Consider the following 51,455-nt stretch of genomic DNA (forward strand, 5'->3'; position numbering starts at 1 on the left):
TCACGGTTCGCAAAGGCACTATCTTCGAAGAAAGCCACATTGAAATGTTTAAGTGGCTGCAAGCCATTCACCTGATGGTATCCAGCAAGAAGGGTATCAGCAGTCACCAACTGCACCGTGTTCTGGAAATCACGTATAAAACCGCTTGGTTTCTCACCCACCGTATCCGCGAGTGTATGCGTGACGGTGCGCTGGCTGGCTTTGGTGGTGACGGTGGTATTGTGGAAGTTGACGAGACGTTCATCGGCAAGGAGCCGGGCGTCACGAAGGCCAAGAACGCGCGCGGCGGTTCCCACAAGATGAAGGTACTTACTCTGGTGGATCGCGACACCAAGCGCGCCAAGAGCATCGTTGTGGATGACCTCAAGAAGTCCACGCTGATCCCCATCTTGCAAGAGAACATCGCCCGCGAAGCCTATGTCATGACCGACGAAGCCCGTCAGTATCAGGATATTGGCGCTGGCAAGGTATTTGAAGCCCACGGCTGGACCAATCACAGCGCTGGCGAATATGTAAACCTTGAGGATCGCGAAATGCACACCAACACTGTCGAGGGCTTCTACAGCATTTTCAAGCGCGGCATGAAGGGAGTGTATCAGCACTGCGGGAAACAGCATCTGCACCGCTATGCTGCTGAATTCGACTTCCGCTATAACAACCGGATTGCAAATGGTGTGGACGATGCTGAACGTGGTCAAATTGCGCTACGCGGCGCTGCTGGCAAGCGGTTGACCTACGCAAGACCTGACACGCAGTAACAAAAACGGCGAAAGCCGGTAAGCTTTCGCTGTTTAGACATCATCCGTATCTGTATTCGCTTTGACTAGTTCGACCCATCTTCGTCAACTTCTTTGGCTGGCAGGAGCGGCCTAATCCTCTCCAACTTCTCAATGAAGTTTGCAAGATCGTCGGCATTATCAAAGCTGTATCGGCCCGATATTGTCTCCATATCAAACACTATAGGTTTGTCTATTGTGTGAACCTGTGACGAATGCATGGGCTTTCCCTCGCTGGAACGATCAGACGCGGTCGGTGGCACCGCTTCATCCTCTATATCCTCACGCGAATCATGCACCTCTATTTCAACGTTGGCAAGGCTCATCGCACTACGAAAAACCTTTATGACTTGATCAACAGCGTTTTGATTGAAGCCACGTCGTATTAAGTACGAACGAAGATTAGCATCACTTGGCGGTGTGTCTGGCCACTTTTCATTGATTTCCTGAAAGAGGTTCGGAGATAGCGCAGCCTCCGAAATTGCTTCTGCTTCCTCCTGATCGTCCTCGGGATGCAATACCCTCATCGCGAGATCGCTCACCCGTAACTCACGCTCGCTATTTCTATCTAGAAGACCGTAAGCTGTTATAGCGCTTACCTTTTTTTCAGATGCGCCGTTTACAGATGAGTACCCGAGGAGTTCAGCCACTACTTCACGTGGAGCAAAGTTCTGACCCTCGTTATCAAATATTTTGCGAACCAGGCTGACCGCTTCTTGCAGTTCTATTTGGGGGTAGTTGGGGCTTCGTATCCGTGCCATTGCGTTCTCCTTTGACTACGTTGTACACAAAACAACGCGGAGACTCAAGTTAAAACATAAATAACGCAAATACGAGTTGTATTGGATTGACCTGACGGGGAATCCCTGTAATGTAGTGTCATGGCGAGAGCGCCCAATATGTAGTGAGGATACGATGCAGAGACTGACAATGCTCTTGCGGGATTACCACCCGGATCGAATGGTCTGACCGCAGGGGAGAAACAAGAAAACCGGCCACAAGGACCGGCTTTCGTGGTGGCTTTCATCAGGGCGCGGCCCTTCAGATAACACACGGTTGACACCTGTAATCTGACACTTGTCGCGCCTTACTTCAAGGGAAACCCTCTCGTAAGGAGTAGGGGCATGACGAAAGGTGTCTTCGTGAACGCATACGTGCGTGAACGTTTTGGCCGGATCGAGCATGTCTGCGCCCACTGGCGTAGCCGCTGATCCGCGCTGAACCTTAACCCCGCTTCTGAGCTATGCGTTAGCGGTTCAAGAAGCCTGTATGAAATCTGACTTTGGCGGCCTTCGGGTCGCCTCTTTTTTTGTGCGTCATGGCGGTATATCTTGATCACATGGAAAAAGAAAAATCCCAACTCGAACGCTTCAAAGAAGCCGCCCACCAACTAGAGACGGACGACGATGAAGAACGGTTTGAAGAACGGCTAAAGAAGCTGGTCAAGCAGAAGCCGGAGAATGGTGACGAGAAGTCACATGGCTCTTGATCCTGGATGGGCGGCGATAGTCGGTGCTGCTTCTGGCGCAGTAATATCCGTCGCGAGCGGCGTGGCCACATCTGTTCTTACTGCTTGGATCAAAGGCAAGAAAGCACGATCTCTTGCAGAGAAACGGCGGTCGCGGCTTCGCGGTATGTTGAGCGGCGACAAATTTAAATGGCGGAGCCTTAAGCAGCTTTCTGCGTCAATTGGTGCAGACGAAGCGGCAACGCTGGAGCTTCTCATCGAGATCGATGCGCGAGCATCATTTCAAAACCCTCACATGTGGGCATTGGTCACTCGTGCGCCGTGGCCAGAAGACGTGGAGCCCCAAGATTAGCGGGTTTGTCAAATATACAATCGCCTATTATTAGGGGGAATATTCATGAAACTGATTTTAGCGGCTCTAGCCGTGTGCATTGCAGGTGCAGCCAACGCGGTAACGATTACATTTGACATTGATCCCGCGAACGACCCGTACACTTCAGGCTTTATAAAGCAGGGGACGAGCCAAGGTTATACTTTCAACTATGCCACGGTGTATAGTTTTGGAAACTTCATCAACCTGCATGACGACAGCGGTGTTCTATCCACCGTAATCCAGCCACTCAGTGGGACGAAGTTCACGCCGCAGTACGTTGATATTTGGGGCACTTCCCGCTCCTACACAACTGGATCAACACCGCCGCCGCCGGAAAGCGACACACAGGCGTATGGACAGTGGCTTGTAGCTGGGCAGGTGATTCCGGCCACCGTCACGTTCTCGGGGATAACGAATGGCGCAACCGTTGCCTCTCAGACGTTTGGGCCTGGGGCTTGGCGGACAGTCGGCTTTTCAAGCGCCTTCACAGCAATTGACCAACTCTTGGTGACGTTCAACTCACCTTCCAACATAAGGCTACCCGGTAGCTATGGGCCGAACACTGTTTACTGCAATTTCTGGTGTGGGGAATATTGGGTCGATAACCTGCAAGTCGCCGCCGTGCCATTGCCTGCAAGTGGGATACTTTTGATAGGCGGCATTCTCGGTCTTCTAGGATTCAGAAGGTTCCGGCCTCAGGTTATATAAATTACCTGACCGCCAACAATTAGCGGGCTTCCATTGGGAAGCATGATTGCGGCGTTGCTGGCTGGTGGGGGTGGTGTGACACCGGAGTTGCCGCCTAGATAAGACGGATGCGGCACTATCTCTGCACCGCCCCAGCCGCCTTCCCGTTTCATCATGCGAGATCCGGCACCCGCTGTGTGCGCGGCGGTTCCGGCTTTGATGCGGAAATCGTTGTAGGTGTCCGTAGGTGGCGAAGCGAGAATATCGTAATTTGACCCATAGTTCGCAATAGGAATGGCGAAGTTGTTGGAGGTCGTCCAGCTAGGGTCAAAGGATGTGAGAACGTTTGCTAGGTTGTCTTCGATTGTGACTGTGTTTGCGCTGCTGTTGAAAACCGCAATTCTTGGTTCGCTGTGATTTGTCTGGTTTGGCGTCCCGATCACAGCGTTATTTCGGATAATGCAGTTATCAACCCAATCCAGGCTGATTGCGTTTTGGTGGCCATTGTAAATCAGGTTGTCCTCAATCAAGACACCATCATGAAGGTGTTGCGCGTCAAGTGGGGTATTGTCGTTGCCCATATGAAGGGATTGCGTCCAATCACCAACGCCGCGATCAAATATGTTCCTGCGAATGATTTGATTGTTACTGCCTGCCGTGCTTCGGGTGCATTGTAGCATATCGGCATGGTCGCCACGCACAGCGTTGTTTGCGCCGAAATAGCTGTCTTCAATTGTCATGTTATCGCATCGGGCATAGTTGATGCGATCAGAGCGGCCATCATGCACGTAACAACCGCGCACTGTGGTGTCGTCGCAGTCAATGAAATACATGCCGAAGAAATAGTTATAGACGTTACAGTCCTCGAACAGGACATTTGTCGATGCCTGCCCGGTCATAAGATAGCCGGTCTCAGTGCCGCCGCTTTGAGTAAGATCCGTGTAAACGGTCAATCTGCGAAATGTGACGTTCGTTGAGTTTTGCACCCGCACAAACTGGAACTGGTCAAAGCCGCCCTGCCCGTCATAAACGCAGGTCATATCCTCAACAACAATGTTGTTTGACCCGTTGGTGACGCGCAGACGCCCCATTGTGTTGGGGTTTGCCGGGTTCTGCGACTTGATGGTTACGGCTGTTGGGTAGGACTTTGCACTTACCTCATAGTCGCCAAACGTGACACCTTCGGCAAGTTCGATAGTCTCGCCCCCGGTTGCGTTGTTCAGCTCTGTGGTGAGTTCTGAGGTGTTGTTAACGACGACCATTACGACACCTCAATCAGAAGGCCACAACCCCTTGAGGCCGATGCCTGCGTTGCTGTGATGGGGCCAACCGTCCCTGTGGTTGCTTTCTCACCCGAGCCTACACTTACGCCGCCGCCTGTGCCAAACCGGGAATCGTTCGTGCCGACCTGGTGCGCAACGTTTGACTGATTGCTGTCTGTCCAAGAGGTGATTTGAACCGTGTCGCTATCCACGCGGTTTGCCCATGCCCAGATAAGGCGCGTATCTGCATTGGTCGTTGTGCCACCAGAGATAGAAACGGCAGTCTGGCTGCTTGTGTTGGACGAAGCCGAGCCAAGCTGTGCAAAGGTAGTCTGCCCATTCAAAACAATGATTGCCGCAGAATAAGACCCTGTGGTGTCGGGAATTGTTACATCCGCTTCCGCACCGCTTGTCGCTGTCTTGGTGAAAACAGTCATTCGGCAATCGGCAGAGTTTGAGCCCGACCCAACGTCTGCTAGTTCTGTCCAGCCTGTGCCGAGGTCGCCGGCAACAACCTTGGTTTGGTTGCCCGCGTACTCAACAAAGACAATCGCCAGATCCCCGGATGCATGGCCAGCAGGCCAAGCAACTGTGAACGCATTGTGGGAGGATGCCGCATTTGAGCCAACAATCGTTGGAATGCTACCACCTCCCCCGCCGGTCGTGTCGTGGATCAGCGTTGAGCCAAGGTAAATCTGCTTAATGTCCGTCGAGCCAAGATAGACTTGGTTTATGTCTGTCGAACCGAGTTTTACCGCCATGATCAAGCATCCGTAATCAGATAGACGGTTGTGGCGTTGGGGGTGATGGCTCCGTACTCAGCGTTTGTCAGGCTCATGACGTTGGTCACGGCATCCGCGCCGGTTACGCCTGTCACGTCTGAGGCAATGTCAGCGTTCACGGTTGTGCCTGTGGCGGATAGGCCGGTGCCGAGGCTGAAAAACGCCGTTGCTGTCGCGCTGTCGTCCCACATCAGGAATGAATCTGCGCCAGGATCAGACAGAGCTGTCCCGCTGAGCGTGGTGCCGTTCAGGTCGATGCTGTCAACGTGCAGATTTGCAAAGCGGTTTGCCGATGAACCAAGGTCGCGGGTTCCGTCGGCGTCTGGAACAATATCCGCGTCTACTGCATCAGACCAAGCATCGCCACCACTAGCGCCCGAGTCCGCCTCTGGCCTCCACAAGCCCGACGCATGGTCATACTTCAGGACAAAGTTGTCTTGCGCCGCCCCAACGGTTGCATCAGCGTCAATGGTGTAGTTGCCAAGAACGATGTTGCCCGTACCGTTTGGCGCAAGGGTGATGTTCCCGTTTGAGGCCGAAACAATGCTGTTCCCGTTTACGTCGAGATTACCGCCAAGTTGGGGGGTGGTGTCCTCCACCACGTTGTCAATCGCGTTGGGGTTCGCTGTGGCTGCTGTCGCAACCCCTGCCAGCTTTGACTTTTCCGCCGCTGTCATGAGCTGCGTGTCGCCCGAGTTGTCGTCACCGGGAATGTAGGCGCTATCGATTAAGTCCTCGAATTCCCCGCGCAAATCAGACGCCGAAATGTCGCCCGCTGTGTTGTCTGCAAACGCTGTGTTCTTATCGACTTTCAGCGCTGCCCTGTTTTGAACTGCCATGTGTCTGCCTCCTAGACTGCAAAGGCGCTAGAGAACGCCGAAGAGAACGCACCCACGGCCCCTCCTGGAACCGTGCTTGTGTTGGTTGTGTAAGTCCGCGTGTTGCCCACGCTGTCAGTGACCAGAACCTGCGCAAAAACAGCGTCACCCGCTTGCAGGTCATAGGTTCCCGGCTGCACAGCGCCGTTCACGTAGTAGGTCGGAACCGCGCTTGAGATTGTGCCTGCCGTGGACGTGTAAGACCCCGCCACATATCCGTCTGCGGGGGTGTCTGTGTCCGTCAGGGCCCCCATTGTGGGTGAGGTCGTTGCCGTGATGATTGCCGCCGAGCCGCGAATCCTCGACAGGCCAAGGCAAAAGCCAAGTTTCATGTGTCGATCCTCTCGATTTACAGGGGGTTGCCCGCTGGCTCTTCCAACGGAATGACCTCAAAGAAGTTAGTGCCAACTGCTATGATGCAGCTGACACCGCTGGCAGTGGTGACAAGGACGGTGTAAGTGCCCGCTTCGCCCGACACCCAGACTTCAAGAACTGCCTGAGACCCACGCGATTTTTGCAAGCCACCAAACCGCAGGGCCTCGCCGTAGTTTTCGGAGAGCTTTGCAATGAGGTCAGGGCGCGGGCCGCAGTTTCCGGCAAAAGCAGGGTCCGCAAAGAGCCACGTCACAACCAGCAGTGACGCTAAAAGCGGTTTCACCGGCCTGAACCGACAGACAGCCCTTGTTTGGCCCGGACACGCCCGATAACGGCGAGCAGACCCCCAATCGCTGTGATAATGGTCTGAACATGCCCGTCCGCCTCAGCAGCGTCAGCGGCAGTGAAGTCGATGCCAAGCAGCATTGCCACCTGTGGCGCAGCCATGATCAGGATTCCCCAGATGGTCATGGACTTCATGAAGAACTTGTTGTCGGTCATTTCGCGGCCTCCATGGCGACGGTGCAGAACTGAGCAACATCAGCCGAGTATTCGGGATAGACGACTGGAATCAGGGCGCACCCACTGGCAAGCAGGGCCAAGTCACCCTGATCCATTTGGATTGGATCGATGCCTTGAGCGTTCAGCAGCTGGATCTGAATCAGCGCAGCATCTGCCAGCGCTGTTTTGCGTTCGTCTGCCCAATCACATGCAGACACGAAAAGAGCCGCCAGAATGGCGGGGATCATCAGTTTCATAGGATTTCCTTTCATCCAAAGAGTGATTTGAAGAACCTGCGAAGCCCTGAAAAAGCGCGCTTCTTTGCTGGCTTTTGCTCGTGTTCCCGTATCCAGATCGGAACGTTGAAACCCGGGCAGGCTTTAGGGGCGTATTGGTTGTGCCCAGAAACTTTTGTGATCGAGTGTTTTTGCTTTAGGTCTGCGAGAAAGGACCAAAGCGCCTTGTCCTGAGAAATCGTGAAGTTGTCGCTGAACTCATCGTCAGCCGACGAACCATGCCCACCCAGAAGGCAAACACCGATGGTTCCGCGATTGTGACCCTTCACATGCGCGCCAGTCTTTTCCACCGGGCGACCGACCAAGATCTTGCCATCACGATCAATGACGTAGTGATACCCAATGTCAGACCAGCCACGCGCCTTGTGCCATCGGCGAATTTCGTCAACCTTGGCTTTGATTGGTTTGCCATGCATCCAATTTGGCTGAGTAGCCGAACAATGGACGATAATCTCGGATACGTGCCTCATGGCCTATCTCCACGCCAAAGACCCCGCAGGCGGGGCAAAAGGGTTCAGTTGTTGGGGTGTGTCAGTTGTCTATTTTGAGGAAAACCCGATCAATACGCTGACCGTCGCATAAATGCCGGGTACGGATTTCGAATGACTCGTAATCAACGCCGGCGGTGTATAGGCGTCCACTCAAGACCTGAAACCCTTCCGTTCGATCCTCTGCATTTTCGAAGCCATCCAGCGGCTCCCATTTCAGCTTGTCTTGAAGCCCCAAGCGAATACCGAGAAATACAACGTCCTGCCGCTCGCAGTTCCCTTTCTCAAAGGATGCGGTAACGTACCTGTAGTCACCTTCTTGATAGGTCTCGATCAGCCTCACATCCCAGTAGGGTTTTGGCGCAAGCGCCTTGGGTCCATAGCTGACCCCGATGACCAAAACAAATGCGGCAAACCACGCCCAACGCTCTTTGATCTTCAAGGCTGCAACCCCCCACCCAAAGCAAAAGCAACGACCGCCATCAGGATTGCCCCGATGATCAACCTAACGAGCCAAGTCAGAGTTCCCTCAATGCTCGTCAGGCGCTTTTCAACGTTGGTCCTGTGTACATCGCTGACTGCGTCTCTCGTTTCAGCTTTGTTTAAGCGGTCCTCAATGTGGGACAGTCTAGCGTCGGTCTTGGTGCGCCATTCATCTTCGGTCATTTCTCACCCTGTCCCGTTCGCTGTTCTGGATTATTGCCACTGTCACGCCTCGCCCGTAGAGTCCCAATGGACATTGACCGCAGCGCCGCTTGTCCCATCGTGGGCAAAGACGCCACCGGTTGTCGTTGATGTGCTTGTGGCCTGAGCATAACGGATCCCCGACGCTTGAAGCGGCGTGGGTCGAATAATCGGGTTTTTTGTATAAACAGGCGCGGGGCTAACCGGGAAAGTGATTGTTCCGCTTCCCGCCCCATCGGTCGTAAGCTGCCCCCAGCAAAAGAGGGTCTTGCCGACCAGCTTCCATGACAGGACATTAGCGGGGTCGTGGTATTCTCGGTCATAAGCGCCGAATCCTGACGTGTAGAATGTCAGGCTCGTGCCGTGGATGGTGGCAGACTTGCCATCCTGGATGATGATAGTGGACTGCCCGTCGATTGTCTCAAGACCGTTGGGGTCAATCGTCACGTCACCACCAGCCGCAATGACAGTAATCCGAAAGCTGCTACCAAGGCTTGCCGCAGCCGACAGAGATAGCGTCAGATCCGATGTGCAGACAAACGTTCGCCCAACATCCGAAGGGGTAGCCGTGAAATTGGCTGAGCGCTCAAACACATCACTGCCTGCATTGGATGCGTTTTCAATCGCCTGCTGAACGTTGGTCGCCGGGTTGTTGGACGTGGGTGTGAAAGACGTATTGGCCGCGCTGTTCGAAGAGTTCGAAGTGGCGGGACATGGGTCCAAAGGCGACCAGCTCAGCTCAACGTCGCTTGCGTCTAGGATGGAAACCTTCACCCCATGATCCCCAGCGTGCCAGAGCGGGGGAAAGTTACCGCCAGCATCCGACAACAGCGGGCTAGGATGCGCCGTACCCAAGGTGCTGTCAGTGTAGACCGTTTCAAGCGTGGTCGTGCCTTCGACATAGGCAAACAACTTTGCGCCATCCAAAGGGTCGCCGTTCGCGTCCAGAACCCGACGCGGGATGATTAATTGCTCTGCCATGATTTCCTCTGACGTTCAGAAGTCGTTGAATTTTCTGTGAACAGCGGCCATGTTGGGGTATTCACAACCAAGAGGTTTTTATGAAACGCCTAATTCTGGCCTGTTTTGTATTGAGCGCTTGCGAGACAACAACCGGCTCATCACCGATTGATAAAGCCCTGCAAGACTTGGCGGTTGCCTGCGTTGGTGGCGACCAAAGCGCCTGTGATACCTATTCAGACCTGTATGAGCAGCGAGAAGCCCGGCAGACCGCAGCGCCGGTTGCGCCTGTGGTTGTTGCACCGGTAGCTCAGCCGTTGCAGCCATTCCCACAGATGACAGGGCCGCAAAGGACTGTCTGTCAGACTCAGTATGGGCAGCAGGTTGTGTGCAACACCTATTAGGGGGCGATAAGCGCCTCTGGTGGCGCGTTCTCGTTGCTTGCCGGGATGATTGACGCGGCGTCCGCTGCCGCAAGCCTCAGAATAGTCTGCGCGTCCTGCGCGACTGGCGACCCGCCCTTAGCAATAGCCTGCATCGCCTTGTAATCCCCACGCGCGGCCCGATTTGCCGCCGCAAGAAACCGCTGCGACGTCATAGCCCGAGCCGATAGGTTGGCCGTTCCAACTGCCGCCGCAGTTGCGGGGAGGTTCGCACCAGCCCCAAACACTATGGCAAGCCACGTTTCAACAGTGCCGGTGTTCGAGAAATTGCGTTCCGCATTGGCCTTCTTGACGCCTTCCGACACCTTAGCCAGCTTATCCAACTGATTGCGCGCCCCTGGTTCCAAGAGAATGGACTTAGCCTCGTCGCTCATCTTGTTCCACTCGGTCAGGAACTTGCCGGGTGAAAACACATCGCCCGCCGCATTCTGTTGTCCCGAGGGTGCTTTACCTAGACGGTCAATAATGCTTGCCGATACCGTGTTCCATTCCTCTTTCGGCATGGACTTTTTGATAGTCCGCATCCGACGAACATCAGACGATGCGCGGTCAGCTTTAGCCATGTTAGCGAATGCCTCGAATGCACGTTCTGGGCTGTCTGCCTTAATCGTCTTATCTAGCGCGCCTTGGATGCGTTCTGCACCTTTGGCGTAGTAGGTGTTCGCCCGATCCCAAGCAGCCTTTGCCTTTGGACCTGCCTGCGTTGCGGCGGCTTCCATATCTGCCGTGAGTTGGCTGTACATCTGCCGAAGCTGTGCTTTGTCCAAACCCTCAAGCGGGCCGGAATTGCTACCGATGGCGCGGCCAATGCTTGAACGCAGATCCTTAATAGCCTTCCAAGACAAGCCGCCCTCAATGTCACCCGCCAGTTTGGCGAACTTGTTCAGCCCAAGCTGTTGCATCAAGGCCGGTTTGTCCGCAAACTCAGACGTTAGCTCTTGCACGAGATTTACGGTATTCGGGGCCTCGACCTTCATATCCGCGGGGATAAACTCGTCCACTCGGTCATAAAGGCGAGAGGATGTGTCCTCAAAGCGCTTGACGAATTTGCCAATGCCACCTTGAAGGGCTTCACCAGCCCCCGCTGCGTCTCTTGCTTCACCTACGCCACGGCGAACCGAATTGAATGCTGTTTCCACGTCATCAACGAACCGGGAAGCGTCACGTTCCAGCACCTTGCCAACACCCGGCACCTTTTCCAGCGCCGCCGCAACCTGCCCATGCGTTTTACCAGTTGCGCCGAGGCTCGGTGTAATGCCCAGATCATCCGCAGCCCGCGCAATTTCCTGTCGTGGTGTTGGTGTCTTATTGAGGTCTTGTACTGCACCTGCAACACGACCCGCAGCCCGAGACCCAGCCGAAACACCCGCCAACTCAGGGGCCGCTACTTCGCCCATCATCATCAGATCACGGGCCAGCTTCTTTTCATTCGTTGGAGAACCGCCAAGCGTCTCACCCACGAGACCCGCCCCAAAGGCATAAGTTGCACCAGCCGCAGACAAGGCAGTCTGCCCCGCCGCAAGCGCGCGCTCACCTATGCTATTCTCTGGATTAACAACTTCCCCGGCGTAATACTTGGTTGCAGCCACTGGGCCTTCTGTGGCGGCGCGGATTGTGTCCCCAAAGCGGTCAACCTGCGAAGTTACCCCTTTCCGGCTCGGGTCATATTCCTCTGCCTGCGGGATTGTTACGTCTGACGTGCTGTCAACCGGGGAATTTGCTTTTCCCCCTCCCATCAGGGATTGCGCCATTTGCACCAACTGGCGGGCTGCATCAGTATCCCCGGAGCTTTCCGCGTTTTCCGCTGCGCTCATCAGTTCTTGAAAAGTGGCCATGGTGTCCCCATAGTTAGGGTATGAAAATTAGGTGGACGCCGCATAAAACGGCGATTTGCATTGCTTTAGGTGTTTTGACGGCTTGGTGCGGGGTGGCGATTTACACGCTCGGTGCCGATTGGTGGGTGCCAAGCATTTGGCCCATAGCCTTTGTTGGCTATATGGTTTTCCTTATTGCCCGCTGGGAACGGCGTACTTTTCGAACAACAGGCGCTGTTGATCATTCTGGAACTGAAACACATCAGAACTTGAACCGCCCGCCTCGGTAGGACGTTCGGCCTGCGGCCCTGCCGCACCAGACATAATCTCGAATTGCCGCTCCGCCTCTTTACGAGCGCGGCGTTTCTGCTCAACAACTTCCGGCCCTTCACCTGGAAGCGGGAAGTAGGTTCGCACCTCTTCGGCCATTTCTTCTGGCCCAATAACCGCGCCCGATTCCTTGCGAAGCTTTGCACGGACCCAATCACGTTGAGCCTGCAATATCTTTTCCTGTCTGTCGCCAAGGACCAAACCTTCAAAGTTGGTTCCACCGACAAGCAAGCTTGTGAGTGAACGCACAGCCGGTTCGTCCACAGACAATTCGTCAAGAATCTCTTCTGCTGCCTTCATCCGACTCAGGTAGCCCGCAGACGACTTTTCGCCCTCGGTGGTCTTTGGTGGTTTCTTCTCCCCAAAACCCTCAACAAGGGAAACGCTGCCGTCCTTGCCAACTGTCAACTGTTGCGTTTTCTGACCCGCGCGCTTGTACTCGATCCGGCTCAGAGGCTTACGACCTGCCGCCGTTTCCTCTGCCACATAGCGCCCATACTCATCGGCGGGCTCAGGTTCAGCGCTAAACTCAGTGACAGATTTCAACGTGCTAAGCGCATCGCCGTAACGCGCGGCCACGGCCGGGAATTGCTCAAGGCTCTGCAAGGGCTGTTCACCCACGCTTTGCAGAAGCTGATTGACGCCGTTCAAGTCACCTGTCTGGTACAGTGCGATTGCCCGCGTGATGCCCTGCTCTAGCTTTGCGGCCTCGACTGCGGCCTGTTCTTTCGACAAGCCACGCGCGTATTCAGCGACACGCATTTGCATGGTCTGATCGCGCTGAGCCTGCACCTGATGCTGCCCACGGATCGTAAGCGCCTGTTGTGGGTCAATTTGGGCCAGTGCATTAAGCGCGTTACTGTCACCCGCCATAATGTCCGCACCCTGCGTCTGGAACAGACCCCGCAAAGCGTTCTGGTCCGCCATTTGGTCCGCACGCATCCGAAGCGCCTGACCCTGCGCTAAGGCGTTGCCAAAGTTAGGCTGTTGAGCCCCCAGAATAAGCGCTGAATTCATTCGTGACATGTCGGTCCTCAACTAAATGCGAGTTTTTGGCCTGGTCCACGCGCAACCATGAAGGCAGACGGGTCCATAGGCGTATATTCCGCGCGCAGGGCGTTGATTTGGGGCTGTTGTGGGGTGTTGTCCCCCGCAAGGGCGTTTTGGGGCTGAGACGGGCTGTATTCGCCTAGAAGCGCAAGCGCGTTCCTGCGGTGCCCTTCCATTTGCCGCTCAACTTTGTCTCGAACCGTGCCAGGAGCGCCGCCGTTGTTTGCGTCAGATGCGTTGTAGCGGCCAACACCACCCGCGTTGATTGCCGAGTAAATGTCCAGCAACCCCATACCGGGGCGCACACCCGTATCGCGCAGGTAGTCAACGACTGCACCCTCTGGGCCGAGTTGCGACCCAAGAGGATTAGACCAGTCCACGCCATATTGACGGGCCTGCGGTTCTCCGAACTGGATTAAGCCGCGATGTTGACCCCACTGTGTCGTCGGTCCTGCCTGTGTCGGGCTAAAGGTGCCGCCGGTCTCGTAAGAGATAGCCGTAGCCAAGTCTAAGGGATCGATCCCAAGGGCGCGCGCCGATGAAATGATGCCTTCCCGAAGCGCGTTCATTAGAACAGCACCGAGGACATGTTATTTACCGTGGATTGAATCCCCGGAACCAAACTGGCGTTCGCAGTGGGCGAGTTCATGTAGCCCCACGCCGTCAAGCCGTTGTTGATAGCCCCATTCAGAGCATTCGCTTGACCGATGTATCCCGCCGCCTGTGCGTTACCCATGTTTGCCAGAGCATTGCCCGCGCCGGATGCGTAGTTGCTGCCAGCCGTTGCAATGTTGCCCGCCGCTGCCTGACCTTGTGCCGCTTGTCCCGTCAGGCGGTTGAGGTAGTTGCCATATTCTTGCTGAGCGAGTCCGGTGCCAAATTCCTGCTGAGCTTTCAGTGTGGCCCCTGAGAACACGTTGCCCCGCGCGGCTGCGCTGCCATCAATGGCGTCCATGCCCTGCTGAAACGCGAACTGATAGCCCGGTGAGGCTTCAAAGCCACCATACCGATGACCGCCGGTTGCGTTGGCCTGCGCATAGCGCTCAGCCTCTTCCCGCGTGTCAAAAACCTGATCGCCAACCCGGTATTGCATCCGGCTGCCGGGGAAGAACTCGCTAAGAGACCCGTTTTTAAGCGGCCCTTCGCGCTTGAGGTTCATTAAGGCGTTTGCCGACAGTTGGCGCCCAAACAGCCTTTTCTTTTCCTCGACGATCTGCGGCGTGGTTGCGCCAATCATCGGGGCCTCACCGCCAAGCAGCTCATAGCGCAGGACGTTGTTGTAGTCTAAGCCGCCTTCATAGTAGGGCTCAAACCGACCTACGGTGTCGTTGTAAATGTCCCGCTCAAGTTCGGTCTGGGCCTGTGCCGCCTGAACCTGTGCGTCTGCCGCCTTGCTTGCTGCACTGCTGCTTTCAGCGCCGCCAATGATACTGGCAACGCCTCCAATTGCTGCACCTATGCACATGTTCGGACCTCCGAGTATACTATTTCAACCGGGTCGCTCATGCGCCGGAAAAGTTTGTTTGCTGGTGCTGTTGTCGGGCAAGAAAAGCGGATTTCGTCAGCGTCTTGCGCCCATTTTCTGAACTGCCGAAACAGGTCAGCATCACCCCACCAGAGAATTTCGCTCGCTATCAGCCAATCAGGGTTAAGTGGGTTCGGCTGCTTCACCGCAGCCAAGAACCCGTTGCTTATCAAAACCAGACAATCCGGTGATTGGATCAGGGCTTCGAAGAACCGACGCATCCCCGTTTCACTGTAGGGCCATGCCGGTTGATTGTGTTCATGAAACGCCTTTGCCATTTCCAACAGGGCAGGCAAGTCCGCCTGTGTGGCTTTACGGCTCAAGGGCTTCGATCCGCGCCTCAAGCGCATTGATGTATTTGACCAGCATTCCGATGTAGATCAGAAGCTCCATATGCGGCAGGTCGCCATTTTGAGTTATAGGAGTGGTGCTGTTTAACTCAGGCGCGCTCATGCAAGCCTCACTCTCACGTCAGACCAAATCGGGACTTCATCCCAATGGGTCAGGTCAATCTGTGCTGTTATCTGTCGAAACTGGCCCAGAGACCGCATAACCACTCTTTGGTCATAGTCGCCCTGGCTTCCCATCGAATAGGTGCGCGGGGATTGCCATGTGTTACCCCGATCACCGGAGAACCGGGCCATGAGGGCTGTTTCGTTACCGTCTCGGATAGGCACGTCGCCAAAATCCGCATAAAACTCCACCTCTGGCACCCGGAACCGCTTGCTGTCAGCGCGTAGTGTCCGAGAAATTGCCCTGCGGTAAAGCGGAGCGCCGCCTTCCCAAAGCAAACCAGACGCCTTGCTTGAGAGCCTAGCGAGTTCGGGGGTCTGGCGGGCAATAGTCCATCTGCCCTGCGTATCCTGCGCCGACCCTATCGCATCCCAAGGGCCATGGTTCGCGCCCTCAGAACGTTCGTGCCATTCCCTTGTCGCAAAGTCATAGACCCAAGCGGGCCGATCCGAGAACCGAAGGACGCAGAACTTGTGCCCTTCATGCTCGTAATAAAAGCAGTGTGTTGGGTCAGCCTCTGCAATATCCCGCGCCACCGCAGGCGTGGATACAGGCTGCAACCCTGCCCCTGTTGTTACATAGGCAATGTCGTCATTCCCGACAAAGAACAGGCCACCCCGGAACTTGGTCAGGAGATTGAACTTCTTGAGCCCGGTTGTGACAACCCCACCAGAAACGGGGGCAAATGCCTCGGCCTGATCAGCGGATCCGGTTTGATACCAAGTCTCAATGCTGCGTTCTTTGAAAATCCAGTAGTTGCGGTTCAAAGCAACACCCCGGATATTATTGTCCTCGCCCGCTTCCGTTGTGGCGAAGTTCAGGCCCCCAAGTGTGTCAGGGTCTGCCACATCCGACCATTGAAAGCGCCTCCCGTTCAACTCAGTGAGCAACATGCGCTGCCCCAGCGTTTCGACTGAACCGTAATTCTCAAACGCCCCGTCTACCGGCTCTGTCATCGTTGTGCCGTTCCAGGTGTAGTAATTCCCACCTGCAACAACGGTTACATATCCAAGGTTCCCGGCAATCGTCGTGTTCACGTCATCAGCAACCGCCCCAACCGGGACGATGTAACCGCCCTGCGAAACCGTCGCTAAGTTGCCTTCGACAACCACATAGGTTTGCCCGTCAATCCATTGGATTGCGCGGTTAAAACCAGAAGGCCAAGCGCCCCCAAAGGACTGCACAGGCACAGGCCGCAGCAGATAGCGTGTGCTATCCCCGTTCACGACGGGTTCGCGGTATAGGTTCAGCAGGCGTGATGTTCCGGCCCCCGGAGACGTAGCTGTCTGGGCGGATTGTCCTACAAACTCAACTGTGGGCATGTCTTACCGGCCCTGATAGCTCAAGGTTCCGTCGCGGGCCTTCTTGGACGGCACTTCATACAAGGCGCGGTCAAGAGAAACCTCACTGATTGTCAGGTATGCAATTCGAATTGCGCGGAAGAAATCATCAGGGTCAAAAGACGCCGGGACTTCGTAATTTGGTGAAAGCCGCCCCGCCAGAATGTGAACTACACCTTCCTTGAACTCATCCCCAAGCGGAAAGGTGCCACCAAGCCCGAGATCGGAATGACTGATGTCAACGCTACGTAACTTCCATTCATGGAGAAGCGAGTTCAGGGTCTCCAATCCCTCGGAAGCCTGATCTGCCGTCATATCCGTATCGAATGCCACAATCCCGAGTTTCCGGTATGCTCGCTTGATTATGTCTCTCATTGTCGCCATGGATCACCCCTCCGAAAAGGAAGGCGGGGGCCATCACAGCCCCCGCTCTTGGTTAGTTGGTCAGGCGCATACCCAAGCGCTGATCCAGGCACTTCACGCCAAACAGCATGTCAAAGCGCATGTTGTGCTGAAGCGTGTTGCCATCGACCCATTCGGTGCAGGAAATCGTTACCTTGTTGCCGCTTTTGGTAGAAGTCTTGACGCCGGCACCGCTTGCGATTTTCAGAGGACGAGTGACCAGAGCGAACGCCTTGGGGTGCAAAAGCAGAGACTGCTTGTTGGTCGCACCACTGGCACCCGTTTTGACGGTGATTGCAGCGTTGTCCGCCGGAGCCGCTGTCACGGTCTGGTAAGCACCTGAAGTGATCATCGGGGGTGAAACAGTCAGTGCCGCTGGGCCGGTAGACGCACCGGAGTCCGCATCCGCCATCACAACAAATGTCTGCAAGCGCCCCGTGTCCTCTTTCGAGATTGGGTTCACTGCATTGACACCAGCGATGGTGAACACGTCACCAGCTTTCAGAATTCCAGTGGTGGAGTTAGTCCAACCGTCTGTATTCAGGGTCTGGGTCCAAGTGTCCTTGGCTGTTGCGTAGGTTACGACTTGCGAACCGCCGTTAACCAGCGGCGTTCCAGTTGCAACACCCGAAGTGTGGGTTGGCGCGTGAACGCTTTCGTAGTTGTTGAAACCGGCATAGCGGCCAATTTCAGCTTCTTCGAAGGCGGTCTTAGCCTTGCCTTGGACATATACACCCTTGAGCCCATCCGCCAGTTCAACAGATGCGTCAGTGCCGTGAACGGCAAAACGATCCGACTGAGGAATGGCCGCGTCTGTCATGATCGCACCGGCCTTTGCCAGTTCCTTGAACGTCGAAGGGACAGTCCCGGCAGTGCCCGAGAAATAGTAAAGCTGATTGTACAGCCCCGCCAACTCGGTTTCGATCCGGTCTCGCATCTTGATGACAACCGGCTTGATAACGTCCTCTTGAACGCGATCAAACGACAGGGTGGCATCCAGCGCGCCAATATCAACCTTGATCGATACAGTCTTGTCCATCACCAGGGTTGTCTTGCCCTGCACGATGTCTTCACTGTAGGACGACACGTCGAGATTATCATCCTGACCCTGATACGCGGTCGGGCGACGGATACTGATTATGTCACCGACCATCGCGTATTCTTTTGAATAGTCTGTGTGGACTTTGTTGCCGAGAACAAGCTCGTTCTCAAGCAACATGAGGCCCTCTTGTGCGAACACAGAAGGCGTGAGGAAGGTATTAGCCATCTTTCAAGCTTTCCTTAGAATGAGCCGCCAGCTTCACGCCATGCGCGATACTCGCCCGCCGTCATTTCTGACGGGTCTTTGTGACCTGTCGCCTTTGGCGAAACAGGAGTCACCGGGTCTGGGGCCTGGGTTTGGGTTCTGGGCTTCGGCGTCTGCACGGCAACGAATTGCTCAAGCATCCGCATTGCACCCACTCGCTCGGCAGGAGGCATTTGTGCGATTTGCAAAGCCTGCTGCTTGTTCATCCCCAAGTGATAGGCCACATCCGCGCCCACTTCGGACAGCTTCAGAAGGTTGGCCATATCTTGCGTGATCGGAACGTCGGGGGCCGTGACAACAGCGTCAAAATCAGCGTACCGGCCTTTTGCTTCTTCGACTTGGGCAGCCCAATTCTCTTGGGCTTCGGCCATTTGTCTCTGATGCAAAGCCTGCTGGCGTTGTGTGTGTTGTTCGGCCTCACTCTCCAAAGCGGCAACCTGACGCTGGTCCATCAACTCTGCGGCCTTGTGGGCAGACAGAGCAGCGACGTATTCGTCGTGGTCGTCGTAGTCCTCGATCTTTGGGGGTGGTGTCTTGTCGGCACCCTTGAGGCGGTCGATTTGAGCGCGCAAACGGGCATTCTCTGCCTCGAATTGCGCCGACTCCTCTTTGACGCGGTTCAATTCCGCCTTACGGCGGTCTCGTCTCGCCTTGGATGCGCTTACCTTATCCTCGGCCTCTGGCTTTTCGCCATTGTCCTCGGCGGGCTGGGTTTCCACCTGCCCTTCTGTGCTTTCCGCCGCTTCCGGCGTTGCGACCTGCTCGGCCTCAGTTTGCACGACTTCCGGGGCTGCCTGTTCGGCTGCCTTCACCTCGTCGGTCATTTTCAATTTTCCTTGAAAAGTGGGGTTTAACCCCGTTGCATTAGCCCTTGCAGGGCACGGGCAACCTCGGCCTGTACGATTTGGCCGATTGCCGCGTTCAGTTGGCCGTTTTTAACAGCCAATTCCAGTTGTTCATTCATGACTTCGAACTGCGCTTTTTGGGCGTCTGCTTCGGCCTCTGTGGCCTCTGCGTCTGCCTTGCGGAACTCGATTTGCTGGGCTGCCTCTTGAATCTGGGCTGCGCGCTGTTGTTCCCTCTGGGCTATAGCTGCCTGTTTTTGTTCTTCAGGCGTCATGTCCTCCGGATCGCGGAACTGAGGCGGCAGACCCTTTTTCAAGCGCTCTGCAAACTGGTCAGCATCCGGCCAATCTTGGGCCTTTGCGATCAAGTCCGCTGTCATTGCGCCTGCCTGCGGCAACACTCGAATGAATTCCAGCATTCCTTCTGCGGTTTCCTGACGGCGCGTCGAGTAGTTCGGACCAACAGAGACACGAACATCATACTTGCCGATTGTCAGGTCATTGATCGGGATCTTAATCATCTGACCATTATGTGAAGCCAACTGCTGCCCATTTACAGGCACCATCTTTTCCTGCTCGTCTTTACCGAGAACTCGAACTTGTCGCGCCGTGTCGTAAACTTTCGGGATCATATCAACGATAACGCGTCCACAATGCGCAATCGCTTTTGCCATGTTGTCGGAATAGATCGATGTGGATACGTCGCTTTCCATTTGACGTTGGCGGATTGCAACGCCCGATTTCTCGTTCGACTGGTTACCTAGCGCGCTATCATAAATGCCGGTTGTCGCCTTCATGTCCTCGGCGGCATTCATCGCCTGGTCGAACATGGCCTGAGAGGAAACAGGCGGCGCGGCGCGCTGCGGTGCGCCCGGCGCTTTGTCGTCAGGGTTATAAACCAGATATGGGCGGTTTTTCTGGTTGGCCTCGTTCCAAATGGTCTCAAGGCCCTCAATTTGCTTGGTCGAGACCATGTAAGGCGCTTTGGGCTGCAATGCGACGAACTCGGTTTGTGCAGAGCGCCAATAGTTATACATCTGCTGCGCGTCCTTGGCATAACGGATGACGCTAGAGCGATAAACGCGATCACCCACCTGCCATTCCTCACCAGTCACCGCGATAACCGGAATGTGCATTGTAGGCTGTTCGTTCGGCCCCTCAAGCACGTCATTACCGCTGATCTTGGCCCACATGACCTTGTGCGTCTTGACGGTGCGTTCGCGCGCAATATTCATGCCGTGAACGGGATTGTCAGTGATTTCCCCGTTCCTGAGAAGGGCCAGCTTCTTCGTGACCGGCTCTTTCCAATAGTATTCGGCAACGATGACCTTGCTGTTCTCCTGCCAGTTTTCCAAACCGTCAGTTGTTCCGTCATGCTCAACATCGGCGTGTTTTTTACCGGGAAACGCTGCTTCGAAATCCTCTTTTTTCATCGTTTCGGTGATGAATATGTAACCCGCATCCTCGCGCGTCGGCATTTCAGCCGCCGGGTCACAGTAGACAGAAAAGGCGTTCCGAATGCGCTTGACCTTGATTTCCTGCTCAAAGGAAACATCGTCAACCCAATCGTTCAGAACTCGAAACCAGCCAATTGAACTTGCCGCAGCGCTTTCCGCCGTTTGCTCATAAACCGAACTTGCATCGCTGGCGTACTCAATCTGTCTTATCAGCCCTTCGATAATCTCGGCAGTTTCTGGCGAAGCATTACCATCCGCTGGGATCACGTTGATTGCCGGGTTCATGCGGCGAATGTCGCCCGTCACCTGTCGCACAAACTGCGGCAATCGGTTCATTGTCAGGCAAGGTTTCAGGTCTGTTTCTCGCGACTCTCGAATGTCCTGAGGCCACTGGTTACCGACCAGTTTCTCAAGGTCATCCATATCCTCTTGGCGGTTTTCAAGATCAGCGTCTACCGCCTCACTCATCCGCGACCGGGCAAGCTTTAGAATGTCGTCATTATTCATGATGCCAAAAATCCTGCTCCGCCGGTGGAGTAATAGCGAGATACGTCCGGGACAGTATCAACCATGTCCGGGAATAGCTCAGTGCAGGCCCAGACCAGCGCGTCGGCGCGATCAGGGCTGCCGTCACCTTGAAACCCTTCGTTGGTGAACTGTGTCATTTGGTTTTCGAGCTCTGGAAACTGCCCAACATGGCGAACTCGTCCTTGCTCATACAAAGCAGCTACTGGTTCCGCTCTGACGTGTTTGCCCTTTGAGGCTCGCACCTCTTTGATGTTTACGTTTGGGGCAACCGCTCTGACTGTGTGTGCAATCATGTCGCCGCCGTTGTTCACCTCGACCACGAGGCAATCGGCCTGATATTCGTGATATTTCGTTACCGCCGCTCTAGCCCATTCAGCAGGGCTGCCGCTTAGTGAAGCATCCTCTAAGACGTAGGCCACTTGGTTAGCCCTGTCGGAATCCATCCCGGCTACAATCAAACCGTGCTCGTCTGAGTCGTCGGTATTCGTAACGGCCACATCCAGCGCAACCACCGTGCGGCCTAACTCGGGCGCAGAGGCAACCCTGTATGCGTCTATTGCGGCCTGCGTCCAAAGAGCCCCCGGAAGGTCGGAAAGCAACTCAGCGTTTAGTTCCTGACGCCCTAAGCGCGTTCCCGCATACCTCTTTTGGATACGGGTCATGAAACTTGATGCAAGGTTTGCCTTGTTGTCCATAGTCACGCCGCGCGTGATATGCACCTTTCCTTCTTTTCCTGCCATTATGGATTTGACCAACTCAATGGCACGGGGCGTGGTGGTGACGATCTGTCGAGGGTGCCGCCCCAGACGAAGGCCGAACTGCGCTTGGTCCCACGTCTCGCGCGCATATCGCCACTTGGCTAACTCGTCATGCCAAAGAAAGTCATGTTGCGGGCCGCGAAGCTGATCAGGCTCAACCGCGTTGTATGTGAATGCCTTTGCCCCGTTATTGAACTCAACACAGCGGTTCGACTTCGTGTAAACCGGGCGCTTGGCCTTCGGAAATATCCGCAGTAGCTCAGCAACCATCACGTCGCGGGCGTCTGCCGCTGTTTCAGCAATCAGCCCAATACGCTCTGAGCGGTTGTTTTCTACCTCTTCCCTTACCGCCTCAGCTCCCGTGCGCGTTTTCCCCCAACCTCGACCAGCAAGTGCAAGCCAGATTTCCCAATCGCCATCCGGCATGACCTGATCCGGTCGCGCCAAGAAGCCTCGCCAATCGTAAAGAAGGGCCTCTTTCTCTTGATCAGACACCAGCGCGAGTGCCTGCGCCCTCTCATCAGGCGTCAGACTCGCTAGTCGTTCCGCTACGCTCTGCAATGCTATCCAGGAAAGCGGTCAGCTTTGCCGCCCCCTGCCCTACTTCTTCGGTTTGGATTGGGCTGCCATCTGGGCCGCTAATCTCCGCCGCCGTCATGTCTGGCATAACCTTTTTAAGCAGTCCAAGACCAACCTGCGCCTGAGTGCTAGTCATCTCCCTTTCACCCTCAGCGCATTCTATTAAATGGTTGAGAATATGACTGTTTCTGATTTTATTACGGTGTTCCTCGGTCATTTTAAAACCGGGGGGCCTGCCCTTGCCTCGTTTAGAGTTATCGCCGCTCATGGGGCAACCTCTCTTTCTGTTCTGGGTTATGCGTCTACAACAGCAACTTTGAAGCCAGCAGAGGCCGGGCCGTAACTCTTGACGCCACCTGCTGGTATTGTGTCGACAAGGCCACTTGTTGCGTCTGGTGAAAGACCGATGGCAACATCAACATCGCTCAGGGCTGTGATCGTGATAATCTCGCCAACCCCGGCGGCTTCTGTGGTCACCTGATTTGACGCGCTCGACGTGATGGCTTCCGACGCACGGGGAAGGCAACCATGAACAGGAGCACCACCGCCCATAGCGCTGCCAAATGTGATACGGACTTTTGCCATTGCTCTAACCTCTGGTTTGCGGGGTTATTCGCCCCAGTCAACTTTTATTGCTTCATCAAGATCGACCCATCTGGCAGGGACGCCAATCTCCAACTGGTGGATCTTGTAATCATCGAATTGGCAGATTTTGCCTGCAACATCATCGTAAACGACTGCCGCTATGGATGCCTCTGCTTCGGATTCGTAGACGCCGAGAAGGGTATCGCCTTCGTAGTTGGTCTGGCCCATTAAGACGAACAGGTTTTTCACGGCTAACCTCTGATTTATGGAGTTACCTTGCGACTTCCGCCTTGCCAGCGCAGTTCTCACAAAGTCGAATGGCGATTTTCACCGCCTCTTTTGCCGTTGCGCCCGCTGCCATTGCCCCAAGTGCTACGTCAGCCCCGGAGCCGATTGCATAGAAAGGGGCGTCGTATTCGATCCAATCCTCTTCGCCCCATTTTTCCCGCACGGTTCCGTCTGCCATCAGGTGAATGAGGCTATCTGCAACTGGTTCTATGGTCTCCGAACACGATACAGCGGCTATGGCCTGCTGAGCCCTGCCAAGAGAACCAGAACCACCAACGAAGCCACCGCCCTTGTGGTCGGGTACTGCCGCCCACTTCCGAGTGTGCCCGCAGATTACTCCATTGGAGAATACCCCGGTGTCAGCGGCGAGAACACCGTCCTTCACAGCGATGACTGTCAATTCACGCAACTCCTGATATTGCGAGACGGGTACCCTGCTGCCACTGGCGTACCCGTCTCTGGTCAAAGCCAAGTGCTGATAAGCCGAGGGGGACCCGGTGAGTATTGGCTTTGAATTGGATATGGTTGCCAGCCTGTTTCCGCTGGGCTGGCGCAGCGTACAAGAAACCCGCCCAGAGGCGCATCGTTGAGAGGCGGGGCGGGTATGCCGGTGATCAACTCCGGCTTTGTTTGAATGCTCATAACTCCGCAGGCGGCGCGCCAAGCCTTCTAGGGTCAAACTCGAAGCATCTACCCAATCTTGCGAGCCTTGCTTGTCATTGAAGACAGGGCCACCCACAGAGCAATGAACACTGCCCACTAACACACACCAACAATGAATTGAACGCGGGCCGGGCTTGATACCGGCTCCCCCTTGGATTGGCCGGGCGGGTTTCGTCCCTGAGAGGCTATCCCGATTTTTCGCGTGTCCTTCCACGCCGCCGCGCTCAGGAGGTGACACCAACTTGCAAGGTTTGGCCGAGCTTCCCGACCTAATGTCACCACCAAAGGGCGGAATCAAAAAACGCCACAAGTTCGTAACCGTGGCGCTACCAGAATCCTACGGACATATCAGCGCTTTGTCAACTCGTGCAGCGCTCGCAGTGCCGCAATGAACGACCGCCCTGCCCCGGTTATCTCCCCGCATTTCACCAGTGTCTCTTGCTGGTACGACACTGAACGGATTATCCGAGCCCTGTGCGGGTGCAATTGGTTCAGGCGTCCATCCCACAGCCGCATAGCCTTTCGGGCGCTGTCGGCCTTCTCCTCGTCTGTCCGGTCGTCTGTGGGGCTGTCGTCCAAGCGTGTCTCGAAGCGCTCGGGCATAAATTCCATCTTCGACACTGCCGGAAAGCGTTGCCTGCCAAGATTGCGGGCGCTGTACAGGTTTACCGCCTTGTCATATTCCATGAAGGTATCGAACAGGGCGCGGCGCTCGTCCTTGTCGCTGACGCCTATGTGCAGAACCATACCAGCCTGAGTTTCCAAGCTGGGCGCAAGTACGTCCTTTGTCGGCTTCTGACCTAGGTGGTTGGCCCGAGCCTGCATTGGTGCCTTCAAAGGATCTTCCTCAACTTTTGGCGTGACTGGCGCGGATTCAGCTTCCCAAGATTTGTAGAGATCTTTGACTGCCTTCTTATTGGCTCGCTTTGCCGCTTTGGAGTAGCTTTTCATTTCACTCACCCCCTGCCCGCTCTGCCTCACGACGTTTTTCTATGCTTCGACGCTTCTTTTCGGCTGCGCTGAAAATCTCCAAATCCAAACGACCTGACCGATAGGAATCCCTGAGAAAGTCCGGATCTATCCCTGCCAAGTCACAAACCGCACGGAAGTCTCGATTGCCAGACGAAAGCCAAGCGTCAGCTCTCCCCTTTTCCGTAGCTTCGGCCCTGAGCTGACCGTCATAGGCGCGTTCTTTTCCCGTCCAGCCCGCGTCAAGAACAGCCCTGCTGACGACTGCCTGCCAAAGCTTTTGTTCTCCGATCATGCCCTTTTCTCCTGCGTCAGTCTGTTTGGTTGGTGTTGGGATTTTGCTTAGAAAGTTTTCTGGTCATAGGCAGTCCAACCTTGTCCAAAACAACTCAGAAGCGATTTTCTCGTGGGCTATCCACTCGGTAAAGTCCTCGTAACTTTTCTTCCCTTTCGACGAATTGCAGGACCTGCATGCCGGAACGAGATTGGAAGGATGATCTGATCCGCCAATTGCTCGTGGAACGACATGATCAAGACACAAGGAACGTTTGTGCCCACAGTAGTGGCAACGCCAACCATGCTTCTCGAAAATGCCTATCTCTTTTCGGGATAATCGTGCTCGATCCACCACCTTACCTGTATAGGACTGGTTGAATCTCTTGACTGGCTTTGAAGATATCATGTCGCTCTACCCTCTCTAAGTAATTACCGTAGTTAGATTGTTACGCTCTTGCCTTTGGTGAGTTCGTTGTCGGATGGGCATAGGGCGACTTCAGGTCCACGCTCAGAAGCGTTTTCCCGATACCCCCCTAAACCCACACAGATCTTGCGTCTTGCCTTCGGAGCCGTCCGCCGCCTTTCGGGCCCCCGAGATCTGCCAGAACAGCCACGGGGTCTCTCACTATCTTGCGGGTATCTGGCCCGCATCAGCTTCGCCTTAGAGATTTCGGGCAAGGCGCTGGCTATCGCTGCTTTCCGTTGTAGCCAGTTGATTTCCTATCTCGCGCAACCGAAGTCGTCACCGTCCACGAGAAGGCGTCAGATCAAGCCTCTGACGAAGACTCCTCCATCACCTCAATGTCCTCGGGGGTTTCTGCTTCTGTGACCCTGAACTGCTTCCAATCGGAAAACAGCCGCTTGGCCCATGCTGCCTGTTTCTCAGAAGGGGATTTGCGGATCCGTATTAGCTTTTCGAACGACCGCCCAAACTGCCTGTCGTCGCCGTAAAGCGTGGGCAGGACGTACCCCCAATGACGGGCCACGTTCTCAAGTTCGGGGTCGTGAATGTCTGGAAACCGCTTTTCCCACTCTATGAAGTCGTAGGGATATCCAGCGCCAATGCGCCCTATGAAAGCTTCGCGCTCACTGACGGGAAGAACCTTCCACAGCCTGACAATCAGGCCCTTTACCAATCCGCACTCAGTTTCCTTGCTGTTGGTTTGTGCAAGCCTTTCGGCCATATCAAGAATCTGAGCTTTCGCCGTCATAGCAGGCCCTTCTTCTTGAGCCAGCCAATGAAGCCTTTGCGCGAACGCGGGGCCATTTTCTCAGTCGCCACCATAGCAGCGGCCTTGAGTTCGAGATCCGAAGCGCCGGCAGCCCAGAAACGCGCTATGCTGAGCGCCTCTGAGGCGTCCTGTGGGTCCAATGGTGGCAACCAGTCGCCGTGCTGCCCGTTGGCCTTCTCTGTCACGTCGTATGCGATTTCAGCAGGCAGTGAGCGCAGGCAGGTATATGCAATGGCTGCAAGGTCTTCTTCACTGAGAAGGCGGGCCAGCACGTTCTGAGACTGTATCCACTTGTCGCTATCGCTTAACGCCATGCATGCGCGAATTGTCATAAGCGCCCTGTCGCGTCGATCCATCTTGGCACGTTCTGCGGGCCAAGAGGCTATGACCTCGGCAAAGTCCTTCATTTGCCCTGCCCCCTGATCATCCGCGCGGCTACGTCGCCCACGCGCTGCCAGTTGTCCCTGTCGTTAATGGTGCCCCTGTGCTCTACCGCCACCACTGGTGGGATGATCCTGACAACGACACAGCCGCCATGAACAACGCCTGCGAAGGTCTCGGGCCACCTGACGCGGAATCCGCTATCATCGCAGCCCATGGCGTCTGCTATCCCGTCAATCGCCGCCTTTTGGGTGGCAGGCATGTTCTGAATGTCACGCTTGCCTTTGGTGGGCGGGTAGAACTCGAATTGCAGGATTGCGTTCGGAATACAGGGAACCTTTTGCTCAAGAGCCAAGGCCCATGCAGCTTTACGCGCGCTGGCAATGGCCTTGCTTCGCTTAGACCAGTGAACGCGACGGTTTTGCCATAGGGCGGGTTCGGGCCATGGGAGACGGATTGTGGTCATTGACTCCCCCTCTTTTTAAGAGAAGGCTGAGACCTCATTACGTTTTCAGACTTTTGCCAATTGGAGATTGAGCCTTGAGTGACGCGCCGTTTGTTTACTTCGACATCATCACCGACACCGGCAGTGTTCCGAACATTGTTCAGGTTACGCTGTCTGCTCTGGTTCGGGTTCGAGAAGGCGAAATTATGACCGAACTGAGCCAGATCCCGGTTGCCCATCTGCGGTGCAACACCACCGCCGCCAGAGAACTTATCGCCGCCCTTGAGGTGGCAATTGAACATGCGGAGAAACCGCCTCAGGCTACAGAAGGTAAGGCGAACTAACCGGGTCATTTCTAGACCCCCAAGCTTTGGAAAAATTTTTCCGCTTTTTTCTTTAGGCGCAGATACTTGGAAAAAGCCCGCCTAGAGCGGACTTCATACCAGCGGGCGGCAATGTAGGTGATAACTCTCAATCCCGGCCCCCAATCTGACCGAGGCCCAGCTCAACGCCAGCAATCAAAGCAACTGCGGTGACGTATTTCAGGGAGGCGTCGTTATTACCGCGTAGCCAGTTCCGGACCTGTCGCGGAGATACATCGAGAACGCGCGCGGCTTTTTCCGCTACAGCCGCCTCAGAATGGGCCGGGAAGGCCCGCCAGAGCAGAGCAGCAAACCAACGGCGTGAATTTTTTTCATGATCAATTTCATTTCTGGCAAAACTTTTCACAGCAAAGGCTCCATGTTTCCGATGTGAGCCAGAAACATGAACAGAAGGAGCGTGAGCGGAGGTCATCGGCTGGCCTCCGTTTGCTGTTTGCGTGGGAAAAAATCTTCTGGGCGCAGCGGAATGTTCTGCTTTTCTGCGTACGCAAGAATCTCGGTTTTACTGGGGTCGGGGATCGAACCTCTGAGTTTCCAGCTCTGAACCGTAGACACAGGCTTATCTATTGCCCGAGCCATCGGACGGACGCCGCCAAAGGTCTCAATGATCGTATCAACATAGCTCATGATCGCAATATGCGTACTAAATGTGCGCATTGCAAGCGAATAATGCGCACACTTGCGCACAGCCTTTTGTGCTTAATCTTCGCACATGGATAGTTCAGACGAATTGAGGGCCGCTTTGCGGTCACTAAGGAAAGAAGCGGGCCTCTCTATCAGGGCGATGGGTGAAGCCTTGGAGGTTAGTGGATCCGGATACAATCACTACGAAACCCGATTTAAGGAAAAATACCTGCCGGTTGACGTAGCCGAGAGCATCGCGAGCGTTCTAGAAAAACGCGGAATTGATCGTAGCCGAGTTATGAGGCTTTCATATCCACAAGAGATTGCTGGCAGCCACCACCAGAACACTGGCACTCAACCTGTTCCCGTGGATATCGGCGCAGAGCCACCGAATGGAAGCGCGCTTGTTCCAGTATTCGACGTTTCCGCCAGTGCAGGCTACGGTTCCGTTAACGAATACGAACCACAGACACACAGCCTCGCATTCCCACCGGATTACCTGAAGAAGCTGACAAGCGGATCGCCGCAGAACCTGGCAATTATCAGCGTCAAGGGCGACAGCATGGAACCCACACTGCTGGATGATGACATTGTGCTGCTGGACACCAGCAAGAAGCACTTGGGCTATGATGGCCTGTTTGTACTGCTGATGGATGATGTTCTGCACGTGAAGCGGATCGGGCGCTCATCCAAGAAAGGCCACGTCAGCGTGATTTCTGACAATCAGACATTCCCGCCATTTGACCGCGAAATCGAGAGTATAGAACCGGTTGGGAAAGTGCTGTGGTACGGGAGGAAGGTGTGAGCGATCAGGACGCAAAAATTGAAGAGATTGAGCGACGTGTTAAATTGCTTCATACCACTCAATTTGATGCAAACCTTGCGCTCGCCGATATGGCATCAAAGCTTCAGAAGATGATTGATATTCAATCCGTCTCTGAATCGGCGGAGTATTTACATACAGCCAACGAGTTCAATGAACAGTATCGTGAATTTATTAGACAATTAAGGAAACAACTTGATGAGTGGTGAAAAAGTTGTTCCGCACCCATCAGTCCGCGAGATGCGTCAACGCCTTGATCAATTGGAAAAAAATGCTCTCAGCTTGAAAAATGGAGATGGTGGTGGCACATTTGACGACATGGAACCACGTGTAAAACGTCTCGAAGAAGACATGTCCGAGATAAAGACGGACATGAAAGACGTGCGCGAAAGATTGGCGCGCGTAGAAGGCGAGATCAGGCGGCTGCCTGGATATCCAGGCATAGCAACGATTGTAGCATTGGTGGGCGGTGCGTTGCTTATCGTATCCCGCTTGTTTCCAAACGGACCAACGCCCTAATACCAGACCCATCGATACCCCCTAAACCCGACCCCGCTCCGGCGGGGTTTTTCTTTGCGTACATGCCCACAGGATTCACACGTGATTCTGTGTCGTGCGCATTTTTCTTACACGCGTGCGCTTTTTGCGCTTGATTGTTGTGCGCATTGTGCGTACATTCCTTCCTGTGACAAGCAGGAGACGGACAATGCTGACAATCGACGACATCCTTTATCGCAACGGCGTTAGTGACCGTCCGCACTTTGTTGTTTTCCAGCGTTCGTCCTACGTTGAGACTGGTGAAGCCTTTTGGGTGGCGCTGACCACTGCAAGTGACGCCAGTGAGGCACTGTTCAAAGCCAACCTAAAGCCGATGTACCCGAACCCTGCGCATGACCGCTTTGTTCTGGGAACAACGTTCTCCGAAGCAAAAAACCTGATCCGCTCAGGCAATCACTTCACTGATGCCGAGGTTGCGCTCTACCGCGCGCCCTACGCAACGGCTGCGGAGTGATTGTCATGAACATGAAACTCCACACCGCACACCTTCACGCTCAAGAACTTTCGAGCCGTTCTTACGCCGCACATTGGGCTGAGAAGGGTCACACCTGTGAGCACCTTGTCAAAGAGGCCCGCGCCTATTCTGTCCTTCTACTGGCTGGTGAGCCCGCAGGGACCACGGGGGAGGTATGCCGACAGGCCCTGATCGACATTATTGCCACGGCTATCGTCAACAGCAACGACATTGACGCCACGCCAGAAAGTCAGGCTGAGGCGATCCTTGAGGACATTCTTAACAACTGCCTGCCGATGCCAGCGGAGGCCGCGCTATGATCCGCTGCATCCAGATCAGCCCATACCATTCCGTTCAGGGCGTCGTCATTGCTCTGAACCCATTCGAGAAAACAGTGACCATTAAGTGCTGCGGCAAGCTTTGGACCGGGCGTCCGGTTCCGAGTGTTCGCCATGGGGAGATTGTTCAATGAGTGAGACAGGTGGCCCAGCATTTCCGATTTACACACCCGACATGGACGTTGGTGAAGATGCCGGGCCAGGCATGACCTTGCGAGATTACTTCGCGGGGCGGGCTTTGCAAAACGAGATTTTGTGCACAGGCAGTGCGCCAGATTGGCAATTGCGGGTGTGGTTCGGAGAGCACGCGACCGGGATCAGCAAAGAAGCCATCGCATCCCGTCAAGCCTACGAATACGCCGACGCAATGATGAAAGCACGGGGCGAGTCATGACCCGCATTTCCCCAACCCTTTACCCTGACCGGCCAAAAACACACCGTACCACTCAAGGAACCCGGTCAGAATTCGGCGCATGTACCAGTGTTTATGGTAGCGAGTTCGCGTCAGAGGCCACTCCCCGGCCGCAGGAGGTGAAAGCCCTCCCACCGAACACCTTGGGGCGCGGAGAAAAACCCCAAGGAATAGGCGGGGCTGGCACTGCCGTGATTTCACCGACGCCCCGCCGCCACACCATTCCGCAGGCATTCGAGCGCATGAACGCGCCTCAGATACGCCGTGACAAGCTCTCGTCCATGGACAGAGCCTTGCCGCCCGGATGGCTGATGCTGGTCGCTGCTGTCACGTGTGTATTCACGTTGCTGGTCGCTGACACCCTGTATCGGTCCTTCTTCGAATGGATGACGGGGATGCCGCTATGACCGCTGAATTCGGCTTCTTCACAGCAATCTTCCTTTGCCTTTCCGTATCCCAGCCTGTCCCGGGCGGGATCGATCCCGACGGGTGTCTTACCTGTCCCATTCCACCTGTCGGGATCACCCAAACACACATGCAGCCCTGAAAGGAGGCGAGACATGACTTTGAACATCACGAAATCAGACGAGGTTATCGAGGTGAAGAACCTGTGTTTCACTGTGTATTCACAGCCGGGTCTTGGTAAAACCAGCCTCGCTTTCACAGCAAAGCGCCCCCTGTTGCTGGACTTCGACAAGGGCGCACACAGGGCTGTTGATCGTAAAGACGTTGTTCAAGTCGAAGACTGGCGGGACGTAGCTGGAATTGCTGCTGGTGACATTGCCGACTACGACACGATCATCATTGATACGGTTGGTAAGGCCCTGGATAGCCTTTCCAGCGATATTATCCGGTCCAACTCGAAGCTTTCCTACGGCGGTGCTCTGAACCAGCAAGGTTGGGGGCAATTGGGCGTCCGCTTTTCCGCCTTCCTCAAGATGCTGCGCGGCTTCGGCAAGGATGTGATCCTGCTGTCCCACATGGATGAAAAGCCGGACGGTGACACGATCAAAGAACGACTGAAAATTCAGGGTGGATCGAAGGATCTTGTTCTGACTGACAGTGACGTGATTGCGCGTATCTCGATCTACAACAAAGAGCGCCACCTGATCTTTTCACCAACCGACACATCGTTTGGGAAAGACCCGGCAAATATCGGCGGTATGCCGGTTCCAGAGGCATCGACCGAGGCGTTCGCCACCTGCATGGCCGATGTCATTGAGCAGATCAAAGACCGCCTCAACGCGCTGTCAGAGACGCAGGTTGCGCATAAAGCTGAGGTGGAATGGTTCAAGACCAAGCTGCCAACGATGCTGGCGGCAGAAGAGATAAACGCCGTGCTTGGTCGGTCCAAAAAAGCGGGGCGGGACGTTCAGAAAATGGTTGTGGCGCGCGCCAAAGAACTTGGCTTCGACTTCGATCCGGATAGCAGGAAGTACGTCGAACACTCCGACCCGGAAACCGATGAACCCGACCCTCACTACATGGGCGGCGATGAAATCCCCTATCAGAATGAAGGAGTGGCGGCATGAACGCTCATTCTCAGATTGGCGACAACAACCCGCCCAACCCCATTGATGAAGCACTTGCTCCGTATGGTGACACCATTTCTGAGGCCGAAAACTGGCTGGATGGAACAGAGGTGGAGACCGAAGAGCAGATGAAGGCGGTAGATGCGCTTACGAAGGAGGTTAAAGCGGCGCTGAAAGCGGTGAATGCTGGTGAAAAATCAGCAGCCGCGCCCCTTCATGACGCATGGAAAGCGGAAAAGGCCAAGTGGAAGCCAACTATCGATGATCTGACCCGGATTCGTGACGGACTGGTTTCGCTGGTTGGCGACTTCAAGAAAAAGCTTGCAGCAAAGAAAGCCGAGGAAGAGCGCAAGGCCTGGGAAGAGGCCGACAAAGCGCGACGTGAGGCCGAAGCCAAAGCAGCCGAGGCCGCAAGTGGCGACATTGAAGCACAGCGCGAAGCTGCGGCGGCAAAGGAAGAGGCGTTGGCCCTGCGCAAAGAGGCAAGTGCCGCTTCAAACGATACCGTCAAGGGTATGCGAAAGGTCCAGAAATACGAGATTCAGGACCACCGCGCCGCGCTTCACGACATTGCCCAAAACGACCGCGAGGCAATGACAGCGTTCATTGAAGAATACGTGCGCCGGAACTTCAAGACACGCACCATTGCTGGCGTTCGGGTCTGGGAAGAAAAGGAGGCGTTCTAGTGTTCTTCCTTGATGAGAAACGCCTTTCCGACATGAAGGACGACGCCATGGCGTGCAACGAGGCAATGCAAATGTCTTGGGGTGCAGGGAAGGCATTCGCCAACAGCACAAACACCAAGTTGTGCAGAAAAATAGCGGCAAGACGCAAACAGGTTCTCAGCCTCTACGACCGAGGAATGCCCAAAATCCAGATCGCCGCCCGTCTCAAAGTAGACCGAGGGACAGTCATTCGGGACCTCAAGTATCTGGGGGTGAACTGATGCCCAAGATCTACCTCGTTGGAAGAAGCCAGAGGGAATACGCCCTAACGGCGCTGCAACAGGCACCAGACAACGCCGTTGTATCGATCACCAAACCTACGCGCACAGTTCCCCAGAACGCAAAGCTGTGGGCGATGCTGCACGACGTGGCAGAGGCCAAGCCCGAAGGTCGTCAGTGGACGACTGACACATGGAAAGCGGCATTCATGCAATCTCTCGGGCACCAGTGCCAGTTTGCTGAAGGGCTGGACGGTTCAGGCCCATTCCCTGTCGGCTTCCGCTCGTCTCACCTGAACGTCGCCCAAATGCGCGATCTGATCGAGGTGATTTACGAGTACGGCACCCGTCATGGCGTCCAGTGGAGAGAGGCAAAGCGCTCAGGGTTCATGGAGGATGCAGCATGAACCTCATGAACAAAAGCCCTCTCGGCCTAAAGGTCGAAATGTTCGTTTCCGAGGATTTGCGCAAGTTCGCCAGGGGCAAAGAATGCCAGATGAAATCCGAGTGGTGCAACTGGAATTGGGAAACAACGGCCCTCTGTCATTCCCGCCGTGAAACCGGAACCGGGACAGCGCAAAAGCCTCATGATTTCTGGGGATACCACGGGTGCTCTGGATGTCACGCAAACGAACACAAGGTTTCGCTGGCTGATCTATACGGGGCCATTTGGCGAACACAATGCGCGGTCTACGCCCACTTTGGAACGCTGACACCGTGAATGTCGAGGAGGACTGACCAATGACTAACGATCAACTCATGACCGTATCCGAAGTCGCCGCCCATCTGTTCATCACCGAGAACGCAGTGTGGCTGTTTTCTCAGACGGGGGCCATTCCCAAGCCGGTTGATCACAACGGGTCACTGCGCTGGCGGAGATCCGACATTGAGGCCCAGCAAAAGGTGTCCGCATGACCGAAGACAGACAAGCGATTTGGGCCGAAACTCTGCCAGACGGCGATGAGGGCGCTCGGTATTTTCGTGTAGGTGGCGATCTCCGCGCTGACGACGGATCCAAAGTTCCGATCACATCTATCACGGTTCAACGCGATGTTCCGGGGCTGCACTGCAATCTTGATCGGGTCTGCATCTGGTGTGGCGACAAACTCGCAGCTGAGTTTCCGTACCAGTCTGCCGGTGCTGTGGGGTACATCTGATGACCCAACAGACTAAGATCGAGTGGGCCGACTTCACCGTTAATTTTTGGGAAGGCTGTCAAAAGGTCGGACCCGGCTGCGACAACTGCTATGCCGAAGCCAGAGACGCGCGCTTTACAGGAGGCCAACATTGGGGGCCAGGCGCACCACGCAGGAAGGTGAAAGGCGGTCCATCTAAGCTTCGTAAGATCCAGCGGGAAGCCCTTGCCTTTGCAGATGAACACGGTCGCCTGCCGAGCGCATTCCTGTCCTCGCTGTCCGATGTGTTTGACAATGCCGTTGATCCCGCATGGCGGCGTGAGCTGTTCTCAGAAGTCGAGGCAGCGTTCCGCGTCAAGATCATCCTCCTGACCAAGCGTATCGGCAACGTGTTCCAGATGGTGCCGCCCGCATGGATCAATGGTGGCTGGCCCTCGCATGTCGGTTTGATGATCACTGTCGTCAATCAGGACGAGGCAAATCGGGACATTCCGAAGCTGCTGGAACTGAAAGCCAAGCTGGGTATTCCGTGGGTCGGCATAAGCTATGAGCCTGCTCTTGGCCCAATCTACCTTTCGCTTCTTTCACTTGGACCGGGAAAGTTCCCCAGCAGGCGCGTTGTTGGGGACACATACGACGCACTAACGGGAGAACTCGTTGTCGGAACCGCTACTGGCTACGACCGCACTCAAGGTGGGGAGACCATCGACTGGGTGATTTGCGGGGGCGAAAGCGGCCCCAACGCCCGCCCCATGCATCCTCAGTGGGCGCGCAGCCTTCGGGACCAGTGCAAGGCCGCTGGCACCGCGTATTTTTTTAAGCAACACGGTCGTTGGTTGCACGAAAGCCAAGACCCAAATGCTGTTTGGGATTGGGAAGCCGCCGACGCGCGCGGAATCCTTCATTGCTGGGAATCCGACAGCCCGGTCACTTTCTCCATACCATTGAAAAAGGCAGATGCAGGCCGGTTGCTGGATGGCGTCGAACACAACGGCTTCCCCACAGCAATGACGGGGGGAGAGGGATGAGCGAGACCGAGTACACCGCAAACGCATGTCGCCATTTCAAGGGGCTCGTCCCAAGCAGCAGGCAGTCATGCGCCAAGGGATGGGACATTCGTAAGTGGGCGACGAAGTGCAATGGAAACAGCACCATCGGAATTGGCTTGCGACTGCCATGCACCAAGCAAAAGGCCGACAGCAATCCCCTGTTTGATTGCCCGTCACTAGACCGAAAGACAGACGAGGAAGTCGCGGCGCAACGCAAAGAGATGGACGAACACATGACTAAGTTAGTTGCGGGCTTAGGCAAGATGGAAGAGATGCGCCAGAAGATGATTGCAAACAACCTTTCTTCCGCAGTCGCAACCTGCCCGTGGTGCGGTGAGAAAGACGCTCTGCGCGTGTCCTGCGCTATCGGGGCCAATAACCACATGAGCGCCAAGTGCACAGCTTGTGAGATGGGGTTTATCGAATGACCGACCTATCCACCCTCCCCGAGCGCGCCTTGTCGATCCGACAGTCTGTCGGCCTGTTCCGCTGGCGCAAGAACCTGGAACGGGGGGCGGTATGACCAAAGTACCCAGACCAGCGATCAGGTGGCACGGCGGAAAGTGGATGCTTGCACCGTGGATCATCGAGCATATGCCAGAACACCAGGTGTATGTTGAGCCTTATGGCGGCGGTGGCTCTGTGTTGCTGCGCAAAAGCAGATCCTACGCCGAGGTTTACAATGACTTGGACGATGATGTTGTGAACCTTTTCAAAGTTCTGCGGGATCCCGCGCAAAGTGCCGAACTCGAACGACGACTGCGCCTAACCCCATTTGCTCGCGGTGAATTTACAGCGGCATACGAGGAGATTGACGGGGGCGTAGAGAAAGCCCGGAGACTGATCATCCGGTCCTTCATGGGGTTTGGTTCCGACGCTGCAACGGCCAGATCAAGTGGGTTTCGCGCCGTTTCAAATCGCTCAGGAACTACGCCGGCGAAAGACTGGCGAAACTATCCTGATGCAATCAAGGCATTTGCCGAGCGGATGCAAGGAGTCGTCATCGAAAGCCGGCCGGCAGTACAGGTCATGCAGAAGCACGACAAGATCACGGCGCTGCACTACGTTGATCCGCCCTACATGCACGAGACACGCGCGCGGCAAGGCAGAAAGAACTACCGATTTGAGATGACGGACCAGGAACATGGCGAGCTGTTGGCCGCACTCAAATCGCTAGAAGGCAAAGTCATTCTGTCTGGCTACGCATCGCCAATGTATGACGACGCCCTTTCCGAATGGGAACGGGTCGAACGAAAGGCACTTGCCGATGGCGCACGTGAGCGAACCGAGGTGCTTTGGATGAACTTTAAAGCCGCACCGTCCCTCTTCGACGCCCTGTAACCCCATAGAAGCGAGGAACCGATGACTGACATTAGCAAAGAAGCGGTTGAGCGTCTTATCAAAGAGGATTTGACAGAAATCGCAATTTCAGCCGGGCTCAAGGTTACTGACCACGACGTAAAGGTAATGAAGCAAACAGCCGACATCCTTCGCGCCCTCTCAGCCCGTGTGGAAGAGTTGGAGGCGACAATTGACGGGGAAACATACATTGCAGGGAAAGCCGACGGACGCCTGCAAGGGCTGGATGAGGCGATTGCTGTCTGTGAAGAACGCGATGATCTCTACACAGACGACCTTCAAGACAGAAACTATCGGATTTGCCGTGATGAGCTGGAGCGCACAAAACGCGCCATCGAAGCCCTAAAGGAGCAAAGCAATGAAACCGCTTAAGTCCTTCCTGTGGACGTTGCTTATCCAGTCCGTTTTCACAGCCCTTTTTATCGTTCTGGCAAAATTTCTCTCAGGTAGGGACTGGTTCACGTCTGCCGGGATCATGCTTCTTATCTTGGGGGCGCTTCGCCCTGTCGAAGAGGCGATCCGCTCAGGTTGGAGCACGTACAAGGAGCAAAGCAATGACTGACACACGCCGGATTGCCGTGAAGTCTTTGGTTTGGTCTCCTGTCGAGCAGTTTGCAGAAGGGAGAGAATATCAATCCCTTACCCTTGTTGGGAAATATTACATTGGGTTTGGTCAGCACGAGGGGGCGAGATACGTTGAATACAATGGAAACCCGCTAATCAATGATAGTGGTGTTATTTGGTTTGATAAACTTGTTAGAGCCAAAGCTGCAGCCCAAGCCGATTACGAACGCCGCATCCTATCCGCCCTCACCCCCGCACCAGAGGCCGGAAACACCGACCCTATGACTATCGCCAAGTACGACGATGAACTGCGGAAGGTGCGGGCCGGATGGCAAGATATGGATAGCGCGCCGAAGGATGGGACGGAGGTTCTAGCGACTAAGGTAGGCTGGTTGTATCCGCATAACGCGTACTGGAACAAAGACCGCCAGTCGTTTGAGAACCCATTCTCTGACGATTACATGGATCAACCAACCCACTGGATGCCCCTACCCCCAGCCCCCGGCGCACAGCCCGCCACGGAACAGCCGAGCGTGAAGGAAGCGGCGATTATCCGGTCGCAAGCAATCAAAGAGTTTTGCGAGGCTGCTGGTATCAAAGCATCAATGCAGGTGGCACACCTTCCAGACGACGTGAGGCAAATCCGAGCGCAGGCAGCACTTGATCACAAACTCGCCCTGCGCTCCATAGCGGGGGAAAAGTGATGGACATCGACAACTACACTGCTGTCACGCTGAACGACGACGACATTAGGTCCGCAATCGTTATGTATGTCGCGGCCCAGATGGCTGGTGATGGCCCCGTAATTGATCCCAAAAGTATCACATGGCAGCGCGCAGATGGCAGAGCCTACAACGGTAAACTGCAAGCGGTTGCTTTGGCTAAGTGAGGACCCCACCCCATGACCAATGAGACCACAGCGCCAGAGCGGATTTGGGTTGACGATGAAAGGCCCATTGGTGGTGATTGCCATGTCTACCACAAACCGTCACCGGGCGTTTTAAAATACGGTGTCAAATACGTCCGCGCCGACGCCCTAGAAGCCGCACAGGCACGTATTGCGGAGTTGGAGGGGCAGACTCACGACCAATTTAAGGCATCATTTGATCGTGGCGTTCGGCTTGGTCTAGCCAAGGCTGCTGATCTGGCGTTCGAGTATCCGGCAGATAAACACGGTAGCTTAGACAGCGACCCATTCAAGGCAGCTAGGCAAGCCGTTCTTGAGGTTGGTTTAGCTATAGAAGCCCGCGCAGCACTGGAGGGCAAAGGATGACCAACCACGCCCACTACCAGCGCCCGATGAACCTGCACCGTCCGCGTCACAACCCGCCTTCTATGCGGACCAAGATCGCCACGGCGCAGACCTACAGCAGCAACCACAGGAAGGTGGAAGTGACCCTGCCTAAGCCTGAGTGGGAAGAGGAAACAGGAGAGCAGACATGCCATACAAACCAGACGTACTGATCTATCACGACAACTGCGATGACGGCTTTGCTGCCGCATGGGCTGTCCACAGGAAGTGGGGTGACAGCCTTCAATACGTTCCGTCCAACTACGGGCGACCGATGCCGACATGGCAGGGTGAAGCCAAAGATGTTTTGATTGCGGATTTCTCGCTGCCAGAGGATCAGTGTCAGGCCATTGTTGAACGCGGTTCCCGCATACTCATGCTGGACCACCACAAGACCGCCAAGGAAGCGCTTGCGCGGATGCCTCATACGGAAAGACCAACAATTGAAAACGTTGGAATGCGGTTCGATCTAACCGCCGGATCATGGCACTCACAAGTTCTTGTCGAGTTCGATATGGAGCGCTCTGGTGCCCGAATGGCTTGGGATTTTGCATTTCCCGGCGAAGAAACGCCCGAGTTGATCCTTGCCGTAGAGGATCGGGATCTGTGGCGCTTCAATCGCCCTGATACAAAGCTTGTCAGCATGTACCTTCGCTCATTGGATCGAAGCTTTGAGCAATGGGACGCAGCAGCAGCCCTTTACAGCGATAATCCCGAGCAGTTCCTTTCCGAGGCCACTGCTATCAAGCGGTTCTATGACCTTCGCGTTAAGAGTATCTGCGAAAACGCCGGCACCCAAACATTCCAGGGCCACAAGGGCGTGGCGGTCACCTATGCCTGCCCCTACGACTTTGTATCGGAAACATGTCATTCGCTTCTGGCGATGTACCCAGATGCGCCTTTCGCGGTTGCAGTGATCCAGAACCAAGAAGGTATCACCTATTCACTTCGCAGCGCTGATGACCGTTTGGATGTCTCAGAGATTGCCAAAGCCAACGGGGGTGGCGGTCATCGAAATGCCGCCGGGTTCCGAGTGCCCGCGTGACCCCACCCCCACGAGTTGAGAGAGAACGGATAGAGAGGAACGGACGGATGGTAGACGAGGCAACAATCATCAAACGGCGCGTGGAAGCCTGTGCGATGCAAGCACAAATGAATGCCGCGAACCATGGGGGAGACGCAGCAACGGCAGCAGCCGACCTCATGTGTGCCTTCGTCCTGCTGTCGGTGAAGTCAGGTGCTGACCCAGATCGAGCACGTGAAGTGATGTGGGAAAACGCAAAGGTGGTTGTGGCTGATTTCTGGCCAAACGCCACCATCAACTAAGGCCCCGCCCCATGTCCCCGCTCTACGTCAAAGAACACAGGAAAAGGAGGGTAAGATGACGCCAGCAAAACCCTACACACCAGATGACCTTGCCACTCGCTGGGGATGCTCCGGTGAAACCGTCCGTCAAATGGCCAAACGTGGCGAATTGAGATTTTTTCGCGTCGGGCGCATGATCCGCATACCTATCGACGCTGTGGAGGAATACGAATCATGCCAGACATCAAGCTTGGACACTTGCGAGGCGGATTCTGCGTCTACTGGACAAACGACGATGGCAAGCGAGCCCGTCATAAGCTTAACGCACGCAACCGAAAGGAAGCGGAAGCGGAAGCAATAGACCTTTACCGGCGCAAGGCGCACACAGCCAAAGGGCAGACGGTCCAGGAGTTGTGGGATGCATATCTGAAAGACCGCAAGGGCCGCTCTATCGCTGAGACCATGAAATACACCGGGAAAGCAGTCCTGCCGCATTTCGGCGCGCTTCGCCCGGATCAGATCGACGCCGAACACAGTAGAAGCTACGCGGACAGTAGGCGTAAAGCTGGGATAAAGGATGGCTCCATATGGACAGAGTTGGGACACCTGCGCTCTGTCATGAACTGGGCTTACAAGCATGGAATGATAAACCGCTCTCCAGTCATCGAGCGCCCATCCAAGCCCGCACCGAAAGAAAGATACCTCACCAGATCCGAGATTGACCGCCTATTGTCGGCCAAGTGCGAACCCCACATCCGCCTTGCCATGATCCTAATGCTGTCAACAGCAGCGCGCGTTGGCGCGGTCTTGGAGCTGACTTGGGACCGGGTGGACATGGATAGAGGTCAAATCAATCTACGCGCAGGCGATACACAGACCCGAAAAGGACGCGCTGTGGTGCCAATCAATGCGGGACTGCGCGCAGCCTTACAGGAAGCCCGTAAGGCCGCTCTGAGCGACTATGTGATTGAATGGGGCGGCGGTCCGGTAAAGAGCATCCGCAAAGGCATTGTAAACGCGGCTGAGCGTGCAGAGGTTCCCAACGTCAGTCCCCATGTGTTCCGGCACACAGCAGCAGTTCACATGGCCGAGGCGGGCGTACCTATGAGCGAGATCAGCCAGTACCTCGGACACTCCAACGTTCAGGTCACAGAACGCGTGTATGCTCGGTACAGCCCAGACCACCTGCGAAGAGCGGCGGATGTCGTGGACTTCACCGCAGTTCGGGGCGTCAACTAAAACTCAAAAAGAAGTGCTCCCTGGTTCACTGAACTGGAACACGTTGGACAAACCCGGAATCATTGGCGAACACAAAGCATAAGAAGTGTGCCATTGACGAAATATCAATATCTTGGCGAGGGGCATCTTTTTTCACATCGAAGATGTCAGGAGTTCAAATCTCTTATCACCCACCATTCCCATTCTCAGATTACGCTTGAAATTGAAAGGCTTGCCAGCGCGCGACCTCGGTGACTATCGTGCACTATCGGCCAATCCTTGTGTCGATCACAAAGTCAGAGGTCATCATGGCGGAGCTTAAGCGAGACATTGGCCTGATCGGACTGACCTTCATTTCTGTTGGAGGAATCATCGGTTCGGGCTGGTTGTTCGGCCCCCTTCTGGCTGTTCAGCACGCCGGGCCTGCGGCTATCCTCTCTTGGTTGATCGGTGCGGCTGCGATGTTCATTTTGGCGATCACGTTCGCAGAGATCTCAGCCATGCTGCCTATTCCAGGCGGAATTGCCCGGGTCCCGCAGTTTTCGCACGGCAATATCGTTTCGATGGCCATGGGGTGGACGGCATGGATCGGGTATAACACCACTGCCCCCATCGAAGTGGAGGCGATGCTAAAGTATCTGGCCCCTTACGCCCCCTGGCTGCACGCTGCCGATACCGGCGACCTGACGGGCGCGGGAATTTTCGTCGCCCTTGTCTTCATGCTGCTTTTCGTTGCAGTCAACGCGCTTGGCGTCAAGTTCTTCACACAGGTCAACGCGGCACTGACCTGGGCTAAAATAGCTATTCCGGTGATCCTGTCTGCATTGCTGGTGGCCAGCCGGTTCAACGCTGACAACTTCACACAACCAGACGGGTTTGCCCCTTATGGGTTGCAGGGAATCATGGCAGCCGTTTCGACCGGAGGCGTCATTTTCTCGTTCATAGGCTTCCGCCATGTTGTTGATATGGCAGGCGAAGTGCGAAACCCAAAATTTGCAATCCCCGCGGCACTCGTCTTATCGATCATCCTGTGCGCCGCAATTTATCTTGGCCTCCAGGTTGCCTTCATCGGCGCGCTGGATCCATCACAACTTACCAATGGTTGGGCGCAGTTGAGTTTTGGCGGCGAAGGTCCTTTGGATGCTGTGATTATGTCGGTCGGATTGGTCTGGTTCATCAGTCTGTTGAATGTCGGATCCGTCGTCGGCCCCTTTGGCAACGGATTGGTCGCAACCGGGTCGAATGCCCGGATTGCCCTTGCGCTGTCTCAAAACGGTTTCCTGCCAAAACGCTTGCAAAACCTGTCTTCGTTTGGGGTTCCGGTCTGGGCCTTGGCGTTGAATTTTCTAATCGGGACCCTGTTCCTGTTGACCGTTCCATTTACCACCGTCATTGCCCTGAACGGGGCCGCGATTGTTTTGTCGTTCGCCGTTGGCCCAATCGCCGTCGTTTGCTTAAGGGATTTGCTTCCAGATCAACCCCGTTCGATCCGCATTCCAGCGGTGCGTCTGGTGGCGATGATGGCTTTCGCCATTGCAACACTGATAGTGTATTGGAGCGGTTGGGACACCGTCTGGCGCCTTGGTATCGCGCTGATCGTCGGAAAAATTCTGCTGCTTATCCGGTTTAAAGGGCGTCTGGATGAAATGGATCTGACCGAAGCCGTTTGGTTGATGCCCTATTTTGCCGGGCTCGGGCTAATCTCATTCTTGGGTCAATTCGGCACCGGGGCATTGAAACAGATCCCGTTTGGGTGGGATATTCTGCTTTGCGTCGTATTTTCCGCGATCATCTTCGCGCTGGCCATACGCTCGGCACTGTCGGACGAAAAATTCATGAAATACATTGCGGAAGAAGAGATACTTGATCCAAAAAAGCCTGTAATCGGGCTATGAAAAAGGCAGAGCATCGCTCTGCCTTTATCCATTCTTTGCATGCGCAGCCTAGTGCGCCGTGGCAGATGCATCCGCGGATTTGGTCGAAGCAGCAGCTGCAGCCGCAGCTTCTTCTGCCGCCTCATCCCACTCGATCGGCTCGGGCGTACGCACCAGCGCCTGTTCGAGAACTTCTGAGACATGCTTGACAGGGATGATGTCCAACCCTTCCTTCACATTGTCCGGGATATCCGCCAGATCCTTTTCGTTCTCTTCCGGGATCAGAACCGTCTTGATACCCCCGCGCAGGGCCGCCAGCAGTTTTTCTTTCAAACCACCAATCGGCATTGCGTTCCCGCGCAGCGAAACCTCACCGGTCATGGCGATGTCTTTCCGCACTGGGATGCCGGTCAGCACGGAAACAATCGATGTCACCATAGCAAGACCTGCCGACGGACCATCCTTGGGCGTCGCCCCATCCGGCACGTGGACGTGAATGTCGATCTTGTCGAACTGTGGCGGCTTCACCCCGATTTTGGGCGAGATGGACCGCACGTAAGACGAAGCCGCATCGATGGATTCCTTCATCACATCGCCCAGCTTACCGGTGGTTTTCATCCGCCCTTTGCCCGGAAGTTTCAGCGCTTCGATATGCAAAAGGTCGCCCCCAACCGAGGTCCAGGCCAAACCCGTTACAACGCCGATCTGATCATCCTGCTCGGCCAGCCCATAACGGAACTTCGGAACACCCAAGAACTCATCCAGATTTTCCGGCGTGACTTCAACGGTTTCCGCCTCTTTCTTGATGATCTTTGTCAGCGATTTCCGCGCCACCTTGGCGATTTCACGTTCAAGGTTTCGAACGCCCGCCTCACGGGTGTAGGTGCGGATGATCTTTTGCAGCGCTTCATCGGTCAGTTCAAATTCCTTGGCTTTCAGACCATGGTTTTTGACCTGCTTGCTGATCAGGTGCTGCTTGGCGATCTCGCTCTTTTCCTCTTCGGTGTAACCGGCCAGCGGAATGATCTCCATCCGGTCCAGCAAAGGCCCGGGCATGTTGTAGCTGTTCGATGTGGTCAGGAACATCACGTTGGACAGGTCATATTCGACCTCAAGGTAGTGGTCCATGAACGTGTTGTTCTGCTCAGGATCGAGCACTTCCAGCATCGCCGAGGCCGGGTCGCCACGGAAATCCTGCCCCATCTTGTCGATTTCATCCAACAAGATCAGAGGGTTCGTGGTTTTCGCCTTTTTCAGCGCCTGAATGATCTTGCCGGGCATCGAACCGATATAGGTCCGACGGTGGCCCCGAATCTCGGATTCGTCGCGCACACCGCCCAAGCTGATGCGAATGAACTCGCGCCCCGTGGCTTTGGCAACCGACTTGCCCAGCGAGGTCTTACCGACACCCGGAGGGCCAACAAGGCACAGGATCGGGCCTTTCAGCTTTTTCGAACGCTGCTGAACCGCAAGGTACTCAACAATACGCTCTTTGACCTTTTCAAGCCCATAGTGATCGGCATCCAGAATGTCCTGCGCGCGACCCAGATCCTTTTTGACGCGGGATTTGGTGCCCCACGGCAATGACAGAATCCAATCCAGATAGTTGCGCACAACAGTGGCCTCAGCCGACATCGGGCTCATGTTGCGCAGCTTCTTCAGCTCGCCCTCGGCCTTTTCGCGCGCCTCTTTCGACAGCTTGGTCTCAGCGATTTTCTCTTCCAGCTCGGCAACTTCGTTGCTGCCGTCCTCGCCATCGCCAAGTTCCTTCTGAATGGCCTTCATCTGCTCATTCAGATAATATTCGCGCTGCGTCTTCTCCATCTGGGATTTGACTCGGGTCTTGATCTTTTTCTCGACCTGCAGAACCGACATTTCGCCCTGCATCAGGCCATAGACCTTCTCAAGCCGCTCACTGACGCTGAGGGTTTCCAACAGTTCCTGCTTTTGCTCAACCTCAATGCCCAAGTGACCCGATACGAGGTCAGCCAGCTTGGCAGGCTCGGTTGTTTCACCCACGGCCGCCAGCGCTTCTTCGGGAATGTTCTTGCGCACTTTGGCATAGCGCTCGAACTCATCCGCGACAGTGCGCAGCAGGGCTTCGGTTGTGGTTACGTCACCAGGGATTTCGGTCAGATATTCGGCGCGGGCTTCGAAAAACTGGTCGTTTTCAAGAAACTCGGTGATTTGCACACGTGCCTGCCCTTCGACCAGCACCTTAACGGTGCCATCGGGCAATTTCAGCAGTTGCAGCACATTGGCCAGAACGCCCGAGCGATAGATACCGTCTATGTCGGGATCATCAACGCCGGGGTCGATCTGGCTGGACAACAGAATTTGCTTGTCATCCTGCATCACCTCTTCCAGCGCGCGGACCGATTTGTCTCGGCCTACAAAAAGAGGCACGATCATATGCGGGAATACCACAATATCGCGCAGCGGCAGGACGGGGTATGAGGAATTCAGAGGCTCTTGCATGCTCTATCCTTATCGTTGGCAAGACGGCTCTCGTCCCTCATCGAGGCAACATTTGGCCGTCTCCTGTCTTGGACGATAAAGGTGGGGCCTCATCGCCCTTTTTCAACCTTACCGCCGTGTATCGTGTCTCAGCATGAACCGAGGTTTTCAGGACTGCAAGACGTCCAAGGAACATATCCACCGAAATTAGCACGACATGCATAGACAACGCGCAACTCAAAGGTCAGAACACCCGCTGTACGGCGCGCGACAAGAAAAAACCGTGACCGTCTTGGTTGCGGCATTCCAGACCTTTTGTCGAAGAACTGCAGGTGAATCCTCCGAACTGTCCTGTGACGCCGTATTCCGCACGGTCATAGCCGTCTTTGTTACGATTGAGCGGCTGGCACAATATCTCGACCGGGCCAGTGTTGAACATCAGGAAATCATGCCCCCAGTCTGATTGACAATTCGCAGGGCGCGGCAGCGCAGGTGGGCCCGATTTTTCTATGATCGTGCATTGAATATCCGAGGACGAAGCACTTTCCCCGACCGAGCACTGAATGTTTTCGGAAGGGGTTTCGAAGGTCCAGACATCTGAAATGGCAGGTGTCGCGCAGAAAATTGCTGCGCCAAAAATAAGGCGAAACATGTTAAGTTCTCCGGATTGCAGACTTAAATGGCATTGCTTGAAGTTATTCTAGAATACCGGAAATCCACGCAATTGTCACCCGAAGTGGAAAGTCACAGGGGCTCGATATCCCCTTGCGCACGCTGCGCGTGAAACTCGGCCAGCCAGGCGTCGAAGGTACCCGCAGCAATAGCATCACGCATGCCCTGCATGATCTCTTGGAAGTAATGCAGGTTGTGCCAGGTCAGCAACATGCCCGAGATCATCTCGTTGGCGCGAAACACATGGTGCAAATAGGCGCGCGAGTAGTTCGAACAGGCGGGACATGTGCAGTTTTCATCCAGCGGCCGCGGGTCATCCGCATGGCGGGCGTTTTTGATGTTGACCACGCCGCGACGCGTGAACACTTGCCCGGTGCGACCCGAACGGGACGGCAGAACGCAATCCATCATGTCGATCCCACGCGCGACGGCGCCGACGATATCGTCGGGCTTACCAACACCCATCAGGTAACGCGGTTTGTCTTCAGGCAGAAAACCCGGGGCGTAGTCGAGGCAGCCGAACATGGCCTCCTGCCCCTCGCCCACGGCCAGCCCGCCCACTGCATAGCCTTCGAACCCAATGGATTTAAGTGCTTCGGCGCTTTCTTCGCGCAGGTCCTGTTCCAGACCACCTTGCATAATACCGAACAGGGCGTGACCCGGACGATCCCCAAACGCGTCACGCGACCGTTCGGCCCAACGCATCGACAAGCGCATAGACTCGGCGATGCGGTTGCGGTCGGCGGGCAGCGCAGGACATTCGTCAAAGCACATCACGATGTCCGACCCCAGCAAGCGCTGAATCTCCATTGACCGCTCGGGCGTCAGCTCATGCTTTGACCCATCGATATGAGATTTGAAGGTCACACCTTTTTCGGTCAACTTGCGCAGCCCGGCCAGAGACATGACCTGAAACCCGCCCGAGTCGGTCAGAATGGGGCGGTCCCAGTTCATGAACTTGTGCAACCCTCCCAAACGATCAATCCGTTCCGCCGTTGGACGCAGCATCAGGTGATAGGTGTTGCCCAACAGAATATCCGCACCCGTCGCGCGCACGCTTTCGGGCATCATCGCTTTCACCGTCGCGGCCGTGCCGACCGGCATGAAGGCCGGGGTGCGAACCTCTCCGCGCGGCGTGCTGATCACACCTGTACGCGCTTTGCCGTCTGTTGCCTTGAGCTCAAATGAGAATGTCTGCGTCATGTCATCGCCTCGGATCGCCGAACCGGGCAGGCTTTGCCCGATCCGTTCCGTCTTTGCAACCCGTCAGGGCAACGAGGCCACGCAGTCCGTGAACAGACGCACAACCCCTGCCCCGTCCACATCGCGACACACCCGGATTGCGGGTCGTTCAGGGTCCGGTTTAGTCGCCCCCATTTGATCGCCGTCGGTGACAACCCGCAGCCCGGTTTCAACCATGTCGAACATGGATTGATGGGAACACGCAATCACCGCTGTTGAATCATGCAGGCCGCAGCCTTCCAGCCCCCCGATCTCTTTATAGAACTTCAGATAGAACCGAGAGATGTCGCACAGAAATGAACCCATATCGGGTGAGTTTTGCGCCAGCGCTTCAAAGTCCGCTGTTTCGTATAGCGTCTTCAACGTCACATCCAATCCGACCAGAACAGTGTTTGGCGGCGCGGAAAAGACCTCTTCGGCGGCAAGAGCGTCGTGATAGATATTGGCTTCGGCGTGGTGGGTGACGTTACCCGGGCAATAAACTGCGCCCCCCATGATCACCAGTTCGCGCAGATTGCCTGCAAATTCCGGGTCCAGACGCATCGCGTTGGCAATATTGGTCAAAGGACCTACGGCGCAGACCACCAGTTCGCCCTTATGAGCTTGGGCCATTTCAACCAGAAATTCGGCTGCTGGCAGCGCGTGGTTCTGTCCGATATCGGGGATTTCTGTAATGTCTCCAAAGCCTTCGGGTCCATGAACATGCTCGGATGGGGCATGTGTGTCAGCCCCCAAAGGAACCGCAGCACCTTCGGCCACAGGCAGGTTCAACCCAAGTTTATGCAACAGGAACCGTGCATTGCGGCTGGATTGATGGACATACGTATTACCGAAAACGGTCGTTAGTCCGATCAGGTTGATTTCAGGCGCAGCGGCGGCATAAGCAATGGCCATGGCATCGTCGATGCCGGGATCAGTGTCGATAATCAGTTTCATCCCCGCCCGATATCGCAAACGTGGTGGGATGCAAAGCGGTCACAGAGACAAATTTCCAGACGACATTCACGTTTTCAGGCATTTGCATACCGCTCCAATCCACTCATACCAGAGTTGAAATCGGGCGACTCAATCCCCACATGTATACCATAGTACACAAAAATAAGAGGACAGAATGACCGAAGATCAAATCATTGGGTTGATTTCGTCAAACATCATTTACCTGCTGGCCGCAGTGCTGGTGATTGTCGTTATTCTCAAGGGCATCAAGATCGTGCCGCAATCCGAGAAGTTTGTAGTTGAACGGTTTGGCCGTCTTCATTCGGTGCTTGGCCCCGGTATCAACTTTATCGTTCCGTTTCTGGACGTTGCACGGCACAAGATCTCGATCCTCGAGCGCCAGTTGCCCAATGCGACACAAGACGCGATCACCAAAGACAACGTTTTGGTGCAGATTGATACCTCGGTCTTCTACCGTATTCTCGAGCCGGAAAAGACAGTCTACCGCATTCGCGATGTGGACGGCGCGATTGCGACCACCGTTGCCGGTATCGTACGGGCAGAGATCGGAAAGATGGACTTGGACGAAGTGCAGTCTAACCGCGCGCAGTTGATCACGCGCATCCAGGAAAGCGTTGAAACTGCAGTGGATGACTGGGGAATCGAAGTGACCCGTGCCGAGATTCTGGATGTGAATCTGGATCAGGCGACCCGCGACGCCATGCTGCAACAGCTGAACGCAGAGCGCGCGCGCCGTGCGCAAGTGACCGAAGCCGAAGGCCAGAAGCGCGCTGTTGAGCTGCAGGCCGATGCCGAACTTTATGCGGCTGAACAATCCGCCAAAGCCCGTCGCATTCAGGCCGAAGCCGAAGCCTATGCCACGGGCGTTGTCGCGAAGGCCATTCAGGACAACGGCATCGAAGCAGCCCAGTATCAGGTTGCTTTGAAACAGGTTGAAGCCCTTAATGCATTGGGCAACGGCACCGGCAAACAGACAATTGTGGTGCCAGCCAACGCTTTGGAAGCCTTTGGAGATGCGTTCAAAATGCTCAAAGGAGGAAGATGATGGCCGACCCATTCTGGCTGACGTGGTGGATCTGGCTCGCCGCCGCACTTGCGCTTGGTATCCTTGAAATCGTTCTGCCCGGATTCATCTTTCTGGGCTTCGCCATCGGCGCAGCGATCACGGGTCTGATCCTGATCATTCCGGGCCTGTCACTGTCCCTGCCCGTCCTTCTGCTGGTCTTCGCGGTGCTGTCGCTGATCGCATGGCTTGTGTTGCGCAAACTCTTTGCGTTGCCCCATGGGCAGGTCAAAACCTTCAAACACGATATCAATGACTGAATCGCGGTGGCGCTCGTCTGAGCGCCACGCCACCACTGGACGCTGTTGCGGCTATTCCCTATATAATCACTCAGGCAACTGACCCGAGGCAAAGATGACTCACCCGAGCGAACAGTTTGAAGGCACACCGCTGATTGCGCCGTCGACAATAGAACACCCATTGTACGACGCCGTGGTCGAAGCGTGCCGCACGGTTTATGACCCGGAAATTCCGGTCAACATCTACGATCTCGGCTTGATCTACACGATTGATATTACTGCGGATAACGCAGTTAAGGTGATCATGACGCTGACCGCACCCGGCTGCCCGGTCGCCGGTGACATGCCTGGCTGGATCATGGAAGCGATCGAACCGGTTGCCGGTGTCAAAGAAGTTGACGTCGAACTGACCTGGGAACCGCCCTGGGGCATGGAGATGATGTCAGACGAGGCGCGACTGGAACTGGGCTTTATGTAAGCCTAAAGCCCTGCGCTTTGCCTGTTTGTCCGAACGTAGATCAATTGAGATTACAGGTTTCCTTGATTTCTGCCGCTCGGGCGTCCAGCGCTTTGACATAGTCACCAGACAGCATTTGCAAGTGTTTGTGTTCGGTTCCCGTAACCAGACCCAGCAAAGCCCCGGCAGGCGTGAGCGCGGCAACGCTTTCCAATTGCTTGTCCTCGGCATGTTTCTTTTCCGCCTCAATGGCGCGCAGATCGCCCTCGGCTGTTGCACAGTTGACCGGATGCCTTTCTGCGTCTGTAGCGGCTGATACATCCCCGGATGCGAAACCGGTAAGCGCCAGAAGAAACGCCGATCCTTGCAAAATAGATTTAAAAACACTCCGTAACTTATTCATAATAAATCCTTTCCCATCCCAATCCGCAATTTCCCAGCACAGCCGATTGTGTGTTCAAACACAGCTAAACCCGCTTTCTGGCTCAATGCAAGGTTGCAGGGTGTCAGCCCTGGACCACAACATGAGCGTTCTTGAACAACTCTTTAACCCAGTCGATCTTGAGCCCGCGACCAATGAGCCCTAAATTGGGTAGGACGCGCGACAACGGAGATTTACATGTTCGGCATCCCCGGCAAACAGGCTGTGACCATGACGCCCAAAGCCGCAGAGCAGATTACCCGCCTGATGAATTCGGGCGGACACGCTGGTTTGCGTATTGGTGTCAAGAAAGGCGGCTGCGCAGGCATGGAATACACCATGGAATATGTGGATCAGGCAGATCCGCATGACGAGGTTGTCGAACAGGATGGCGCACGGGTGATGATCGCACCGATGGCGCAGATGTTCCTGTTCGGAACCGAGATCGATTACGAAGTGTCGCTGCTGGAATCAGGGTTCAAGTTCAAGAACCCGAACGTCGTTGATTCATGCGGCTGCGGTGAATCGATCAAATTCGACGAGAACATCGCCCAGCAAAGCTAGACCATTGTTCACGTTTGGTCCTGTGTCAGTCTCGCAAGCGGAATTGTAAGATCACGCAGACAGTGCTATCCGCATCCTTAAATCATCGAATGATCAGGGAGATACGGGTATGCGGCGGAAGCTGGCGGCTGGAAACTGGAAGATGAACGGAACCGGCGCGGCGCTGAGTGAGCTTGAGGCGTTGTCACAAAGCCACCCCGAAGCCTCAGTCGATGTTCTGATCTGCCCGCCAACCACGTTGCTCAGCCGTGCCGCCGATAC

General features: G+C 55.2%; 79 protein-coding genes (1 of these 79 running past the window's edge). 38 read left to right on the forward strand and 41 right to left on the reverse strand.

All coding sequences use genetic code 11. The annotated features are described in order from the left end of the window. On the forward strand, positions 1-758 hold a 758-nt coding region (locus AC2FNU_RS03460; protein WP_496784779.1), incomplete at its 5' end, for an IS1595 family transposase. Positions 759-823: 65 nt separating this feature from the next. On the opposite strand, the gene AC2FNU_RS03465 is transcribed toward AC2FNU_RS03460, so the two are convergent. Further along, entirely contained in the window at positions 824-1,537 is a 714-nt protein-coding gene (locus AC2FNU_RS03465) for a hypothetical protein (protein ID WP_496784781.1), read from the reverse strand. 557 nt (positions 1,538-2,094) lie between these two features. Here AC2FNU_RS03465 and AC2FNU_RS03470 point away from each other — a divergent pair. From AC2FNU_RS03470 to AC2FNU_RS03480, 3 genes are read left to right on the forward strand one after another with little or no spacing between them, the layout of a single operon-like run. Continuing rightward, positions 2,095-2,265, forward strand: coding sequence for a hypothetical protein (locus tag AC2FNU_RS03470; RefSeq protein WP_496784783.1), 171 nt, complete (start codon positions 2,095-2,097; stop codon positions 2,263-2,265). Then, positions 2,255-2,596, forward strand: coding sequence for a hypothetical protein (locus AC2FNU_RS03475; RefSeq protein WP_496784785.1), 342 nt, complete (start codon positions 2,255-2,257; stop codon positions 2,594-2,596). The genes AC2FNU_RS03470 and AC2FNU_RS03475 overlap by 11 nt, the downstream gene beginning before the upstream one ends. A 45-nt stretch (positions 2,597-2,641) precedes the next feature. After that, positions 2,642-3,325, forward strand: coding sequence for a hypothetical protein (locus AC2FNU_RS03480; protein ID WP_496784787.1), 684 nt, complete (start codon positions 2,642-2,644; stop codon positions 3,323-3,325). Here the strand turns inward: AC2FNU_RS03480 and AC2FNU_RS03485 are convergent. The 11 genes from AC2FNU_RS03485 to AC2FNU_RS03535 all read right to left on the reverse strand — a co-directional run bounded on the left by AC2FNU_RS03485 (position 3,313) and on the right by AC2FNU_RS03535 (position 9,551). Continuing rightward, on the reverse strand, positions 3,313-4,566 hold the full coding sequence (locus AC2FNU_RS03485; RefSeq protein ID WP_496784789.1) for a right-handed parallel beta-helix repeat-containing protein: 1,254 nt from the start codon (positions 4,564-4,566) through the stop codon (positions 3,313-3,315). The two genes, AC2FNU_RS03480 and AC2FNU_RS03485, sit on opposite strands and share 13 nt — an antisense overlap. Next, on the reverse strand, positions 4,566-5,327 hold the full coding sequence (locus AC2FNU_RS03490; protein WP_496784792.1) for a hypothetical protein: 762 nt from the start codon (positions 5,325-5,327) through the stop codon (positions 4,566-4,568). The genes AC2FNU_RS03485 and AC2FNU_RS03490 overlap by 1 nt, the downstream gene beginning before the upstream one ends. 2 nt (positions 5,328-5,329) lie before the next feature. Further along, the gene (locus tag AC2FNU_RS03495; RefSeq protein ID WP_496784794.1) at positions 5,330-6,187 is read right to left on the reverse strand and encodes a hypothetical protein; all 858 of its coding nucleotides are present in this window, start codon (positions 6,185-6,187) and stop codon (positions 5,330-5,332) included. A gap of 11 nt (positions 6,188-6,198) precedes the next feature. After that, a complete protein-coding gene (locus AC2FNU_RS03500) occupies positions 6,199-6,558 on the reverse strand; it encodes a hypothetical protein (RefSeq protein WP_496784796.1) in 360 nt (119 codons plus the stop codon). Between the two features lie 17 nt (positions 6,559-6,575). Beyond that, positions 6,576-6,884, reverse strand: a complete 309-nt coding sequence (locus tag AC2FNU_RS03505) for a hypothetical protein (RefSeq protein WP_496784799.1) — start codon at positions 6,882-6,884, stop codon at positions 6,576-6,578. Next, complete coding sequence (locus AC2FNU_RS03510) at positions 6,881-7,102, reverse strand: hypothetical protein (protein ID WP_496784803.1); 222 nt, start codon at positions 7,100-7,102, stop codon at positions 6,881-6,883. The genes AC2FNU_RS03505 and AC2FNU_RS03510 overlap by 4 nt, the downstream gene beginning before the upstream one ends. Continuing rightward, complete coding sequence (locus AC2FNU_RS03515) at positions 7,099-7,359, reverse strand: hypothetical protein (protein ID WP_496784808.1); 261 nt, start codon at positions 7,357-7,359, stop codon at positions 7,099-7,101. Before AC2FNU_RS03515 ends, AC2FNU_RS03510 begins: the two co-directional genes overlap by 4 nt. An 11-nt stretch (positions 7,360-7,370) precedes the next feature. Then, complete coding sequence (locus AC2FNU_RS03520; protein WP_496784813.1) at positions 7,371-7,868, reverse strand: N-acetylmuramoyl-L-alanine amidase; 498 nt, start codon at positions 7,866-7,868, stop codon at positions 7,371-7,373. 61 nt (positions 7,869-7,929) lie between these two features. Beyond that, complete coding sequence (locus AC2FNU_RS03525) at positions 7,930-8,328, reverse strand: hypothetical protein (protein ID WP_496784817.1); 399 nt, start codon at positions 8,326-8,328, stop codon at positions 7,930-7,932. Further along, entirely contained in the window at positions 8,325-8,552 is a 228-nt protein-coding gene (locus AC2FNU_RS03530; protein WP_496784822.1) for a hemolysin XhlA family protein, read from the reverse strand. The genes AC2FNU_RS03525 and AC2FNU_RS03530 overlap by 4 nt, the downstream gene beginning before the upstream one ends. Before the next feature lie 42 nt (positions 8,553-8,594). Continuing rightward, entirely contained in the window at positions 8,595-9,551 is a 957-nt protein-coding gene (locus AC2FNU_RS03535) for a hypothetical protein (protein ID WP_496784827.1), read from the reverse strand. Between the two features lie 80 nt (positions 9,552-9,631). Between AC2FNU_RS03535 and AC2FNU_RS03540 the strand changes: the two genes are divergently transcribed. Then, positions 9,632-9,934, forward strand: a complete 303-nt coding sequence (locus tag AC2FNU_RS03540; protein ID WP_496784831.1) for a hypothetical protein — start codon at positions 9,632-9,634, stop codon at positions 9,932-9,934. Here AC2FNU_RS03540 and AC2FNU_RS03545 read toward each other — a convergent pair. From AC2FNU_RS03545 to AC2FNU_RS03645, 21 genes are all read right to left on the reverse strand, one after another. Then, entirely contained in the window at positions 9,931-11,808 is a 1,878-nt protein-coding gene (locus AC2FNU_RS03545; protein ID WP_496784836.1) for a hypothetical protein, read from the reverse strand. The two genes, AC2FNU_RS03540 and AC2FNU_RS03545, sit on opposite strands and share 4 nt — an antisense overlap. 171 nt (positions 11,809-11,979) lie before the next feature. After that, positions 11,980-13,143 (reverse strand): hypothetical protein, encoded by a 1,164-nt coding sequence (locus AC2FNU_RS03550; RefSeq protein ID WP_496784840.1) that lies wholly within the window; start codon positions 13,141-13,143, stop codon positions 11,980-11,982. Between the two features lie 8 nt (positions 13,144-13,151). Next, entirely contained in the window at positions 13,152-13,736 is a 585-nt protein-coding gene (locus tag AC2FNU_RS03555; protein WP_496784846.1) for a hypothetical protein, read from the reverse strand. Beyond that, on the reverse strand, positions 13,736-14,632 hold the full coding sequence (locus tag AC2FNU_RS03560) for a hypothetical protein (protein ID WP_496784850.1): 897 nt from the start codon (positions 14,630-14,632) through the stop codon (positions 13,736-13,738). The genes AC2FNU_RS03555 and AC2FNU_RS03560 overlap by 1 nt, the downstream gene beginning before the upstream one ends. A gap of 372 nt (positions 14,633-15,004) precedes the next feature. Further along, positions 15,005-15,145, reverse strand: a complete 141-nt coding sequence (locus tag AC2FNU_RS03565) for a hypothetical protein (RefSeq protein ID WP_496784855.1) — start codon at positions 15,143-15,145, stop codon at positions 15,005-15,007. Beyond that, positions 15,142-16,527 carry a packaged DNA stabilization protein gene (locus AC2FNU_RS03570; protein WP_496784858.1) on the reverse strand — a complete coding sequence of 462 codons (1,386 nt, stop codon included), beginning with the start codon at positions 16,525-16,527 and terminating at the stop codon, positions 15,142-15,144. Before AC2FNU_RS03570 ends, AC2FNU_RS03565 begins: the two co-directional genes overlap by 4 nt. 3 nt (positions 16,528-16,530) lie before the next feature. Next, the gene (locus AC2FNU_RS03575) at positions 16,531-16,929 is read right to left on the reverse strand and encodes a hypothetical protein (RefSeq protein WP_496784860.1); all 399 of its coding nucleotides are present in this window, start codon (positions 16,927-16,929) and stop codon (positions 16,531-16,533) included. A 52-nt stretch (positions 16,930-16,981) separates the two neighbouring features. Further along, complete coding sequence (locus AC2FNU_RS03580) at positions 16,982-18,214, reverse strand: P22 phage major capsid protein family protein (RefSeq protein ID WP_496784862.1); 1,233 nt, start codon at positions 18,212-18,214, stop codon at positions 16,982-16,984. 14 nt (positions 18,215-18,228) lie between these two features. Further along, positions 18,229-19,077: a hypothetical protein gene (locus AC2FNU_RS03585; protein WP_496784864.1), complete on the reverse strand. Its 849-nt coding sequence runs from the start codon at positions 19,075-19,077 to the stop codon at positions 18,229-18,231. A gap of 26 nt (positions 19,078-19,103) precedes the next feature. Then, entirely contained in the window at positions 19,104-21,062 is a 1,959-nt protein-coding gene (locus tag AC2FNU_RS03590) for a portal protein (protein ID WP_496784866.1), read from the reverse strand. Further along, complete coding sequence (locus tag AC2FNU_RS03595) at positions 21,059-22,336, reverse strand: DNA-packaging protein (RefSeq protein WP_496784868.1); 1,278 nt, start codon at positions 22,334-22,336, stop codon at positions 21,059-21,061. The genes AC2FNU_RS03590 and AC2FNU_RS03595 overlap by 4 nt, the downstream gene beginning before the upstream one ends. A 25-nt stretch (positions 22,337-22,361) precedes the next feature. Continuing rightward, the gene (locus tag AC2FNU_RS03600) at positions 22,362-22,688 is read right to left on the reverse strand and encodes a hypothetical protein (RefSeq protein ID WP_496784870.1); all 327 of its coding nucleotides are present in this window, start codon (positions 22,686-22,688) and stop codon (positions 22,362-22,364) included. A 26-nt stretch (positions 22,689-22,714) separates the two neighbouring features. Next, complete coding sequence (locus AC2FNU_RS03605) at positions 22,715-23,005, reverse strand: hypothetical protein (RefSeq protein WP_496784872.1); 291 nt, start codon at positions 23,003-23,005, stop codon at positions 22,715-22,717. 24 nt (positions 23,006-23,029) lie between these two features. After that, positions 23,030-23,254: a hypothetical protein gene (locus AC2FNU_RS03610; RefSeq protein WP_496784876.1), complete on the reverse strand. Its 225-nt coding sequence runs from the start codon at positions 23,252-23,254 to the stop codon at positions 23,030-23,032. A 22-nt stretch (positions 23,255-23,276) separates the two neighbouring features. Beyond that, a complete protein-coding gene (locus AC2FNU_RS03615; RefSeq protein WP_496784881.1) occupies positions 23,277-23,693 on the reverse strand; it encodes a hypothetical protein in 417 nt (138 codons plus the stop codon). 611 nt (positions 23,694-24,304) lie between these two features. After that, positions 24,305-24,907 carry a hypothetical protein gene (locus tag AC2FNU_RS03620; RefSeq protein ID WP_496784884.1) on the reverse strand — a complete coding sequence of 201 codons (603 nt, stop codon included), beginning with the start codon at positions 24,905-24,907 and terminating at the stop codon, positions 24,305-24,307. Position 24,908: 1 nt separating this feature from the next. Then, complete coding sequence (locus AC2FNU_RS03625; RefSeq protein WP_496784887.1) at positions 24,909-25,220, reverse strand: hypothetical protein; 312 nt, start codon at positions 25,218-25,220, stop codon at positions 24,909-24,911. Between the two features lie 63 nt (positions 25,221-25,283). Further along, positions 25,284-25,607 (reverse strand): HNH endonuclease, encoded by a 324-nt coding sequence (locus AC2FNU_RS03630; protein WP_496784889.1) that lies wholly within the window; start codon positions 25,605-25,607, stop codon positions 25,284-25,286. 361 nt (positions 25,608-25,968) lie between these two features. Further along, positions 25,969-26,412, reverse strand: a complete 444-nt coding sequence (locus AC2FNU_RS03635) for a hypothetical protein (protein ID WP_496784892.1) — start codon at positions 26,410-26,412, stop codon at positions 25,969-25,971. Next, positions 26,409-26,840 carry a hypothetical protein gene (locus tag AC2FNU_RS03640; protein WP_496784896.1) on the reverse strand — a complete coding sequence of 144 codons (432 nt, stop codon included), beginning with the start codon at positions 26,838-26,840 and terminating at the stop codon, positions 26,409-26,411. The genes AC2FNU_RS03635 and AC2FNU_RS03640 overlap by 4 nt, the downstream gene beginning before the upstream one ends. Then, positions 26,837-27,280 carry a hypothetical protein gene (locus AC2FNU_RS03645; RefSeq protein WP_496784898.1) on the reverse strand — a complete coding sequence of 148 codons (444 nt, stop codon included), beginning with the start codon at positions 27,278-27,280 and terminating at the stop codon, positions 26,837-26,839. The genes AC2FNU_RS03640 and AC2FNU_RS03645 overlap by 4 nt, the downstream gene beginning before the upstream one ends. Before the next feature lie 74 nt (positions 27,281-27,354). Between AC2FNU_RS03645 and AC2FNU_RS03650 the strand changes: the two genes are divergently transcribed. Beyond that, positions 27,355-27,603 (forward strand): hypothetical protein, encoded by a 249-nt coding sequence (locus AC2FNU_RS03650; protein ID WP_496784900.1) that lies wholly within the window; start codon positions 27,355-27,357, stop codon positions 27,601-27,603. Positions 27,604-27,730: 127 nt separating this feature from the next. Here AC2FNU_RS03650 and AC2FNU_RS03655 read toward each other — a convergent pair whose 3' ends face one another. Both AC2FNU_RS03655 and AC2FNU_RS03660 read right to left on the reverse strand, forming a co-directional pair. After that, positions 27,731-28,054 (reverse strand): hypothetical protein, encoded by a 324-nt coding sequence (locus AC2FNU_RS03655; RefSeq protein WP_496784902.1) that lies wholly within the window; start codon positions 28,052-28,054, stop codon positions 27,731-27,733. After that, positions 28,051-28,269, reverse strand: coding sequence for a carph-isopro domain-containing protein (locus tag AC2FNU_RS03660; protein ID WP_496784903.1), 219 nt, complete (start codon positions 28,267-28,269; stop codon positions 28,051-28,053). The genes AC2FNU_RS03655 and AC2FNU_RS03660 overlap by 4 nt, the downstream gene beginning before the upstream one ends. An 85-nt stretch (positions 28,270-28,354) precedes the next feature. Here AC2FNU_RS03660 and AC2FNU_RS03665 point away from each other — a divergent pair, with 85 nt between their 5' ends. The 7 genes from AC2FNU_RS03665 (at position 28,355) to AC2FNU_RS03695 (ending at position 30,833) form a co-directional block, all read left to right on the forward strand. Next, entirely contained in the window at positions 28,355-29,071 is a 717-nt protein-coding gene (locus AC2FNU_RS03665) for a S24 family peptidase (RefSeq protein WP_496784905.1), read from the forward strand. Continuing rightward, positions 29,068-29,298, forward strand: coding sequence for a hypothetical protein (locus AC2FNU_RS03670; protein ID WP_496784907.1), 231 nt, complete (start codon positions 29,068-29,070; stop codon positions 29,296-29,298). The genes AC2FNU_RS03665 and AC2FNU_RS03670 overlap by 4 nt, the downstream gene beginning before the upstream one ends. Beyond that, complete coding sequence (locus AC2FNU_RS03675) at positions 29,288-29,608, forward strand: hypothetical protein (RefSeq protein WP_496784909.1); 321 nt, start codon at positions 29,288-29,290, stop codon at positions 29,606-29,608. The genes AC2FNU_RS03670 and AC2FNU_RS03675 overlap by 11 nt, the downstream gene beginning before the upstream one ends. A gap of 187 nt (positions 29,609-29,795) precedes the next feature. Then, positions 29,796-30,101 (forward strand): hypothetical protein, encoded by a 306-nt coding sequence (locus tag AC2FNU_RS03680; protein WP_496784911.1) that lies wholly within the window; start codon positions 29,796-29,798, stop codon positions 30,099-30,101. A 5-nt stretch (positions 30,102-30,106) separates the two neighbouring features. Beyond that, positions 30,107-30,421 (forward strand): hypothetical protein, encoded by a 315-nt coding sequence (locus tag AC2FNU_RS03685; protein WP_496784912.1) that lies wholly within the window; start codon positions 30,107-30,109, stop codon positions 30,419-30,421. Beyond that, complete coding sequence (locus tag AC2FNU_RS03690; protein ID WP_496784914.1) at positions 30,418-30,573, forward strand: hypothetical protein; 156 nt, start codon at positions 30,418-30,420, stop codon at positions 30,571-30,573. The genes AC2FNU_RS03685 and AC2FNU_RS03690 overlap by 4 nt, the downstream gene beginning before the upstream one ends. Next, positions 30,570-30,833 carry a hypothetical protein gene (locus tag AC2FNU_RS03695; protein WP_496784916.1) on the forward strand — a complete coding sequence of 88 codons (264 nt, stop codon included), beginning with the start codon at positions 30,570-30,572 and terminating at the stop codon, positions 30,831-30,833. The genes AC2FNU_RS03690 and AC2FNU_RS03695 overlap by 4 nt, the downstream gene beginning before the upstream one ends. A 271-nt stretch (positions 30,834-31,104) precedes the next feature. On the opposite strand, the gene AC2FNU_RS03700 is transcribed toward AC2FNU_RS03695, so the two are convergent. Then, positions 31,105-31,413: a hypothetical protein gene (locus AC2FNU_RS03700; RefSeq protein WP_496784918.1), complete on the reverse strand. Its 309-nt coding sequence runs from the start codon at positions 31,411-31,413 to the stop codon at positions 31,105-31,107. On the opposite strand from AC2FNU_RS03700, the gene AC2FNU_RS03705 reads away from it, so the two are divergent. From AC2FNU_RS03705 to AC2FNU_RS03800, 20 genes are all read left to right on the forward strand, one after another. Next, the gene (locus tag AC2FNU_RS03705; RefSeq protein ID WP_496784920.1) at positions 31,412-32,383 is read left to right on the forward strand and encodes an ATP-binding protein; all 972 of its coding nucleotides are present in this window, start codon (positions 31,412-31,414) and stop codon (positions 32,381-32,383) included. The two genes, AC2FNU_RS03700 and AC2FNU_RS03705, sit on opposite strands and share 2 nt — an antisense overlap. Continuing rightward, the gene (locus tag AC2FNU_RS03710) at positions 32,380-33,069 is read left to right on the forward strand and encodes a hypothetical protein (protein WP_496784922.1); all 690 of its coding nucleotides are present in this window, start codon (positions 32,380-32,382) and stop codon (positions 33,067-33,069) included. Before AC2FNU_RS03705 ends, AC2FNU_RS03710 begins: the two co-directional genes overlap by 4 nt. After that, entirely contained in the window at positions 33,069-33,329 is a 261-nt protein-coding gene (locus AC2FNU_RS03715) for a hypothetical protein (RefSeq protein ID WP_496784924.1), read from the forward strand. The genes AC2FNU_RS03710 and AC2FNU_RS03715 overlap by 1 nt, the downstream gene beginning before the upstream one ends. Next, entirely contained in the window at positions 33,329-33,733 is a 405-nt protein-coding gene (locus AC2FNU_RS03720) for a recombination protein NinB (protein WP_496784926.1), read from the forward strand. Before AC2FNU_RS03715 ends, AC2FNU_RS03720 begins: the two co-directional genes overlap by 1 nt. After that, on the forward strand, positions 33,730-34,047 hold the full coding sequence (locus tag AC2FNU_RS03725; RefSeq protein ID WP_496784928.1) for a nuclease domain-containing protein: 318 nt from the start codon (positions 33,730-33,732) through the stop codon (positions 34,045-34,047). The genes AC2FNU_RS03720 and AC2FNU_RS03725 overlap by 4 nt, the downstream gene beginning before the upstream one ends. Positions 34,048-34,067: 20 nt before the next feature. Then, complete coding sequence (locus AC2FNU_RS03730; RefSeq protein ID WP_496784930.1) at positions 34,068-34,241, forward strand: helix-turn-helix transcriptional regulator; 174 nt, start codon at positions 34,068-34,070, stop codon at positions 34,239-34,241. After that, entirely contained in the window at positions 34,238-34,483 is a 246-nt protein-coding gene (locus AC2FNU_RS03735) for a hypothetical protein (protein ID WP_496784932.1), read from the forward strand. Before AC2FNU_RS03730 ends, AC2FNU_RS03735 begins: the two co-directional genes overlap by 4 nt. Then, positions 34,483-35,490 carry a DUF5131 family protein gene (locus AC2FNU_RS03740; RefSeq protein ID WP_496784934.1) on the forward strand — a complete coding sequence of 336 codons (1,008 nt, stop codon included), beginning with the start codon at positions 34,483-34,485 and terminating at the stop codon, positions 35,488-35,490. The genes AC2FNU_RS03735 and AC2FNU_RS03740 overlap by 1 nt, the downstream gene beginning before the upstream one ends. Positions 35,491-35,744: 254 nt before the next feature. Then, positions 35,745-35,939 carry a hypothetical protein gene (locus tag AC2FNU_RS03745; protein ID WP_496784936.1) on the forward strand — a complete coding sequence of 65 codons (195 nt, stop codon included), beginning with the start codon at positions 35,745-35,747 and terminating at the stop codon, positions 35,937-35,939. A gap of 91 nt (positions 35,940-36,030) precedes the next feature. Continuing rightward, positions 36,031-36,852, forward strand: coding sequence for a DNA adenine methylase (locus AC2FNU_RS03750; protein WP_496784937.1), 822 nt, complete (start codon positions 36,031-36,033; stop codon positions 36,850-36,852). 21 nt (positions 36,853-36,873) lie between these two features. Then, positions 36,874-37,242, forward strand: coding sequence for a hypothetical protein (locus AC2FNU_RS03755; RefSeq protein ID WP_496784939.1), 369 nt, complete (start codon positions 36,874-36,876; stop codon positions 37,240-37,242). After that, positions 37,229-37,432, forward strand: a complete 204-nt coding sequence (locus AC2FNU_RS03760) for a hypothetical protein (RefSeq protein WP_496784941.1) — start codon at positions 37,229-37,231, stop codon at positions 37,430-37,432. The genes AC2FNU_RS03755 and AC2FNU_RS03760 overlap by 14 nt, the downstream gene beginning before the upstream one ends. Continuing rightward, entirely contained in the window at positions 37,425-38,138 is a 714-nt protein-coding gene (locus AC2FNU_RS03765; protein ID WP_496784943.1) for a DUF551 domain-containing protein, read from the forward strand. The genes AC2FNU_RS03760 and AC2FNU_RS03765 overlap by 8 nt, the downstream gene beginning before the upstream one ends. Continuing rightward, on the forward strand, positions 38,138-38,323 hold the full coding sequence (locus AC2FNU_RS03770; RefSeq protein WP_496784945.1) for a hypothetical protein: 186 nt from the start codon (positions 38,138-38,140) through the stop codon (positions 38,321-38,323). Before AC2FNU_RS03765 ends, AC2FNU_RS03770 begins: the two co-directional genes overlap by 1 nt. A gap of 12 nt (positions 38,324-38,335) precedes the next feature. Next, entirely contained in the window at positions 38,336-38,707 is a 372-nt protein-coding gene (locus AC2FNU_RS03775) for a hypothetical protein (protein ID WP_496784947.1), read from the forward strand. 166 nt (positions 38,708-38,873) lie between these two features. Beyond that, on the forward strand, positions 38,874-39,770 hold the full coding sequence (locus AC2FNU_RS03780; RefSeq protein WP_496784949.1) for a DHHA1 domain-containing protein: 897 nt from the start codon (positions 38,874-38,876) through the stop codon (positions 39,768-39,770). 47 nt (positions 39,771-39,817) lie between these two features. Beyond that, positions 39,818-40,051 (forward strand): hypothetical protein, encoded by a 234-nt coding sequence (locus AC2FNU_RS03785; RefSeq protein WP_496784951.1) that lies wholly within the window; start codon positions 39,818-39,820, stop codon positions 40,049-40,051. A 55-nt stretch (positions 40,052-40,106) separates the two neighbouring features. Beyond that, positions 40,107-40,391, forward strand: a complete 285-nt coding sequence (locus AC2FNU_RS03790) for a helix-turn-helix domain-containing protein (protein WP_496784953.1) — start codon at positions 40,107-40,109, stop codon at positions 40,389-40,391. Positions 40,392-40,492: 101 nt separating this feature from the next. Continuing rightward, a complete protein-coding gene (locus AC2FNU_RS03795; RefSeq protein ID WP_496784954.1) occupies positions 40,493-41,269 on the forward strand; it encodes a tyrosine-type recombinase/integrase in 777 nt (258 codons plus the stop codon). A 239-nt stretch (positions 41,270-41,508) separates the two neighbouring features. Then, positions 41,509-43,143: an APC family permease gene (locus AC2FNU_RS03800; RefSeq protein WP_496784956.1), complete on the forward strand. Its 1,635-nt coding sequence runs from the start codon at positions 41,509-41,511 to the stop codon at positions 43,141-43,143. Between the two features lie 48 nt (positions 43,144-43,191). On the opposite strand, the gene lon is transcribed toward AC2FNU_RS03800, so the two are convergent. The 4 genes from lon to AC2FNU_RS03820 form a co-directional block, all read right to left on the reverse strand. Then, positions 43,192-45,600, reverse strand: a complete 2,409-nt coding sequence (lon, locus tag AC2FNU_RS03805; protein WP_496784958.1) for an endopeptidase La — start codon at positions 45,598-45,600, stop codon at positions 43,192-43,194. 223 nt (positions 45,601-45,823) lie between these two features. Beyond that, positions 45,824-46,231 carry a DUF6636 domain-containing protein gene (locus tag AC2FNU_RS03810; RefSeq protein WP_496784960.1) on the reverse strand — a complete coding sequence of 136 codons (408 nt, stop codon included), beginning with the start codon at positions 46,229-46,231 and terminating at the stop codon, positions 45,824-45,826. 92 nt (positions 46,232-46,323) lie between these two features. After that, positions 46,324-47,454, reverse strand: a complete 1,131-nt coding sequence (gene tgt, locus AC2FNU_RS03815) for a tRNA guanosine(34) transglycosylase Tgt (protein ID WP_496784962.1) — start codon at positions 47,452-47,454, stop codon at positions 46,324-46,326. Positions 47,455-47,517: 63 nt separating this feature from the next. Continuing rightward, positions 47,518-48,429 (reverse strand): nucleoside hydrolase, encoded by a 912-nt coding sequence (locus AC2FNU_RS03820; RefSeq protein WP_496784964.1) that lies wholly within the window; start codon positions 48,427-48,429, stop codon positions 47,518-47,520. A gap of 175 nt (positions 48,430-48,604) precedes the next feature. On the opposite strand from AC2FNU_RS03820, the gene AC2FNU_RS03825 reads away from it, so the two are divergent. The 3 genes from AC2FNU_RS03825 (at position 48,605) to AC2FNU_RS03835 (ending at position 50,230) form a co-directional block, all read left to right on the forward strand. Further along, on the forward strand, positions 48,605-49,495 hold the full coding sequence (locus tag AC2FNU_RS03825) for an SPFH domain-containing protein (protein ID WP_480798886.1): 891 nt from the start codon (positions 48,605-48,607) through the stop codon (positions 49,493-49,495). Further along, positions 49,495-49,773: an NfeD family protein gene (locus AC2FNU_RS03830; RefSeq protein WP_496784968.1), complete on the forward strand. Its 279-nt coding sequence runs from the start codon at positions 49,495-49,497 to the stop codon at positions 49,771-49,773. Before AC2FNU_RS03825 ends, AC2FNU_RS03830 begins: the two co-directional genes overlap by 1 nt. A gap of 94 nt (positions 49,774-49,867) precedes the next feature. Beyond that, positions 49,868-50,230 (forward strand): SUF system Fe-S cluster assembly protein, encoded by a 363-nt coding sequence (locus AC2FNU_RS03835; protein ID WP_171089759.1) that lies wholly within the window; start codon positions 49,868-49,870, stop codon positions 50,228-50,230. Between the two features lie 40 nt (positions 50,231-50,270). On the opposite strand, the gene AC2FNU_RS03840 is transcribed toward AC2FNU_RS03835, so the two are convergent. Further along, a complete protein-coding gene (locus AC2FNU_RS03840; RefSeq protein WP_496784971.1) occupies positions 50,271-50,612 on the reverse strand; it encodes a hypothetical protein in 342 nt (113 codons plus the stop codon). Positions 50,613-50,828: 216 nt separating this feature from the next. Here AC2FNU_RS03840 and AC2FNU_RS03845 point away from each other — a divergent pair, with 216 nt between their 5' ends. Next, entirely contained in the window at positions 50,829-51,194 is a 366-nt protein-coding gene (locus AC2FNU_RS03845) for a HesB/IscA family protein (protein WP_496784973.1), read from the forward strand. Between the two features lie 109 nt (positions 51,195-51,303). Continuing rightward, positions 51,304-51,455, forward strand: partial view of a triose-phosphate isomerase gene (gene tpiA / locus AC2FNU_RS03850; RefSeq protein WP_496784975.1) — the 5' portion only. 598 nt of this gene lie beyond the right edge of the window; 152 of the gene's 750 nt are visible here — the first part of the coding sequence; its start codon is at positions 51,304-51,306; the stop codon falls past the right edge of the window.

Source organism: Ruegeria sp. BHSB064 (assembly GCF_059613205.1).

Coding starts and splice junctions, on each gene's coding strand:
- AC2FNU_RS03465 (WP_496784781.1), bottom strand. CDS start 1,537: ATGGCACGGATACGAAGCCCCAACTACCCCCAAATAGAACTGCAAGAA.
- AC2FNU_RS03470 (WP_496784783.1), top strand. CDS start 2,095: ATGGCGGTATATCTTGATCACATGGAAAAAGAAAAATCCCAACTCGAA.
- AC2FNU_RS03475 (WP_496784785.1), top strand. CDS start 2,255: ATGGCTCTTGATCCTGGATGGGCGGCGATAGTCGGTGCTGCTTCTGGC.
- AC2FNU_RS03480 (WP_496784787.1), top strand. CDS start 2,642: ATGAAACTGATTTTAGCGGCTCTAGCCGTGTGCATTGCAGGTGCAGCC.
- AC2FNU_RS03485 (WP_496784789.1), bottom strand. CDS start 4,566: ATGGTCGTCGTTAACAACACCTCAGAACTCACCACAGAGCTGAACAAC.
- AC2FNU_RS03490 (WP_496784792.1), bottom strand. CDS start 5,327: ATGGCGGTAAAACTCGGTTCGACAGACATAAACCAAGTCTATCTTGGC.
- AC2FNU_RS03495 (WP_496784794.1), bottom strand. CDS start 6,187: ATGGCAGTTCAAAACAGGGCAGCGCTGAAAGTCGATAAGAACACAGCG.
- AC2FNU_RS03500 (WP_496784796.1), bottom strand. CDS start 6,558: ATGAAACTTGGCTTTTGCCTTGGCCTGTCGAGGATTCGCGGCTCGGCG.
- AC2FNU_RS03510 (WP_496784803.1), bottom strand. CDS start 7,102: ATGACCGACAACAAGTTCTTCATGAAGTCCATGACCATCTGGGGAATC.
- AC2FNU_RS03515 (WP_496784808.1), bottom strand. CDS start 7,359: ATGAAACTGATGATCCCCGCCATTCTGGCGGCTCTTTTCGTGTCTGCA.
- AC2FNU_RS03520 (WP_496784813.1), bottom strand. CDS start 7,868: ATGAGGCACGTATCCGAGATTATCGTCCATTGTTCGGCTACTCAGCCA.
- AC2FNU_RS03530 (WP_496784822.1), bottom strand. CDS start 8,552: ATGACCGAAGATGAATGGCGCACCAAGACCGACGCTAGACTGTCCCAC.
- AC2FNU_RS03535 (WP_496784827.1), bottom strand. CDS start 9,551: ATGGCAGAGCAATTAATCATCCCGCGTCGGGTTCTGGACGCGAACGGC.
- AC2FNU_RS03540 (WP_496784831.1), top strand. CDS start 9,632: ATGAAACGCCTAATTCTGGCCTGTTTTGTATTGAGCGCTTGCGAGACA.
- AC2FNU_RS03545 (WP_496784836.1), bottom strand. CDS start 11,808: ATGGCCACTTTTCAAGAACTGATGAGCGCAGCGGAAAACGCGGAAAGC.
- AC2FNU_RS03550 (WP_496784840.1), bottom strand. CDS start 13,143: ATGTCACGAATGAATTCAGCGCTTATTCTGGGGGCTCAACAGCCTAAC.
- AC2FNU_RS03555 (WP_496784846.1), bottom strand. CDS start 13,736: ATGAACGCGCTTCGGGAAGGCATCATTTCATCGGCGCGCGCCCTTGGG.
- AC2FNU_RS03560 (WP_496784850.1), bottom strand. CDS start 14,632: ATGTGCATAGGTGCAGCAATTGGAGGCGTTGCCAGTATCATTGGCGGC.
- AC2FNU_RS03565 (WP_496784855.1), bottom strand. CDS start 15,145: ATGAGCGCGCCTGAGTTAAACAGCACCACTCCTATAACTCAAAATGGC.
- AC2FNU_RS03570 (WP_496784858.1), bottom strand. CDS start 16,527: ATGCCCACAGTTGAGTTTGTAGGACAATCCGCCCAGACAGCTACGTCT.
- AC2FNU_RS03575 (WP_496784860.1), bottom strand. CDS start 16,929: ATGGCGACAATGAGAGACATAATCAAGCGAGCATACCGGAAACTCGGG.
- AC2FNU_RS03580 (WP_496784862.1), bottom strand. CDS start 18,214: ATGGCTAATACCTTCCTCACGCCTTCTGTGTTCGCACAAGAGGGCCTC.
- AC2FNU_RS03585 (WP_496784864.1), bottom strand. CDS start 19,077: ATGACCGACGAGGTGAAGGCAGCCGAACAGGCAGCCCCGGAAGTCGTG.
- AC2FNU_RS03590 (WP_496784866.1), bottom strand. CDS start 21,062: ATGAATAATGACGACATTCTAAAGCTTGCCCGGTCGCGGATGAGTGAG.
- AC2FNU_RS03600 (WP_496784870.1), bottom strand. CDS start 22,688: ATGAGCGGCGATAACTCTAAACGAGGCAAGGGCAGGCCCCCCGGTTTT.
- AC2FNU_RS03605 (WP_496784872.1), bottom strand. CDS start 23,005: ATGGCAAAAGTCCGTATCACATTTGGCAGCGCTATGGGCGGTGGTGCT.
- AC2FNU_RS03620 (WP_496784884.1), bottom strand. CDS start 24,907: ATGAAAAGCTACTCCAAAGCGGCAAAGCGAGCCAATAAGAAGGCAGTC.
- AC2FNU_RS03625 (WP_496784887.1), bottom strand. CDS start 25,220: ATGATCGGAGAACAAAAGCTTTGGCAGGCAGTCGTCAGCAGGGCTGTT.
- AC2FNU_RS03630 (WP_496784889.1), bottom strand. CDS start 25,607: ATGATATCTTCAAAGCCAGTCAAGAGATTCAACCAGTCCTATACAGGT.
- AC2FNU_RS03635 (WP_496784892.1), bottom strand. CDS start 26,412: ATGACGGCGAAAGCTCAGATTCTTGATATGGCCGAAAGGCTTGCACAA.
- AC2FNU_RS03640 (WP_496784896.1), bottom strand. CDS start 26,840: ATGAAGGACTTTGCCGAGGTCATAGCCTCTTGGCCCGCAGAACGTGCC.
- AC2FNU_RS03645 (WP_496784898.1), bottom strand. CDS start 27,280: ATGACCACAATCCGTCTCCCATGGCCCGAACCCGCCCTATGGCAAAAC.
- AC2FNU_RS03655 (WP_496784902.1), bottom strand. CDS start 28,054: ATGACCTCCGCTCACGCTCCTTCTGTTCATGTTTCTGGCTCACATCGG.
- AC2FNU_RS03660 (WP_496784903.1), bottom strand. CDS start 28,269: ATGAGCTATGTTGATACGATCATTGAGACCTTTGGCGGCGTCCGTCCG.
- AC2FNU_RS03665 (WP_496784905.1), top strand. CDS start 28,355: ATGGATAGTTCAGACGAATTGAGGGCCGCTTTGCGGTCACTAAGGAAA.
- AC2FNU_RS03675 (WP_496784909.1), top strand. CDS start 29,288: ATGAGTGGTGAAAAAGTTGTTCCGCACCCATCAGTCCGCGAGATGCGT.
- AC2FNU_RS03680 (WP_496784911.1), top strand. CDS start 29,796: ATGCTGACAATCGACGACATCCTTTATCGCAACGGCGTTAGTGACCGT.
- AC2FNU_RS03685 (WP_496784912.1), top strand. CDS start 30,107: ATGAACATGAAACTCCACACCGCACACCTTCACGCTCAAGAACTTTCG.
- AC2FNU_RS03690 (WP_496784914.1), top strand. CDS start 30,418: ATGATCCGCTGCATCCAGATCAGCCCATACCATTCCGTTCAGGGCGTC.
- AC2FNU_RS03695 (WP_496784916.1), top strand. CDS start 30,570: ATGAGTGAGACAGGTGGCCCAGCATTTCCGATTTACACACCCGACATG.
- AC2FNU_RS03705 (WP_496784920.1), top strand. CDS start 31,412: ATGACTTTGAACATCACGAAATCAGACGAGGTTATCGAGGTGAAGAAC.
- AC2FNU_RS03700 (WP_496784918.1), bottom strand. CDS start 31,413: ATGTCTCGCCTCCTTTCAGGGCTGCATGTGTGTTTGGGTGATCCCGAC.
- AC2FNU_RS03710 (WP_496784922.1), top strand. CDS start 32,380: ATGAACGCTCATTCTCAGATTGGCGACAACAACCCGCCCAACCCCATT.
- AC2FNU_RS03720 (WP_496784926.1), top strand. CDS start 33,329: ATGCCCAAGATCTACCTCGTTGGAAGAAGCCAGAGGGAATACGCCCTA.
- AC2FNU_RS03725 (WP_496784928.1), top strand. CDS start 33,730: ATGAACCTCATGAACAAAAGCCCTCTCGGCCTAAAGGTCGAAATGTTC.
- AC2FNU_RS03730 (WP_496784930.1), top strand. CDS start 34,068: ATGACTAACGATCAACTCATGACCGTATCCGAAGTCGCCGCCCATCTG.
- AC2FNU_RS03735 (WP_496784932.1), top strand. CDS start 34,238: ATGACCGAAGACAGACAAGCGATTTGGGCCGAAACTCTGCCAGACGGC.
- AC2FNU_RS03740 (WP_496784934.1), top strand. CDS start 34,483: ATGACCCAACAGACTAAGATCGAGTGGGCCGACTTCACCGTTAATTTT.
- AC2FNU_RS03745 (WP_496784936.1), top strand. CDS start 35,745: ATGACTAAGTTAGTTGCGGGCTTAGGCAAGATGGAAGAGATGCGCCAG.
- AC2FNU_RS03750 (WP_496784937.1), top strand. CDS start 36,031: ATGACCAAAGTACCCAGACCAGCGATCAGGTGGCACGGCGGAAAGTGG.
- AC2FNU_RS03755 (WP_496784939.1), top strand. CDS start 36,874: ATGACTGACATTAGCAAAGAAGCGGTTGAGCGTCTTATCAAAGAGGAT.
- AC2FNU_RS03760 (WP_496784941.1), top strand. CDS start 37,229: ATGAAACCGCTTAAGTCCTTCCTGTGGACGTTGCTTATCCAGTCCGTT.
- AC2FNU_RS03765 (WP_496784943.1), top strand. CDS start 37,425: ATGACTGACACACGCCGGATTGCCGTGAAGTCTTTGGTTTGGTCTCCT.
- AC2FNU_RS03770 (WP_496784945.1), top strand. CDS start 38,138: ATGGACATCGACAACTACACTGCTGTCACGCTGAACGACGACGACATT.
- AC2FNU_RS03775 (WP_496784947.1), top strand. CDS start 38,336: ATGACCAATGAGACCACAGCGCCAGAGCGGATTTGGGTTGACGATGAA.
- AC2FNU_RS03780 (WP_496784949.1), top strand. CDS start 38,874: ATGCCATACAAACCAGACGTACTGATCTATCACGACAACTGCGATGAC.
- AC2FNU_RS03785 (WP_496784951.1), top strand. CDS start 39,818: ATGGTAGACGAGGCAACAATCATCAAACGGCGCGTGGAAGCCTGTGCG.
- AC2FNU_RS03790 (WP_496784953.1), top strand. CDS start 40,107: ATGACGCCAGCAAAACCCTACACACCAGATGACCTTGCCACTCGCTGG.
- AC2FNU_RS03795 (WP_496784954.1), top strand. CDS start 40,493: ATGAAATACACCGGGAAAGCAGTCCTGCCGCATTTCGGCGCGCTTCGC.
- lon (WP_496784958.1), bottom strand. CDS start 45,600: ATGCAAGAGCCTCTGAATTCCTCATACCCCGTCCTGCCGCTGCGCGAT.
- AC2FNU_RS03810 (WP_496784960.1), bottom strand. CDS start 46,231: ATGTTTCGCCTTATTTTTGGCGCAGCAATTTTCTGCGCGACACCTGCC.
- tgt (WP_496784962.1), bottom strand. CDS start 47,454: ATGACGCAGACATTCTCATTTGAGCTCAAGGCAACAGACGGCAAAGCG.
- AC2FNU_RS03820 (WP_496784964.1), bottom strand. CDS start 48,429: ATGAAACTGATTATCGACACTGATCCCGGCATCGACGATGCCATGGCC.
- AC2FNU_RS03825 (WP_480798886.1), top strand. CDS start 48,605: ATGACCGAAGATCAAATCATTGGGTTGATTTCGTCAAACATCATTTAC.
- AC2FNU_RS03830 (WP_496784968.1), top strand. CDS start 49,495: ATGGCCGACCCATTCTGGCTGACGTGGTGGATCTGGCTCGCCGCCGCA.
- AC2FNU_RS03835 (WP_171089759.1), top strand. CDS start 49,868: ATGACTCACCCGAGCGAACAGTTTGAAGGCACACCGCTGATTGCGCCG.
- AC2FNU_RS03840 (WP_496784971.1), bottom strand. CDS start 50,612: ATGAATAAGTTACGGAGTGTTTTTAAATCTATTTTGCAAGGATCGGCG.
- AC2FNU_RS03845 (WP_496784973.1), top strand. CDS start 50,829: ATGTTCGGCATCCCCGGCAAACAGGCTGTGACCATGACGCCCAAAGCC.